Raw genomic sequence first — 57,671 nt, 5'->3', positions numbered from 1 at the left:
TCTTTAACTTCGGTTTCACTCGCTCTCTCCTAACTGGACTAGTCTATTTTCAATATATTCGTTCGCCTGCTTAGATAAACCGTCTGCTGACAAGGCTTGTCTGTAGGCCTGCTTGGCCGAGTCATATTCCAATTGTGAATCTAGGGCATAACCCAGCCCCATCCACCATCTGGCCTGGCCAGCTTCTATGCATAATAATTTTCGGTAGCTTTCTTCGGCCAATTGATAGTTTTCGCTCTTCTGTGCCAAGCTAGATTGCATGGTCCATTTTTGCTTGGCCAATAGGCTCTCATCTGGGATCTGCTCCAGACTGGACATGGCCAACTGAATATCACCAGAGGCTTGCTGCACTCTGGCGAGTAAGAAGAGATAATCGTATTCCTCGGGGAAAAGAGTCATGCCTTTTATCAGGATGTTACTGGCTGAGTCGAGACGACCCTTACCGTAATAAAGAGCCGCGAGTTTTCGTCTCGCCTTGTGCATCACTGGCGTTAATGCCAATGCTTCGCCGTAGTAGACGATGGCATCGCTGAGCAGGCCCTGGTTCTCAGCCTCTGTCGCCAGTCGATACCTTCTCAGAGCAAGCTGTTCATTGGAAACGTGCACCTCAGTGACGGCCATCGAACTGGGCTTAGGTGCAACAGGCGTGACTAAAACAGATGTAGATTTGGTAGCGGTATCAGGCTGAATAGCGGGTTTAGTTATATTTTCTGCGGCTAAAGGCCCCACTGGCTTTACATCACTATCGACCAGATTAAAATTTGCTGATAAAGGCTCTTCCGCTGCCTTTATCGAAGAGACTGAGATATTGCTTGATGTTACCGCTTGAACCGACTCAATCTCAACTTGGCTAGCGAGCTTACTAACCCTGATTTCATCTTGCATTGAAGATGAAGGACGGCCTACTGCAACGACTTTAACCTGCTCAACTTGAGAATTAGGCCAGGCTTGCCAGCTATACGCTATACTGTATAACAGTAAAACGGAGACAATCGCCAGCAATATCCAAGGTAGCTTAGAGACAGGCTTAGCCTGATATTGTACCGGAGCAACATGTAGGTTTTCCAGCTCATGGGATTGCTGACGCTTATCCAGATCTTTAAGCATAGAATTAATCACGCTCATACACTGGTTCCATAAAATAGCTGTAGCCCTATCCCGCTAGTCACAGATATGAGGCTCAAGAGCATAAACCAAAACCATCGTGCCCTATAGCTAAGTTTAGTATCTTGGGTGTCAATGATGGCGCCTTTAACGTGACGGTATTCGACTCGCTTGGCACCCTCACCAAAACTTAATAACAGCGCCTTGTGAGCTAAAATATTAATCAATCTGGGGATCCCTTTCGATGCAGCTACCAACACTCGCGTATTTTTATGGTCAAATAATGGCTGACCCACACGACCCGCAACGGATAGCCTGTGCTGAACATAGGCATCGGCTTCATCCAAGGTCAAGGGGCGCAGGCAATAGCTGAAGGTAATTCTCTGTCGCAACTGCCTGAAATTATGTTGATTTAATCTTTCATCCAACTCAGGTTGAGCAAATAGCACCACCTGTAGCAACTTGCGACTCTCGGTCTCTAAGTTGGTGAACAGGCGCAGTGCTTCCAGGCTCTCATCGGGAAGGGCCTGAGCCTCATCCAGAACCAGTACAATTGAATGGCCATGGGCACACAGAGCCAGCAATTGCTGCTGTATAAGCCCTGTCAGCTGTATCTGATCGATATCGGCGGAATATTTAAGCCCAAGTTCCAGTGCAACGGCCCAACGTAGTTCCGCCGGAGATAGATAGGGATTAGGTAGATAAGCACAATGAAAGCGCTGTGGTAGTTCATTGATCAACTTGCGGCAGATGAGGGTTTTTCCCGTACCCACCTCACCAGTCACCTTGATAAAGCCTTCACCCGTCTGCAACGCAGTCTGTAATACCTGCAACGCCTCGACATGAGGCGCGAGTCCAAAGAAAAACTCGGTATTAGGGGTAAGTGAAAAAGGCGTCTGGGCTAAGCCAAAATGTTGCAGGTACAAAATTTACTGCCCTTGTTCTGTTTCATTTTGCTCTTCAGGATACCAAAGATCTAACAGATCTTTAGAGCGCTGTAGCTCCTTCTTCCAGGTATCGACGCCTACCACGGTAGGTTTCAGCAAAATAACCAGTTCCGTTTTTTTCAATGATTTAGCACGATTAGTAAACAGTTCACCAATAAAAGGGATATCGCCTAACAATGGCACCTTAGAAATCAATTCTATGTTCTCACTCTTCATCAAGCCACCAATCACCACCACATCACCACTTCTAGCCATGATAACGGTATCTGATTCACGAATATCACTCCGTGCCAAAGGCAGCTCTAGCGTGCTACCGGAGATTTTAATCGTTTTTATCTGCTCCTTGATATTGATAACCGATGGATGAATATGCAGTATTACATTGCCATCTCCATCGATCTGTGGCGTCACGTCCAGGGCGATACCGGAGAAAAATGGAGTCAATTCGACTTCAGGTGTCGTTATTGGGGTTATGCCAGATATGGTCGTTGACGATACATTGGTGACGAAATACTCATCGGTACCCACCTTAATCACAGCTTTTTGATTATTTAATACCGTAACACGTGGACTCGAGAGTACATCTACATCACCTTGGGTATCGAGCAGGCTGATCATAGTGGAAAAATTGGTACCCGAGAACTTGAGTGAAGTTACCCCGCCAATCACACTGGTGATCTGATCCGACAAACTACCTCCACCTGTAGACGTACCAAACTCAATATCGGTATCTCCCACATGGCCTAAGACATTCTGCCAATTGATCCCTTGTTGATAGCCGTCAGACAAGGTGACTTCCAAGATCTTAGCCTCTATGATCACCTGTCGATGTAGATGAGTCTCGGCAGTTTTTAAGAAGGTTCGTACCTGCCTCAGCTCATTTGGAAATGCGCGAACAGTCACTAATCCGGCTTGGGGCGTAATGACAACCTGACGCCCACCACCGGTATTGCCCACAATGGAGACTAGCGTCTCTTTTAGCTCGCCCCAGAAATCACTCTTTGTAGTAGAACGAATGAAGGTACCATTAGTCGTTTCATTTCTACTATTGCTACTCGAACCAGAATTGTTATTAGACGAGTTGTTACTGTTATTGCTATTGTTGTTACTCGAACTCGAATTACTATTATCTGAAATACGTCCCGAGTTCACCGAAGTCAAAGACAAGCCGTTGCGCTCCATATACAGATAATTCAATGAGAATGTCTCGGTGCGCATACCGGCAGGATAGATACGTAAGATTCGCCCCACATGACTCACCTCATAGCCATAGATATCTTCGACGACTTGCAGCACTTCACTCAATGTCACCCCTTTTAGCGATAGAGAGATATTGCCAGTCACATCGGGATGCACGGCGACACTCAAGGGCGTACCTTGTACCAGGCTGGGGAAAAATACCTTAGCATCAATCTCATGAGCAGACACATCGAAACGACGTTCGGCTCTGCGGCTCGGTGCAAATCCTGTCAGTAACTCGGCAGAGGCGAGTTCCTGCTGAATAGACTCAGGCATTGTTGCCGGAGGAGGCGTGGCCTGCTGCGATTCTGCTTGTACCGACTCAGCCAGAGCCTCTTTAGCGGCCACAGGCTCGGGTCTATTGGTTGTTTGACACGCAACCAATAACAGAGTTAACAGAGGTGTAATAATCTTTAGCGCATTCATTTTTATTTAATTTCCCTTTGACTCTGTTATCGCTTGGAACATGGTGAGTTTACGACCATCAGATAATGAAACTGAATTAATCTCGATAGCCGTGATATTCACACCTTGCACCCTATCCCCGATGCCAAAAATTTCATTATTTATCACAGCGTGGGATGCCGATCCGGCCTTAATCACACTATTGAGTATCAAGTCACGGCTATGACTCGAAGCTACAGACGCGATGATCAGAGACCCATAACCCGGCCTGGTCGGATCCCTTAATGTCTCAGCTTGAGTGCTAGTAGCAAGCAACATCAGCAATGCAATAAACGGGCTAACCTTGAGTAGCGACACTGATAAAGTCCTTATTTATGCTTAAGGTGTAGAGTTCCAGCACGACATTCGCAATGGGATACTCATCGACCTTATAATCAATTTCTTTCCAATACAGCTTGCTCGGCATTGCCTCTACGGCTTCGATAAACTTAAGCACGGAAAAGTAATCTCCCTCCAGAGTCAGACGGATCCCATGACTGTAGAGATTCATCTTCTTATCGTCCCCGATGGCGAGCAAGGGAGTGGCTGCTATCGAGCTGAATTCATGCAGTGTGATGCCCGTGACTTTCCCCAGCAATTCACTCAATAACGCCGGCATATGATTGGCGGGAACCATATCCACCATCTGAAAAGACAGCCGATCATCTAAATCGGCATCTTGCCGCTGCAACACATTCAAACGCTTGTTATATTCATCATTAGGATTTTGCGCTAACCGCTGCTGATACAGATCAATCTGCTGCAATGAAATCTTATTCTCACTGGCGATAGCTTTATTCTGCTGAGTAAGAGACTGATGTTCTAACAATAATGACTCTAGCGGGAGGTAGCACAACATACCTATCACAATCATGGTCGCGCTCGCTACCATGATTCTCTCTCTTTGGGTCAGACCGTCGAATCGAGCGGCCCATTCATTCCATTGCTGCTTCACTTAGCCTCCTCGATTTCCGCCTTGCTGGTCAAGGTAAATGCTAACGGTTTATCCTCACCCCGACTCATTGACAGAAACGCAAATGCGTGACCTTTTAGCGTTTCTGTCGACTTGAGGCGTTCAACCCACAGAGGAACACTATTGGGCGCAGAGCTAAAGCCCTCGAAAATGAATTCATTATTTTCAACTCTGATGCGGTTGAGCCAGATATGACTATTGGCAACACGAGCGAGATCTTTAAATAACATTGAGTATCCATGGCTCGTCAGCGCTTCTCGCTGACTCAGCTCACCCATGAGCATCTGTTTAAGTTCAATTTGTTGAGTGAGAAGATCCACTTGCTCCACGAGTTTGGCATAGGGAGCACGTTTTCCCATTGCCACTTCGAGGGATTTTTTCTGCTTATCCAAACTGATTTTTTGCTTCGCAAGTACCCGCTTATCGGCCTCGAGCCCTGACACTAAGATGTAACTCGCTGAGTTCGCCATAGCAAACAGGACAAGCATAAAAACGAGTACCCGAGTCAGACGCTTAAAGCTGAGCATCTGTACCTGAGGCAACAAGGTATCTGAATACAGATTGACTCTGGTCTTCAACGTCATACCTGTACTCCTGATTCTCTAGACTCGACACGGTGAAACTCACCACAGGTCAGCAGGGCAATCTTAGTCTCAACGGTATCAACAGCAATCGCATTGACCTTCTGATCGAAGTTTGCACTGACTAATTCAGCGAGTTTATCAACTTGACCATTAATCAATAATTCAATCGAAGCCACAGGCGCCTGACGCAGTTGACTCTCGAAATAATCCATAGAACGCTGTAACTCTAAACTTAAGTTATCGGCCATCCCCATGGCTAAATCATCGGCGCTAACGGTATCTAACTTATTAAATCCCCGCACGCGGCGCTGCATATAAAGCTGTCCCTGTTTTACTACTGTCAACAATAATTCCTGCCCTGGGGTATGACACAAAACCAACTTGGCTTGATTATCTTTGGCAAAGAGACTAATAACAGCCATCTCTTCGATGCTTATGCCTAAGACTTGCATATGATGCTCTTGAGCTGCGAGTACCATAGCGGACAACCTTGCCTTCTCGGCAACGACAACATTTAACTTAGTGCTATTTGGTAATGGTGAATCGAAGTAATCGAGATGAATATCCGTTACTGCGTGAGTCACCATATCTTTGACCGACCAGAGTAATGCCTGAGACATCTCACTGGGTTCTACATTAGGTTTGTCGACAACTAACAATTGATAAAATGAAGCGCTCAAGGTGATGTGCAACTTAGCGGGTTTGAATTGCTTAGCAATCGAGGCAAATACACAGGACCAATTTGAACCATTAAACGCAAATTCGTGGGTAATGCTTTCGGTTGCAACACTCTCGCCGACATGATATTCGGTTTCGGTAGTCGAGATGACATCGAGGTGCTTAGCTTGGTACACGACAAGCTTATCCTGACAAACGTAGACGCCAAGCTCGAGTTTCGTCTGCTTGTTTTGCCAGAAAGCCAATCTAGTTAAAAGACTCTTTTCCATTTACAAAATGTCCATAATCCCATTTATCATGTGCAAAAATACTCACGCTCATTGTAGCGGCTAATCTGCTAATAATATAGAAAAAAAACAGAATGAAAACGATCATCGAGTGATTTGTATCATCTAAGCTAAAATTTCACACATAGCAAGAAAAAAGCGAAACATTTGTTAAGCAAACTGGTTGAAGGAGAGTTTGATTTTTGGCCAAGTCAATCTTTTGTATCTTGGTTTATATTTCCTCAACAGGCTCACTGAACAGGCTTCCCTGCCCGGCACTGACACCTAAAATCTTCAGAGTCTGCCACTCCTCGAACGACTCTATTCCCTCGGCAAAAACCTGAACATCAGTTCGATATAAACCACCGATAAGACTACGTACAAACAGCTGATTTTCTTGACGAAGGTGTATTTGCGTCACGATTGATCGATGCAGTTTTATCAGATCGAAATGACACTCTTTGATGTATTGAGTACTGACTACCTGCTGTCCCACACGGTCGACACATAAGCTTGCGCCCATTTTCTTAATCATATCGAGTCTAGATTTCAGCTGCTCCTTATGATGTACCACTATGTCCTCATTGATCTCGAAGATAAGCCAGGGGGTGAGATGTCGATACTCTAACAGGGTCGTTTTAAGCCAGCTGATAAATGCCCTACTCATCAGGGTATCCAGGCTGAGATTTATGCTGAACTTGGTGGTTCTATCCCTAGGGTCTGAGAGCAGATCGAACAATACTGTCTCGATAACCTGACGTTCAAATTGAGGTGTCAGACCACATTTTATTGCCATCGGGATATACAGCGTGGCTCTAACCAGGTTGTTTTTATTGTCACGTATTCGACTGGATATCTCTAAGTGATGAATTTCCATATCGCTGTCGACCACAGGCTGAGAAAAGATCACTAAACGTCTATTTACCAGGGCATACTCGAGAAAGCTGCGCCACCTAACCGACCCCTTGGCCAACTCTTCATCCACGGCCCCTTTATCATACATAAACCAACCGCTGGTTCCCTGAAATTGAGCCGCCCTAAGGGCTCTCTCTGACTCATCGAGTAACTGCTCCTTAGTATCACCGACTTTAAAGTAGGCTGCACCTATGTGGAAAAAGTCTTCACTGTTCTCTGTCTCGGGTACGTTTTGATTCAAGCACACCTTGAGTAATTTAGCGGCTAACTTCTCAACGTCTTTTAAGGAGATTTGAGGAACGACGATGGCAAACTGATTGAAAGAACGACGAGAAAAAATACTGTTAGCCTGACCGTCCAAGATCTGATTAATATCGCTAATCGTCTGATGCAACAACTCATCTATGGAGTCATCACCAAGCTCTTGCTGCAGCAGGTCCATATCTTCCATCTCGAGTAAAAACAGCACACCTGGAGCCATCATACCTTTATCGTTACTCAAGGCGTCGAGACGATTCTTAAGAAATAGCCGATTTCCTATGCCAGTTTGAGGATCCAAAAACGTATTGGAGCGGATAAATTGATCGAATCTAGCTCTATGCTTCTGTGCATCATCTAGCTCTAACAATAGATGCGTCAGGGCACGATTTATCATTCTCGGCCTGCCATCTCCTCTCTCGGCTAAGGCCTTATCATATTCATTTTCTAGAATCAGTTTACTGCGCACCGCCAGATCTTCTATGCCCTGTAGCTGCATCGATAACCATCTGTGGCCGAAGAAAACAAACACAGAGATAGAAAGTAAGCCAATGACTAAGATGGAAAATTCATACCAGGAAAGTGAGTACATCTTAAATGGCTGAGGTAAGGTGATCACTAAGATGAGATTGTCAGCCTTGAGCAGCTGCCTCTCATAAGTGATCACCCCAGCACCCAGTTTGTCAGTTCCATACTGGTAGAGTATTTGACCTTCGGCGCGCAAGGTCAAACTAACAGTGTTATACGCGGTTAATATGGAGGGGAGCCAGGTAGAGAGTGCTTTATTGTTCTCATGCTCATAATGATGAATGAGCATAGACTCGAGTTCAGTTACCTTCTGCTGTTGAAACTTATAGGTCAATTGCGTAAAGCTAACTAGGGCAACAAGCAAAAATATAAATGCAACGGCTGCCAAAGAAAGTAGCCAAAAACTGGTCAATTTATTAGTTAAAAGTCGTGTCAATTTCATTATCCGCTTCCTGCAGAATTTATTATTCTTAATTAAAGAATCGGCCGCAAGCGACCGAGTTTAGAAGAGCCCTAGCTGCTCTGAATTTTTCTCTTTCCTATCTAATTCAATCAACTGGTTTTGAACATACTCACGAATAGCCTCTTCATTTGCGTTACCAATAGTTTCAACAAAGTAGCTTTGAGTCCAAAGCTTACCACCCCAGAAATACCGCCTTTTGATATCTGGGTAGCATTTGAAAAATTCTCGGGCTGAAATGCTTTTTATCACATACATAATATGACTTGGTGATATCTTCGGCTCACTTCTCACAACCATATGAATGTGATCTTCAGGGATTTCTAATTCAACGATATCAATATCGTAATCGAAGCCCGCTTTATGAATAATGGCTTTCATCGTTTCACGATAAGGGTCTGAGAACACTTTTCTGCGATACTTAGGTATCCACACAAAGTGATACATTAACCTGAAAATATGATGTGAATTTCGCTGATGTTCCATGTATTGAATAATATAGACTGAGACAAGCCCAGTCTACACTATCCAGCACGGGGGCAAGCCCCCGAGATTTTCGCTCCGCGCGTTAAAATCGAAAGCGAGCCTAAGCTTATGACAACTGAATTCGATTCATTGTTTAGAAAGGCATTAAATCAGCGTATAAAACCAGAAAGATAGAAAATGAGTCCTATCTAAAACCCCACAATACAAACAAATCCCCCCTGCTACAATCTTTGAATGATATTCAAGTAGAAGATCAAATTGAAATATCTAAAATCACAAAATAAAAAAGGGCCATAAGGCCCTTTAATACCATTCCGAGTAAGTATCTGATCATTCAGCGGGAGTTCAAAGCACTGTAGGCAAGGTCTATATTTGCTCCTCGGTAACTGCTCCTGCGTTACTCTACCTCCTATATCCCTATAGTCGTGCAATATAGACATTCACCACATCCATGTGGCTTGCGGATGTTTGAAGCTAATAGTTATTCTCGGCAACAAGCTCCTGCGTTGCTCTCGATAATTGCTCCGGCATTATTCTACCTTCACCCGTCCATGGGCTCGTACCTCCTGCATCTGACCTCCATGGTCTTAAGCGTTCCATACGCTTTCAAGACATTTCCCATATCCCTATGGGTCAGGGAAATGTCTTATTTTGTATGGAACAAAATAGACCATGCAGTCGTATATCGAGAACATTCAACGCAGCATAAAGGGCTTTGCCCTTTACTTTAAACATCAGCCGCACTGCGTGAGGCTCTCAGTGTTTCCACTTCGGTGTTACATTAACTTAAAAGGGAATAACCATTTCCTCATCAATGCGCCTTGAATTGAAAAAACTGAGAGTCTCTGAACTGACCAGATACTTATATGGAATGGTATAAATACCACTGAAAACAAGCTTAGCTCATGTAGTTTTCTGGTAATTCAGTGATCACAGCAACACCCGAATCGATTGCCGCTTGAGCCACGGCTTTAGCCACATTCGACAGTAGACGTGGATCCATAGGCTTAGGGATCACATAGTCAGGACCGAAGCTCAATGACGTCACATCCGGATACGCAGCGAGTACAGAGGCAGGAACCTCTTCTCTCGCTAAGGCTGCAATGGCGTGTACCGCTGCAATCTTCATTTCATCATTGATCTTCGATGCACGCACATCCAATGCACCGCGGAAGATGAATGGGAAACAGAGCACATTATTCACTTGGTTAGGATAGTCACTGCGTCCCGTACCCATGATCAAATCTTGGCGAACTTTATGAGCTATTTCTGGTTTGATTTCGGGATCTGGATTGGAACAAGCGAAGATGACAGGCTTATCTGCCATCATGGCGACGTCTTCGGCGCCCAGCAAATCGGGACCCGATAGGCCCAAGAAGGCATCGGCGCCCTTAATCACGTCTTGCAGAGTACGCTTGTCAGTATTGTTAGCAAATAATGCCTTATACTCATTGATATCTTCACGGCGAGTGTGAATAACGCCTTTTCTGTCGAGCATATAAACATTTTCACGCTGCACGCCACACTTAACCATCATGGTCATACAAGCAATAGCGGCCGCACCGGCACCCATACAGACGATGACAGCTTCTTCGATAGACTTACCCTGGATCTCTAAAGCGTTGATCATACCTGCGGTGGTCACAATTGCCGTACCGTGCTGATCGTCGTGGAAAACAGGGATACTACAACGCTCAATAAGCGCCTTCTCGATCTCGAAGCACTCTGGCGCCTTGATATCTTCCAGGTTAATGCCACCGAATGTATCGGCAATCGCTTCAACCGTATTGATAAACTCTTCTGTTGTGCGATGCTTAATTTCAATATCTGTCGCATCTATGTTCGCAAAATGCTTGAACAACAGCGCCTTACCTTCCATCACAGGCTTAGAAGCCAATGGGCCTAAGTTACCTAAACCTAAGATAGCCGTACCATTGGTAATCACAGCGACGGTATTGCCTTTGGCAGTATAGCGATAAGCATTATCTGGGTTCGCGGCGATTTCACGCACAGGCTCAGCAACACCCGGGCTATAGGCCAGGGAGAGGTCTAAACTAGTTTCGGCGGGTTTCGTCAGGCAAACTGCAGTTTTTCCTGGTACGGGGAACTCATGGTAATCGAGGGCTTGTTGGCGAAGATCTGACATTTTTTTAATCCTGAAAATACGTCGGGTTAACTTATCTATGAGGTCTTTTTTAGCTAAAATCAGGCCCACCTTATTTGGTGCTCGCCTAAGGTGCTAAAGTGGGTACGATACTTGAAACTTCACACTTTTTAAACAAGATATTAGTAAAATTCAACTTTAGCCTTGAATTGTCGCCCTAATGTCTATTTTGCAAACTTATCTGCGATGGATGAGGGGTATCAACTAGCAACTTTTGTAGGAATAATACAACCAACTACGGCTGACAACTGACTTTCAAGCCATTTTAGGTTAAAAATATTGCTAAACTTACTAGAATCCTCCCTAGCTATACCAATATCGAATTTGTTATCCCAAATTAACCATAAATCTTGCCCCTTTCTTAAAAAATGTTTACAACTCCTCTTACCTGTTCCAAGAGTTTAAATCAGCACCAATTAGCTCATCGACTGGCCTATCCTGTAGAAAATGGTGTACATCTTGGGCATATGGCTGTGACAGTTCGGAAGATTGAAATAAGATCAGGATGAAATCTATGCCAATCAAACACCCATCTATTCCGCAGCGTATCGCCATCGCTGACATATTCAGGCTCAACTTTTTCGTCAATAGGCTATGATAATAAGAAAGTATAGCAACAAAAAAGGTGCCATATAGGCACCTTTTTAGTTGGATATAAAAGAACTTTTAAATAAAAGTTACTTCTTACCAAGAGCACCGAAGCGCTTGTTGAACTTATCGATACGTCCACCAGTGTCCACAATTTTCTGCGTACCAGTGTAGAATGGGTGACATGCACCACATACGTCCAAGTGCAGTGACTTACCTGCAGTTGAATTTATCTTGATAACGTTACCACAAGTACAAGTTGCAGTGATTTCTGCATAATCAGGGTGAATGCCTGTTTTCATTTGGATTACCTCAAGTTGAAGGCCATGTCGCTCTCCCAACCCGAAGTCGGACACCACATGCGGTTAATATAATATTCAGGCGCAAAATGATACAGGATTTAAAAAAAGATGCAAGAGAGGAACAGATCTTTAGTTCCTAGGCCCTAGATCCTAAACACTCATAGCTTTTTGTCCTCTATAACGCCTCAAACGTTTGCTTCGCCATCTTAGGATTCGAATACTTTTGCCTCAATTCTTGCGAAGGACAGCGCAATGAAATATCTGCTCGCAGGCCACCGATTTCACCTTGATTGAAAGCCTTGGGGTTTGCTTCAAAAATGGCAACCATGGCACCATAATTACTGGTCCCCCCACTCTTTGCCATGTTCAGTCCCAATGCGCCAGAGTGTCATTTCAGGGCTGTAAGTGAGTGTGCAGGATTTATCTATCAATGCATGCCGATATTGGGCCAATTTTTTACCCTTAGCTGGAGGGGGGCGAAACCGACACCTGACTCATGGTCGCTATTTTATAGCTTGAACTCGGCGCTTGCGATGACCGGTTCTCGACACTTAGGTAAGCGGCCGAAGACTTGAGGCCAAGTTCCTCTGATAAATGCTGCCCCTCAAACAAGCTAAATACTTTCACATCTCGCCATTTATTGACCCGGTACTCTCTGAACACTAAGGTTGCGCGTGGATCCACTACGTCCTCAACACCGATCACCAACAAGAGAAAATTATTGATAGGCTTAACCATTAACCTTTCTTCGCCACTCGTCTGGCGGACAACAAACTGCATCTTGTACAGACTGACATCCTGAGAAACGATATTTAATCTGAACTTGGGATAGCCACCTAAAATAAATTGTTGTTCATTGATACTTACATGGGTAATTTGTGCAGCAGCATCACCTACCCCTATGAAGGGGGCGGTGATAAAAAGAATCAAGCACAGTGCCACTTTTATCATTATTGTCATTGAGTTAATTCCTTTTTTATACCTACTTAGCATTATATAACACTAGCCCTAATCGATCAGCCTAGGTACACTGTTTTTATTCTTTGCTCTTTGATTAAGCCTGCCTGTCTATGCCCCTGTTCGTTGAGGTTGCTCTACCCGTTCCTATGCGACAAACCTTCAGTTATAGCGTACCTGAATCTGTCACACCTGTGCCTAAAAAGGGCATGAGAGTCAAAGTTCCATTCGGTCGTCAGCAGTTAATAGGTCTAGTTACTGGAACAAGCGATACATGTAACTTAGCACCTAATCAAATAAAATCTATCCTTGAACTGCTAGATGATGAACCTTTACTACCTGATTCTCTTTATAAACTCACTGTGTGGGCGGCTAGATATTATTTCTGTAGTTTAGGTCAAATGCTGTCTCAGGCCCTTCCCGTCGCACTGCGTAAAGGTGCCGCTGTCAGCGCCGACACCACGACTTTCTGGTCCGTGACAGACGCAGGGAATGCAGCCTCATTAGACACGCTAAAACGAGCTCCGGCACAGAAGAAGGTGATGGAAGCGCTACTCACAGCCGAGATGACCCAAGAAGAACTCACCAGCTTAGCCTTGAGTAAACCGGCAATGAAGGCCTTACAAGATAAAGGCTGGATAGCTAAAGATGAACGCACTAACCAGATAGATCTCAGTTGGCGAGATAATCTTGAGCTAGGGGAAGAGCCATTGACGCTCAACCCCGAGCAGGCAGTAGCCGTTGCAACTCTCAATCAGCAATCTGGCTACCACTGCACCTTGCTCGAAGGCGTCACAGGCTCAGGGAAAACTGAAGTTTACCTCGCCTTACTCGAATCCGTACTCAAACAAGGAAAACAGGCGCTAATATTAGTGCCTGAAATAGGCCTAACCCCTCAAACCATCAGTCGATTCAAGAGCCGCTTCAAGGTTAAGGTCGCAGTCATTCATTCGGGGTTAACCGACAACCAAAGATTAGCGGCATGGCGTCAGGCAAAAACCGGCGAAGCTGCCATCATCATAGGCACACGCTCGGCTCTCTTCACCCCCATGGCTTATCCGGGGACAATAATTTTAGACGAGGAACACGATGCAAGTTTTAAACAGCAGGAAGGTGTCGGCTATCATGCCAGAGACCTGGCAGTCATGCGCGGTCATCTGGAGAAGATCCCCGTATTGCTCGGTACCGCAACGCCATCGCTGGAGAGTCTGCAAAATGCACTCAGCGGACGCTACAAGCACCTCCAATTAAGCCAAAGAGCGGGCAACGCCAAGAAAGTTCGTCAGGGCATTATCGACATCAGCAACCAGCCCCTGAAAACGGGCCTGTCCCATGCCCTACTCAACGAGATGCGGATCCATCTGGATGCCGGTAACCAGGTGCTGCTGTTTCTCAATCGCAGAGGCTTTGCTCCTGCCTTACTATGCCATGAATGTGGCCATCTCCATGAGTGCGATCGCTGCGACGCCTTCTTTACCGTACATCAATCTCTGGGTGAGATCCGTTGCCACCACTGCGGCAACCATTACGCCATTCCACGACAATGTCACCAGTGTGGCAGCACCATGTTGATGGGCCAAGGTGTCGGCACTGAGCAACTCGCCGAGGCATTGGAAAAAGAATTCCCTAAATACCCAGTGGTGCGCATCGATCGTGATACCACCAGAAAAAAAGGCGCACTCGAGGCTCATCTTAATGCCATCCATAAGGGGGAATATAAGATACTGGTGGGCACTCAGATGTTAGCTAAGGGCCATCATTTTCCCGACGTCACCTTAGTCGGCTTACTGGATGTCGATGGCGCCCTATTTAGTGCCGACTTCAGAGCACCTGAACGTTTCGGGCAACTCTACACCCAAGTTTCAGGACGAGCGGGACGCGCCAGAAAACCAGGCACTGTGCTGATGCAGACACATCAGGCCAATAACGCCATCTTACGTGAACTCATGCATAAAGGTTATGGCGAGTTTGCCAGAGCACAGCTTAATGAACGCAAACAGGCTCTGTTACCACCGGCTTGGCATATGCTGTTGATACGTGCCGAAGCCCATCAGGCCATAGATGCCGATAATTTTCTTTCTCAAGTCGCTCAATTTCTGCCTCAAAATGAAGAGTGCGAAGTCATAGGCCCCATGCCGGCGCCTATGGATAAAAAAGCGGGGAAATATCGCAGGCATCTCATTTTTCAGACTAAATCTAGGGGGCTACTGCAACAGGCATTCGAACATGCACTGCCTAAAATTGAGGCTCTGCCACTGGCTAAGCGTTGCCGATGGAGCCTAGACAGAGATCCACAAGATCTGCTATAGGCTTAATTTACTTAAAAATGCAAATTAATTGCCTCAGAGGATAGCAATTGATCATCACTAGCGGCTAAAATATGCGGTTATCCCTAAATCTTTTTATCATTAGTAAGTAGCAATCAAACGCAATGAAATTACATATTCAATCTTTGCTCGTCCAAGCCCTAGACGTCCTTAAACAACAGGGTGTTATCCCGACTGATTTCGAAGCTCGAATTCAGGTGGATCGAACCAAAGATAAGACCCATGGTGATTTCGCTACCAACCTAGCAATGATGCTGACTAAGATAGCCCGCAAGAATCCCAGAGAGATAGCTCAGCTGATCATAGACAGCTTGCCTCAGGACAGTCAGGTGGCGAAAGTTGAGATCGCGGGTCCTGGATTTATCAATTTCTTCATCGATGAAGATGCCTTAGCCAATCAACTGATGGCGGCATTAAAGGATGATCACTTAGGCATCTGCCTGCCAGAGCAGCAAACCATAGTCGTCGATTACTCTTCGCCAAATTTGGCCAAAGAGATGCATGTTGGCCACCTACGTTCGACCATCATAGGTGATAGCGTGGTACGTGCTTTGGAATTCCAAGGCCACAAGGTCATACGTCAAAATCATGTGGGTGACTGGGGGACTCAGTTCGGCATGCTACTGGCTTATATGGAAGAGTTACGCGCTAAAAATGGTGAGCAAGCTCAGATGGATCTTGCCGATCTCGAAACCTTCTATCGCGCCGCGAAAGTGCGTTTCGACGAGTCTGAAGATTTTGCCGTCCGCGCCCGTAAACTTGTAGTGTCATTACAATCAGGCGATGAGTACTGCAACAAGCTGTGGCGTGAATTTAACGACATCTCCCTTAACCATTGTCATGACGTTTATGCGCGTTTGGGCGTGAGTCTGACCCGTGAAGATGTGCGTGGTGAGAGTGCTTACAACGCAGATCTGGCTGAAGTGGTTAAGGAGCTAAAAGCTCAGGGGCTCTTGTCTGAGAGTAACGGCGCTAAAGTCGTCTTCCAGGATGAGTTTAAAAATAAAGAGGGCGATCCCCTACCTGTCATCATACAGAAAGCGGACGGTGGCTACCTGTATGCAACCAGTGATATGGCGGCGATGCGTTACCGCTCCAAGGTGCTCAATGCAGACCGAGTGCTCTATTTTGTCGATCTTCGCCAGGCACTGCACTTCCAGCAAGTCTTTAAGTTAGCCCGTAAGGCTAACTTTGTCCGTCCGGAACTCAGCCTAGAGCATATGGGCTTCGGTACCATGAATGGTGCAGACGGTCGCCCGTTTAAGACTCGCTCAGGTGGTGTGGTTAAATTAGTGGATCTTCTGAATGAAGCCGATACCCGTGCATTGGAACTGGTTCGTAGCAAGAATCCAGATATGGATGAGGCGGAACTAGAGAAGATAGCCAAAGTGGTCGGCATTAGCTCGGTCAAATATGCCGATCTATCTAAGAACCGCACCAGTGATTACATCTTCAGCTTCGAGCAGATGCTGAGCTTCGAAGGTAATACCGCCCCTTACCTGCTTTATGCTTACACTCGTGTTACTGGCATCTTTAAGCGCGCCAAAGATATAGATTTAAGCGACGCTAAGATCGTACTAGAGCACGATAAAGAGAAAAACCTGGGCAATAAACTCGCACAGTTTGCTGAAGTATTATCGCGTATGGTAGCAAAGGGTCAGCCCCATGCTATGTGTGCCTATCTGTTTGAGCTTGCCGGCGCCTTCTCTAGCTTCTATGAAGCCTGCCCGGTCCTGGCGGCGGAAACCGAAGCACAGAAGAAGAGCCGCCTGCTTATCGCCCAACTTACGGCTAAGACACTGAAGCAAGGTCTCGATCTACTTGGTATTGAAACCTTAGACCGCATGTAACCAGACGGTATTTCAATACTATGACAAATCGCGATTACGCCAATACAAAGCCAGCCAGGAAAGGCAAGGTAAAATCCAAAACGACACGCAGAAAGAGTCAGGCGCCCGCACCCAGACGCTTTCCGCTAGTCTTATTGCTAGTGACCCTTGGCCTAGTTTCTGGCTTCGGTTACTTCCTTTGGACCATCAACAACAGTGCTGAACAGCTTGATAAAACGGCGGAGTCTGTGGTTGAGCAGACAGTCGTCAAGCCAACTCAGAAGCAAGTTCCTAAGGCTCTTCCTCCTAAACCTAAAGAGAGATGGGCCTATCAACAGGAACTGCTAAACAAGCAAGTTGAGGTCGATATTCCCGAGGTTACGGCGCCGACTCACCGCTATCTGATGCAATGTGCCTCTTTCAGAACCCAATCTCAAGCGGAACAAATGAAAGCTGTCATCGCCTTCCAGGGATTAGAATCCGATATTTCTAAGGTAAGAGGTACCACGGGCGACTGGTATAAGGTCAGCCTAGGCCCATACGATCGTAAGCGTCAGGCCGAAAAACATAGACATATCTTACAGAAAGCCGGTATAGATGGCTGTTTTTTGATGTATGTGAAGAAGTAATACCATACAGCCCGCAGTTAGACACAATGCTAAGACGACATACTGCGGGCTTATTATAAGTCAGGCTATCGACCAGGCGAAACTGACAAGGTGAACGTTACCTAGGCTATTTTCCTTTTCCCATACTTATACTTAATAGAATTGGTATTACTCCTTGATATTTCACTCACCCCCCCCCATATATTCTCTATCACCCACTGATGCCATAGCTGCATCAGTTTGATAAGAGGATTCATTCGTGACCACAATCGTATCAGTTCGCCGTAATAACCAAGTCGTCATCGCCGGAGATGGCCAAGTATCACTTGGTAATACCGTGATGAAAGGTAATGCCAGAAAAGTTCGTCGCCTATATCATAACAAGGTGCTGGCAGGTTTTGCTGGCGGTACCGCCGATGCTTTTACCCTATTCGAACGCTTCGAAGCCAAGCTTGAAATGCATCAGGGACACCTGATGAAAGCTGCGGTTGAGATGGCAAAAGACTGGCGTAGCGATAAAATGCTACGTAAATTAGAGGCTCTTTTGGCCGTTGCCGATTCTGAGTGCTCGCTGATCATCACAGGTAATGGTGATGTCATACAGCCTGAAAATGATCTTATTGCTATCGGATCGGGTGGCCCATTCGCCCAGTCGGCAGCCACGGCTCTACTTGAAAATACCGAACTGACAGCAACTGAGATAGCCCAGAAGTCACTCACTATCGCCGGTGATATCTGTGTATTCACCAACCAGTTCAAAACTATCGAAGAATTAAATTACTGATCTCGAGTCGCTTAGTCTCAGACCAATGACGATTAACGACTCCAGAGTAAATGTTGAGATGCATGAGGAAAAAATATGTCTGAAATGACTCCACGTGAGATTGTCCATGAATTAGACAGTCACATCATAGGCCAACAGGATGCCAAGCGCGCCGTGGCCATCGCCCTGCGTAATCGCTGGCGTCGTATGCAACTCGATGCCGATCTGCGTCAGGAAGTGACCCCAAAAAATATCTTGATGATCGGCCCGACCGGTGTCGGTAAAACTGAAATTGCTCGCCGACTCGCTAAGCTGGCGAAGGCACCTTTTATCAAGGTTGAAGCCACCAAGTTCACTGAAGTGGGCTATGTAGGCAAGGAAGTTGAGCAGATCATTCGCGATCTCACCGATTCTGCCGTCAAGCTGACTCGTGAAGAGCATATGAAGAAATGTAAGGTCAGGGCCGAAGCCGCTGCCGAAGAGCGCATTCTGGATGCTTTACTGCCTAAGCCTAAAGAAGATTGGGACAGCGAAACTAAAGATGACTCGGGTACGCGTCAGATCTTTCGCAAGAAACTGCGTGAAGGTCAGCTGGACGATAAAGAGATCGAGATAGATGTCTCTGCACCTCAGGTCGGCATAGAGATCATGTCCCCCCCAGGCATGGAAGAGATGACTAACCAACTGCAGAGCATGTTCCAAAATATGGGCCCAGGTGCCAGTAAGCGTCGCAAGATGCCGATCAAGGAAGCCTACAAGCTGATGATCGAAGAGGAAGCGGCTAAACTCGTTAACCAAGAGGATCTGAAAGAGCAGGCTATTGAACTCGTTGAGCAGCACGGCATCGTCTTCCTCGATGAGATCGATAAGATCTGTAGACGCGGTGAAAGCTCGGGTCCAGATGTCTCACGTGAAGGTGTTCAACGTGATCTGCTGCCACTGGTAGAAGGTTGTACGGTTAACACTAAACACGGCATGGTTAAAACCGACCATATCTTATTCATCGCCTCTGGTGCATTCCAGATGTCTAAGCCATCAGATCTTATCCCTGAACTTCAGGGCCGCTTGCCTATCCGTGTCGAGCTGCAAGCTCTGACAGCCGATGACTTCAAACGCATCTTAACTGAGCCGCACGCGTCGCTGACTGAGCAACACATTGCCTTGATGGCAACCGAAGGTGTTAAAATTGAATTTACCAAAGACGGTATCGAGGCTATTGCCCGGGCAGCATGGCAGGTCAACGAGCGCACAGAGAATATCGGTGCTCGCCGATTACATACTGTGATGGAACGCTTGATGGAAGAGATATCCTATGCCGCCTCCGATAGCTCCGGCACTGAGTTGCTGATCGATGAAAAATATGTCAAAGATCATCTCGATGAGCTGGTACAGGATGAAGATCTAAGCCGCTTTATTCTATAATGCGCTTATAGGGCTTAGGCATTCAAACCTAGGTCCTAACTTATATTCTACACTTGTTTCCCAAGCTGACTTCTTACACTACAGGCCAATATAATGACTTCTCCAGACTATAATCCAGTCGTTACCGCCCTCAAGCTTAAAAAAAAATCTCGCCTGTTAGAGGTGACGTTCGATGACGGCAAAACCTTTCAGCTCAGTTGTGAGATGTTGCGTGTCTATTCTCCCTCGGCCGAAGTCCACGGCCATGGCAATCCTGTATTAGTCACTCACAAGAAAAACGTCAATATTAAGGCGCTGGATCCCGTGGGAAACTACGCGGTCAAGATCACCTTCGACGATGGTCATAACACAGGCTTATTCTCATGGAGGGTACTATATGATCTCGCCACTCATCAGGTCGACTTGTGGGAAAAATATCTCGCTAGACTCAGGGCCGAGAAAGCCAGTCGTGAGCCCTTAATCGATATGGCGGTTAAGTATCATAATTAGTTTTAAGTCGATAACAACACACATAAAAAAGCTAGATTCATATTAATGAACCTAGCTTTTTTGTTTAAGCCTCTCGCTATTTTTAGCAGCGAAGGGTCTTAGTGGGACCTGTCTCTGAGCCTAGCGCTCAGTGATCACTGGGTCCATGCTGACTTTATACTGGCGACTGGAAGATAACCTCAGCCGCTTTCTCAGTATAAGACGGCATCTTATCGAAGTTCAGATAACGATAAGTATCGGCCGCAGTCGCGTCCAACTCTTTCGCATAAGTCTGATATTCATCGGCAGAAGGCAGACGACCCAGCAAAGCCGCAACGGCAGCCAGCTCGGCAGAAGCCAGATAAACATTAGCACCTGTACCAAGACGGTTAGGGAAGTTACGCGTTGAAGTCGATACCACAGTCGCACCGTCGGCAACACGAGCCTGGTTACCCATACATAGAGAACAACCAGGGATCTCGATGCGAGCGCCTACACGACCGAATATGGCGTAGTAGCCCTCTTCGGTAAGCTGGTCACGATCCATCTTAGTCGGTGGCGCGATCCATAGACGTGTCGGCAAGGTGGTGGTAGCAAACTTATCCAGCATCTTACCCGTAGCGCGGAAATGGCCAATATTGGTCATACAAGAACCGACGAAGACTTCGTCAATCTTAGTATTCTTAACCTCTGATAGCAGTACCGCATCATCAGGATCGTTTGGCGCACAAAGAATGGGCTCTTTAATGTCGCTCAAGTCGATTTCGATAACGGCCGCATATTCGGCATCGGCATCGGCTTGCAGCAATTCAGGATTAGCTAACCAATCTTGCATCGCAATAATACGACGCTCGATAGTACGACGTTCCCCATAACCTTCGGCAATCATCCATTTCAACATGACTATGTTGGAATTTAGATATTCGATGATCGGCTCTTTGTCCAGCTTGATGCTACAACCTGCAGCACTGCGCTCGGCTGAAGCATCTGACAATTCAAATGCCTGCTCAACTTTCAAGCTTTCGAGGCCTTCAATCTCAAGCACTCGCCCAGAGAAGAAGTTAACCTTACCTTGCTTCTCTACGGTCAATAGGCCCATATCGATGGCTTTAAGAGGAATCGCGTGTACCAGATCACGCAGTGTGATACCCGGTTGCATCTCACCTTTGAAACGCACCAGCACAGATTCAGGCATATCCAGAGGCATAACACCTGTCGCTGCGGCGAAAGCCACTAGACCGGAACCCGCAGGAAAAGAGATACCAATTGGGAAACGAGTATGTGAATCACCACCTGTACCTACAGTATCAGGCAGCAACATGCGGTTTAGCCAGGAGTGGATAACTCCGTCACCCGGACGAAGTGATATACCGCCACGGTTCATGATGAAATCAGGCAGCGTATGGTGAGTGTTCACATCCACGGGCTTAGGGTAAGCCGCCGTATGACAGAATGACTGCATGACCAGATCGGCGCTGAAACCAAGACAAGCCAGATCTTTAAGCTCATCACGAGTCATAGGACCGGTAGTATCTTGCGACCCCACAGAAGTCATCTTTGGCTCACAGTATTGGCCCGGACGAATACCGGTAACACCACAGGCTTTACCCACCATCTTCTGAGCTAAGGTATAGCCTTTACCCGTATCGGCCACATCTTTGGGTAATATGAAGACCTTTGAATCCTCGAGCTTAAGCACTTCACGAGCACGAGCCGTCAAACCACGCCCGATGATCAATGGAATACGGCCACCGGCACGAACTTCATCCATCAAGACAGCTGTCTTCAGACTGAACTCGGAGATAACTTCATCGCTATCGTGACGCTTAACAAGGCCTTGGTATGGGTAGATATCGATAACATCGCCCATGTTCATCTTGGTCACATCGAGCTCTATCGGTAGCGCACCAGCATCTTCCATGGTATTGAAGAAGATAGGAGCGATCTTACCACCCAGACAGAAACCACCAGCGCGCTTATTTGGCACATTAGGGATATCATCACCCATAAACCATAGCACTGAGTTAGTCGCCGACTTACGTGAAGAACCGGTACCGACAACATCACCCACATAGACGAGTGGAAAACCTTTAGTCTTAAGTTGTTCAATCTCTTTGAGTGGGCCGAGAGTACCAGCCTCATCGGGTACGATACCGTCACGAGCATTTTTTAGCATAGCTAATGCGTGCAAAGGAATATCAGGGCGAGACCAGGCATCGGGGGCCGGAGACAAGTCATCTGTGTTAGTTTCACCTGTGACTTTAAACACAGTGAGAGAGATCTTCTCTGCAAGCTTAGGACGATTGAGGAACCAATCGGCATCGGCCCATGCATGAACGACCTGCTTAGCAAATTCATTGCCTGCTTCCATCTTCTCAACCACATCGTGAAAAGAATCAAACATCAGCAAGGTTTTTGATAAAGCTTTAACCGCGAGTGGCGCCTGGGCTGTAACATCCAGCTGAGCAATCAAGGGCTCGATGTTATAACCACCCAGCATGGTACCAAGCAGTTCAACGGCGTGTGCCGAGGTTAGAATTGGCGATGTCACTTCACCTTTGGCTACGGCATCCAGGAAACCCGCTTTAACATAGGCGGCTTCATCTACTCCCGGTGGAATTCTATTCTCTAGCAGGTCGAGGATAAATGACTCTTCTCCCGCAGGTGGATTCTTGACGATTTCAACTAACTCGGCCACTTGATGGGCATCTAATGGCTTAGGGACAACGCCCTCTGAAGCACGTTCTGCGACGTGTTTACGATATGCTTCTAGCACGGCAACATTCCTCTTGTTATTTGGCGTTCTAACAACAAGACTGCACTTCCTGATATTGAAAGCTGACAGTCCTGCAGGCTCGACCTTTTTTCACGACTTTTTCTGGTGATTATTATACTATAGCTAAGCAAAAGTTTGAACCAGATCACACTCTTATCAGTCACCACCGAACCTAATAACCACACTATAAAAATGGTTATTGGTTTGGTTAATCTATAAATGCCGCGAATAACATAACCCTGGCTAATGACCTGACACTAATCAATTGAACTTAATACACTTAAACATATATTAAACAGCATCTACATCCTCAAATATTGGGTTAAAGGTAAATATCACTGAATAAATTATAGATAATTTCCCAACAAACTGACGAAAAACAGGGGTATTATTCATGCTAGTTATAACGAATATATTGGAGCACTATGACCTCGCCTAAGCTAAAAGCCATCATTTTTGACATGGATGGTGTCTTGATCGATTCTGAACCCAGCTGGCAAGAAGCTGAATTTCAGACCATGAAACTCTTGGGGCTACCAATACGTTTTGAAGACACACTGCAAACGACGGGGTTGAGAATCGACCAGGTCGTCGGTTACTGGTATCAGAGATTTCCCGGGGATAATTATGACAATGAACACACGGCTAACACCATAGTCGGTCAGGTTATCAGCGCGATTACGACTGCCGGTCAGCCATGACGGGTGTTGAGAGTGCACTCGAATATTGTCGGGCTAATGACTATAAGATAGGTTTAGCCACCTCCTCGTCGAGCCCAATCATAGAGGCTGTTTTAAACAAGCTCAACATAGCTCACTATTTCGATGCCATACAATCCGCCGAGCACCTTAGCTATGGCAAGCCTCATCCCGAAGTCTATCTGAACTGTGCCAAGATCCTAGGTCTGGAACCTATGACCTGTGTCGCCATAGAGGACTCCTTCAATGGTCTGGTTGCCGCGAGGGCCGCCACAATACCGGCTGTAGCACAACAAGATGAGCCTAAATGGATCATCGCCCACCAGCAGCTCAAAGATCTGACGGAGTTAGAAGGATATTTAGCTAAGACGTGTTACTAAAGCTGAGATGACGGCTACGCCTATTCGACGCTGACTCCGTCAGCTAATACCAATCGGTATAAGAAATTAACAGACATATGCTTGCAAAATCTTAATCTCATTCATTCCTAATTCCTAATTCCTAATTTTATATTTAGCACCCCATTTATTAACATGCTTATGTACCTCACTCAGTACGAATGTACCGGCGCATGAATTATTGCCAGATTTAACCGCCTATTAGGGATTTCTTTTTCCATTTTTCTTCGGTTAAACCGATAACAGAACTCACTAAGGTATTCGTGAAGGTATTTTCCCGAAACTCCATGAAATGTGCCGAGTAAAAAGGCTTTTAAGTTACCTATTGCAATATGAACCCAAGGCAACCATTCATCGACCAACTCACTCGGTGTAACCCTAGCTTCATGCTGTTGAGTGTTATCTATGATATTCAAAGCGGCTAGTCCGTCAGTATGAACTTCTTGCTGTGCATTTAAGTGCCTAGCAACAAAATCGTTAACGGCTTCATGACAAACACTGTCGACGGCCTGCATAGCGATAAATCCCGCGCGTTTTCCTTTGCTTTCAACAGCAATTAACACAGGCGTTTACCTTTTCTCTTTCCCCCAACGAAGGCATCATCAATTTCAATGAGACCTGAAAGCCTATATAGACTGTCTCTATGACCCATTGCCGTTCTCAACTTGCTCAATATTAAGCGTGCCGTTCGCCAATTAACCTCAATGAGTTTACTGAGTCTCAATGCTGAAATGCTGCCTTTATCTGAGCCGAGAAAGTAGATGGCCCAAAACCACTTCGCTAAGGGAATACGGCTACCATGGAATACAGTATCTGCGGTGACAGATGTTTGTTTATGACACTGACTACATTCATAGACATCACGAGTAGTGAGCTGATAACTATGCTCACAACTGCACCTAGGACAAATAAAACCAGTAGGCCATCTGATGTGCTTTAGGTGGTTTAAACAATCAATTTCAGAACCAAACTGGCGTTGCCATTCAAAAAACTAGCTTCAGGCGTTTTCATCGTCAATCTCACTTCTAGTCGTGATTTATACAATAAGAATAGACTGAAACTGACTCATATGCAGAGGCATGTTTATTAAAGGCGATACGTTAGGCTGCACAAACCGACAAATTGCGACTTTTTGTCCAAGGAGATTGGTCATTCTACAGGATTGTATCGGAATTAGTTCTTTATTGAGTGATTAACATCTAGGGTTTGATTTTATTTACAGTTAAACCAAAATGTTAAGAATATAATAAATAAAAAATTATGGTAAAGCAGACTCTTTAGTCTTGTTGAAGACATGTTTACCATTATAACCAGCAAAACGGAGTCGTCGGTGATCAAAATAAAACGCACCAAAATTGCCATTATTATCAGCACTTTACTTTTATGCCCATCTGCTATGGCTAACGATGCATACGATGTGTTTTCTCTGGGGGAAATAGTCGTATCAGAACAAACTGGTGTTAGAGATATCACTATCGATAACACTATGACCGCCGAGCAAATTGAATTGATTGGCGCTAAGACAGTGGCTGATGCACTAGATTATATTCCGGGAGTGCATGTAGCTCAATCGAGTAAAGGTGAAAAATTTCTAACTATTCAGGGTTTCGAGCAGAATAAAGTACTTATTCTGCTCGATGGTGTTCCATACTACGAAACCAATTATGGCCAGTTAGACTTAAATCAAATTCCTGCAAATATTATTGCCAAGATTGAAGTGGTTAAAGGAGCTTCGTCAGTACTGTATGGCCCGAATGGTATGGGCGGTGTAGTTAACATCATTACTAAAAAAGGCCAAGAAGGCGTCAGTGGCGATATACAGGCCTCTTTTGGCCAGATGGGACAAAACCAAGAATCGGCGACTCTGAGTTTAGGTAAGAATGGTTTTAGCTTGTTTGCTACTGTAAATCACCGTGGTCGTGATGCGATGAGAATGTCTAATAACTACGAGCCCGTATTATCTAAGATCAAAGATAAATATGGTGACCTACCAAAGAAGATGGTGGTTGAAGATGGTGGTAAGCGTGAAAACTCTGCTTATGAATCGACCAACATATGGGTCCGTGGTGGTTATGTTAACGAAAGTAGTGAGATCTTTGCTAGCGTTTTTAGCCTGAATTCAGATAGAGGATTACCATATAACACACGGAATAATAAAGTATTCAGTGGTTTTAGTAGCTTTGCTGATATTTCTGAGTACAAGGATACAGGCTTAGATTTAAGTGGCTTGCACCGTGTTAATGACTGGCTGAATGTTCGAGTTCTAGCCTATCACCATATGCATAACGACAGTTATGATTCATATGACACCCCTAAAAAAGAGGTCAAATTAGCAACAAGCAGTTACAGTGATTACACTGCTGGCGGTGCATTATTCACCGATATGCAACTTGCCGATTGGAATAGTTTGAGCTTGTCCATTAACTATAAGAATGATGTTCATAAGAAAAAGAATCTTGCTTACATAGATACCGACCGCTCTCATGACTACCAGCGCTCCCAGTTGGATACCATTAGTTTTTCAGCAGAAGATACTATGACGTTTGGCGCGCTAAATGTGGTTGCAGGCATTGCTTGGCATCAACAAACTGTGGTTGAAGATAGCGATAAAGATGCTGTGTCTGGGGAAGATGGGTCAGATACTGTTGACCCTATGCTAGGCCTTAGCTATACCTTCGACAATGCAGGTCTAGCTTATGCTTCTATCGCGCAAAAGACACATTTTGCAACTTTTTCAGAGATGTTTGATGATACGGGAGCACGCCACGATCTCAAGCCTGAGCGTAATACAAGCTATACATTAGGCTGGAAGAATGACTTAAGTCATCAGTGGCTAAATAGCATTGATATCGGATTCTTCTATCATGATATAAGCGATAAGATCGTATCGACTTACGTACCTAATCCAACTTTTCCTGATGCGGATCTTGAAATTTATCAAAACGTGGGTACATCTGAATACTACGGTATTGAGATCAGTACCATAAGCCAACTGTCTGATAATATCGATTTATCATTCGATTATAGCTATATACATGCTCGTAATACTAGCGATAACCGCGACTCAGACTATTTCCGTGATATTCCTAAGGACTCAGTCACCGCTATTCTTAATTGGTACCAACCATGGTTAGATATTAATAGTAATTTACGTGTTCGCTATCGCACCGATATTCTGATTGATGAGCGTTCAGGTGAATGGGAAGCGGATACATTGACTATCGACATGGGCATTAAGAAGGCGATCACACCTCAGTTCTCAGCCTATTTCAACCTTAATAATTTACTCGATGAGTCGCACTACGAGGGGTACGGACAACCTAATGAAGGCCGTTCTTACGAAGCGGGCGTTAAGTATCGCTTCTAAGGAACAAGAATGTTGAACAGACTATTAAGCACTGTTGCCATTCTACTTTGTTGCCTTTCAAGTGTATCGGCTGAGCCGATACACTTGGTTGATCAACGAGGTCTCGAGGTGGTGCTATCAAAGCCTGCTGGACGTATTGTGACGACCTTTACTCCAGCAAGCTTATTTACCCTAAGCTTAGGACTTGCAGACCAATTAGTCGGTATTGGTGGCAGCACCAAATACTCACCCTTTATTAATCAGCTTCTAGGACACCGTGAACCTCTAGTGATAGGCAGTAGGTCAGCCGGTATCAACCTTGAAACCATAGTCGCACTTAAGCCTGATTTGGTATTGTTTTTTGGTAAGAAAGACGGTTATCGATTAGCAGAACGCTTGAGTTCGCTAGGTATAGCGAGCTTGGTGATCCAGCCTGAGACATTCGCCGATGCTCAAGTTGTACTCGAGCTAATCGCTAAAGCGACAGGCACTCAAGACAAGGCCGCCAAGATAGCAGCCGAAAACCAACGATTGGCAAACATTATTAATTCTGGACTTGCTGGCTTGCCTAAAACTCAGCGTTTACGCGCCTATTATGCCAACAGCTCAGATCTATACCGCACCGCAAGTGAGCAGATGTTCCAACATCAATTGATGCTAATAGCAGGAGTAGATAATGTGGCTAAGGGCGTGCCGGGCTTCTACCCTAAAGTGAATGTTGAGCAACTATTGTTATGGCAGCCACAATTATTGATTCGTGAATCTAATGATTCAACCAAAGTCGATGAGCAACTTGCAAAATCGCTAATGACATCACTGGAAAAGCTACCACAGATCATGATCCCTAAGGGAAGCTTCTGGGATATGCCATCACCTATGGCAATGGCAGGAGCGCTTTATATTGCCGCTAATGCCTACCCTGAACGTTTCAAACATATTAATTTAGATAACGAAATTGCACGCTACTATCGAGTCGCTTTTGGTCATGCTTGCCTATCACCTCTACGAGGAATAGCCCAATGTCAGTGATGGTTACGCGCCGACTATTACCTATCCAATGTATCGGCGTCATCACGGCTACCCTATTTATAGGGCTCTGTGCAGGGCGTTTCGCCGTTGACCCTAGCGACATATTTAGCGCCATTCAAAAGCTGCCATCGGTCCTAACTAGCTTGATATTAACCGGGCTGGTTCCCGATGACCTCAGCCAAGAAGATCGAGTGATTTTACTCATACGTTTCCCACGTTTGTTAACAGCACTTATTGTGGGAGCAGGTCTTACTGTCTCAGGGGCTGTTTATCAAGGTGTATTTCGTAATCCATTAGTTTCACCAGATATTCTTGGGGTGGCATCTGGCTGTATGTTTGGCGCCGCTATGGGGCTTGTTTTACCCGGAAGTAGTTGGCTTATGGTGCAGATATTGGCATTTGTGTGTGGCTTATTTGCTGCTTGCGCTGCCATGTTTATGGCTAAACGATTCGGTAGTAATAGTTTATTACTCATGATTATGACTGGGATTATTGTTGGCTCAATATTTGGTTCCGGCTTGACCATGTTAAAAGCACTCGCCGACCCTTATGGTGAGCTACCCGCGATTGTCTTTTGGTTAATGGGCTCTCTGTCGGTGAGCAGCTGGAGTACCGTGGCTCAACTTGCCATACCTGTAGTCATTGGCTATGGGCTTATTCACGCATTGCGTTACCGCTTGAATGTACTTTGTTTGGGCGACCAACAGAGCCGCAGCTTAGGCATTGAACCTACGAGACTGCGCTTAGTCCTAATCGTTATTAGCTCCTTTATCGTGGCCTCTTGCGTGGCAACGGTTGGCCAAGTGGCATGGATTGGCTTAGTGGTACCGCATATGGTTCGCACGTTTACCGGGGCTGATAATATGCGCTTAATTCCGATCTCTACTGCGGTTGGCGCCCTGTTTTTATTATTAGCCGATAGTGTGGCTAGGGCTAGTTTCACCATGGAAATCCCTATCGGCGTTGTCACCTCTCTAGTTGGCGCTCCATTATTTGCTTTCCTGCTGTTTCGTTTTCGTCAAGGAGGCACCGACTAATGCTGTCTGTTACCGATCTTGGCTATGTCATTGACGATAAGTGTTTATTGGAAGGTGTGAGCTTCGAGCTAGAAGCCGGTGAGTTTCTTGCAATTTTAGGAGCTAATGGTGCGGGTAAGACGACGTTAATGAATTGCCTGTGTGGTTTAATTACCCCCAGTAAAGGTTCGGTATCACTTAATCAGCGCCCATTAAGCAAGATGTCTCGCGCTGAAATAGCACAGCAAATGGCACTCGTGCCTCAACAGCAAGAAACAGCGTTTGCTTTTACCGCATTAGAAATGGTGGTAATGGGTCGTACACCATTTCTATCGACCTTCGAGTCACCATCCGAGCAAGATAATGCTGATGCAAAGCAGGTCATGCAACTGCTAGATATTGGCGGGTTGGCCAAGCGTGACTACAACCACTTATCGGGCGGTGAACGCCAGTTAATTTTACTGGCAAGAGCATTATTTCAAAGTGATCGCTTATTATTGCTCGATGAACCGACTAACCACCTCGATTACCGCAACCGCTTTCAAATCTTATCTCTGGTTAAGCGCAGCTGCATTGAATCAAATACTGCCGTTATCGCCATTTTACATGATCCAAATCTTGCCCAGCTTTATGCCGATAAAGTGCTCTTGTTGGAGCATGGCAAGGTACTGAATTATGGCGAACGTAGCACAGTAATGACCAGCAAAAACATTAGCCGTCTTTATGGGTTAGCCACGGCAAGCTACCGAATCGCAGAGCAGGAGTTTTTTATGCCTCAAAATGTATTAGGTTTAAGTCTGAGTAAAGTACTCATTATTACGGGTGAAAGCGGTAGCGGCAAGACCACGGCGTTAGTGGACTTTATTGCGCTATGCCAACAAAAACACATTCCACTTAAAGGAATGCTTTGCCCAGGAGTGATGAAAGATGGACAGCGTTACAGCAGTGATATTGTCGATATTGCGACAAATGAGCGTTGTCTGTTTGGTCTGCGTACGGGAGTACTCGATAAGGAGACTGGTACACGCTTCTCCTTCACTGAAGAGGGGATGGCTTTAGGGAAACAAGCTCTCGATCATAACCATTTTCATCAAGATGAAATCTGTATCGTCGATGAAATTGGCCCCATGGAGCTAAGTGGCGAAGGGTTCGGACGTCACATAGCACCACTCTTAACTGTGGCCAATAGTCGCCACATCTGGGTGGTCAGGCCGAGCCTGGTTGAACGAGTTTGCAGGCATTGGTCACTGCACAACCCCGAGATCATCGATATTGAAGATACGGCTTTAGCGGAAAAACTAATGCAGTTTGTTCGCGTGAATGCGGCGTGATTTTTTGTGGGATTGAGTGAGAAAATAAAATGAGTGACACAAGTTTAAAGCCTGTTATAACGCCCTTTATGGTTATATTGACAGCAAGGCTAGTCAATATAGTATTATTCGCTTTGGCGGTAATGATATTAAGCCTGATTAATTCCAACTGTTTATTGTTCCCAGGCAGCAGTGTTACCACCTACCTAGTCGTGAGCGCCATAGTGAGTCTTGCCTCGCTTTGTTGTTTGCACCTGACTAATCGTCTTCAAGCTCATTATGTTTTTATCGTGTGTTTTATCGCGCTACTGATGCTCGGTTACAGTCAAACACTTGAGCCGCCAAAAGGCGATAGCGCCATGCTGACGTCAATCTGGGCACAGCTATTCTTCTTATCTCGCCCTATTGCATTAGGCTTAGCTATAGCTGCATTCGTGAGTTACTCAATTCAAGCCTTGCGCAATGATGCAGATTTAGACAGTCATTGTCATTTATTAAGTTTACTGGCTGGAACCGCTTACTTAGGTGGAGAAATTGCCGGTAGCTATTGGGCATTTATCGGTTGGGGAGCGAGCTGGAGCTGGAGTGGCCACTTCCTTTTCTCAGCCTTGACTTATTTGCTATTTGTTTTGGTATTTCATCTTCCTAAAGTGTGGTTTTCTAATCCGAGCGCTTTGACTATGGGCAAAGCCGCGGTATTGGGTTTCACCTGTGTGTTGATGTTGGGGTACCGCGTGTTATGAAAATGAACTGGCTATATTCGATGCGCCTAGCCTTTGTGTTGCTAGTGGCACTAACGCTTTGGTTTGCTATAGGCGTTGCTATGAGCGAGTACGATGCTCCTAGACAAGCACTAAGGTCCCTCGATAACCTCCCCATGTCACAGTGGCTGCAAAGCTTATCTGCGACACCTACTGTGGGCTTTTGGATGCTTGGATTATTTATCCTTATGTTTTTATTGAGTTTAAATACAGCGTTATGTTCTTGGCGAGACCTATTACCGACTTGGCGTCGTCGGCGTTGGCGCAGTCCACGCATTATGATGCTACCAATCCATGTGTTGACCTTACTTATTTTCATGTGTCACGGTGTCGATCTGGTTTTTATCCATGGTCATGACAGTGCTGTGCTGCATCGAGGCGAGCACTTTACTAGCGGGCGCTATCAAATAGAGCTAGTAAAGGTCGATTATCGCGATGATATTGCCATGATAACCGAAAATAAAGAAGGTTTGAGTCCTGCGGGCCGAATCACCCGCCGCAGTATCGAGCAGTTTGATCCTCGCCACAATAGTGCACAGTTTATTATCCGAGATGGACCGCTGCAAATGAGTGGTGATGCAGGCTTTATGCGCCAACTTAGATGGAATGACTTATATATCACAGTGACAGATTTCACAGTGCCTTATAAAGAACAGAACCTTGGGGTACAGGTCAAAGTACTTGCCGTTCACAACCCTTTGGTTAACTACTTTTTTGCCTGCTACGGCCTGCTATTAGTGAGTTTATTGCTGCAAGGACTGATTTTTTGGCGTCGATCAATCAAAAATGGAGGCCGCAGATGAGAGCTAATTTCAGTTGTAGTGTGCTAATCGCCTGTTGTGCGCTGTCACTTAATCTGGCAGCGGCAAGCAGAGATACAGAGCAAGTGACCCGAGTCGCTGTAGATAAATTGGCTCAGCAATGGGCTGATAAAATTAAACTGCCAATGGTGCAATCTGTCTTACTTGGCCAAGAAGCGGCTGACTGGCAACAGCAGAAAGCGCAATCTTTATCTCAACAACAACAAGATTTAGGTGAGCTTTATTGGACCGAATATCAAGTGCAGAAAATGCAAAGATATGTGGCGTCACTGCAAGCCGAAGTAGGTCAATTACACCAAGATATTGCCACTATTAATGCACTTAAGCAGCGACTCGAACCTCAACTTGAGATCTGGTATGCCACTTTAGAGCGACGAGTCACCTCTGATCTCCCTTTTGACTTTGAAGAGCGTAAGCGACGTTTAGCATTTTTACGTAGCGCCATGGATGCAAGCGAACTGCCGCTAGCCGAGCGCTTCAGGCGTTTATTGGATGTACTGAGAATTGAAGTTGCCTATGGCTATGGCCAACACGTTAGCCAGGAGGTGATAGTAATAGATGATAAACCGATACAAGTTAACTTATTACGCTTAGGACGCTTAGCTTGGTTTTATATGACTCCAGATGAACAGCAAGTCGGTTGGTTCGATCGTCAGACTCGTCAATGGCGAGTATTGCCAATAAATGAACAAGGGGACTTAAGGCTGGCAATGGCTATCACAACGAATAAGCAGATTGCTAAAATCGTCAATGTGCCGCTAGGAGTAGCAAGATAATGAGAATCATTCTTTTAGCCCTATTGTTAGCAACTACAAGTCTAGCGATCACGCCAGACTCTGCATTAGCCGTAGGATCTGCAGAATATCAAGAATTTGAACAGCAAGTGAACGCTCACGCAGCGGATCTTAATCTACAGAACCAAGAATGGCGTAGTCGACTTAAGCAAGGTATTGATGAAGTTAAAAATAATCGGCAGCTGTTAGCTAAGCGCTTAAGTAACAAACAATCACAACTCGCATCGCTTAATAAGCAATTGGCGAATTTAAGCGAGCAAAAGAAGTTATTAACTCATGACTATCAGCTTGCTGTTGATGATATGGAATTGGTGCGAGGAGCCTATCAAAAAGCGTTAAATAGTTTGTCGCAGCAATGGCAACATAGCCCTACCCAGTTAGTCGATCAACAAAGACGCGACTCTATCGATGCTGCGAAGGCTCACCCAGGCTTTCCAAGCTTAACCATGTTAAATGCACTTATAATGTACGCTATTGATGATATACAGATGACGGGTAAAGTTTCCAAGGCGCAGGCGGAGATTAGCTTTAAAAACGGCAGTGTGAGTCAACAAGAGCTAAAGGTTATTGGCGGGTTAATGGCAATAAGTGCAACGGAATCGCCTCATTTCATTGTATTCACTGACCGGCTTCCGCTAGCAATTTCACCCGATAATTCAAAGATAAGTGAGCAAGTTAGCGCCTGGATAGATAATAAAACTCAACTGTTACCCCTAGATTTAAGTCAAGGACGCATGTTGCCGAGTTTGGCTAGTGAGCAAGGCCTGGCTGATTGGGTTAAGCGAGGAGGTGAGGTGTTATGGCCAATCCTTATTTTAGCTGCATTGGGTGTGACCATTGCCTTATGGAGAGCTGTGGTGCTCTTCTATTGGCGCCCCCTAACCACACTAACGGAAGGGGACGCAAATAAGTCAGACTTGCCCCTTATCAAACAACAACTTTTGCAAAGCATAAGAGTACCTGCGGCTGTCGTGTTAGCCAATTCAATTGTGGCTGGCGCGAGCGTCGAGGCCATGGACCAGCGGCTCAAACAGCTAATGCTTCAACAGATGATGAAGTTTGAGTTTGGACTCGGTTTCATCGCTTTACTGGCCGCTATGGCGCCAATGCTAGGTCTACTCGGCACAGTGTCAGGTATGATCGAGACGTTTCAATCGCTAACTGAGTTTGGTAATAGTGACCCCAAATTACTATCACAAGGGATCAGTAAGGCCTTAATCACTACACAGGCAGGCTTGCTGGTGGCCTTGCCCTTGTTATTACTCCATTACCCATTAAAGCGCCGCGCACAGTCCCTTAGTTTAAATATGGAGCAGCAATCAGCCTTGCTACTCGCACTTAATATTGAGCGTGGAGGCGAGCATGACAGTCGATAGTATTACCTATTCTTTACTTCAGTTGGGACATGCTATTCTTGGCTTTATTGACCTAGGTGGCATTGTGATGTACCCGTTATTTGCCTGCTGTTTATGTATGCTGTGGCTGGTGAGTCGAGCGCTGTTTAGCGAGGTCGATTTAGCCCCGGGAGTCAGTACTCCACAGACTCGCCCTGACTGGCTTAACCAACGTTTAAACCTACTCGCACTCAGGCTGGCTCAGCGGCAACAGTATGCCGATCTTCAAGGAGTGAGGTTATTGGCCATGGTGGCACCATTATTGGGACTATTAGGCACAGTGAGCGGCATGATTGCCATGTTTGATGCCGGGGCTAATTATGGCTTTCATGATCCTGCGGTGATTTCGGCGGGGATCTCTATGGCGATGGTAACAACGCAGACCGGACTCTTCGTTGGTTTAAGCGGCGTACTATTGGCTTTTTTCTGGCAGCGAAAACTCAATCACGTCCAGGGCGTTAAATATGTTGGAGCTTGTCATGCTAAGTGATCGCTTTAGGCAAGATAAAGATCCTGAGATCGACATGACTCCCATGCTCGATGTGGTGTTTATTTTGTTGATTTTCTTTATTGTATCGACAAATTTTGTACCGCAATCTGCCGTTGAGATAAAGCGGCCTCAGGCGAGCACCGCGGCGCGAGTCGAAGGCAGTCCCATTGTCGTCACCTTAGATACCACTGGCCGAGTTTATTTCGAGTCTAAAGAGATTGATATCTATTACTTACCCGGAAAATTACAACAGATTGCCAGTCAATCACCAAAAGCCAAGTTGTTAGTGATTGCAGACACTAATTGCCCTACAGGTGTGACCATCAAGGTACTCGATATAGCAAAACAAGCCGGGATCAGTTTTAGCTCTGTGGCTTCTGAGATCCGCTAATGAGACGAGGACGCTGGTACCAAGGGGCGGTCATTTGTACTCGGTTGGTGTTATCGGCGGGGTTGACGATTCTACTGTGTTATTACTTGCCCAGTAGCCTAAACCGACGCCAGCCTCAACCGTTTCAGAGCAATGAAGCAATTCATGTTGAATTGCTTCTACCTGAAGCCGAAAAACAAAAAACGCCAATGGCTAAAGAGGCCGAGGCGAAACCTTTATCCGCAAACATTTCAGCCCCCCTCGCCATGAGCTTACCTCTGGTGTCAGCGGTTGCAGACATGGCTTTGCAAGTACCGGCCCTCGCCGTGCCATCGTTGAGAGGGATGGATTTGCCTGATATAGGCCCAGTGATCGCGGGTATAGCCGATGTGGATCAACCGCCGGAATTGTTACGATTTATACAACCGAAAATGCCAGTGGCAGGACGTAAATTTAAAAGCGGTGGCAAAGTGCTGCTACGCTTAATCGTTGAAGCCGATGGCATGGTAAGCCAGGCCCGGGTATTAGAGGCTAAACCCGAGAAAATATTTGATATGTCGGCAATCAAGGCGGCCCGCAAGTGGCGCTTTAAGCCCGCGATATTGTCTGGTGTGGCTGTAAAGGTATTTGTTGATGTTCCTATTCACTTTAAGGTCAATTGATCCCCTATGAATAAGTTGATCTTATCAATCTTGCTGGCACTGTTTCTTACTAGCCCCTCTAGTTACGGCCAAGATTTAAGCCGATTCGAATCTGGGCAACTTAATAAAGCCAGGCTATTACTCGAGAACAATCACCTTGATGCTGCGCTGGAGGTCCTTTCGCCACTACTTGAGCATCAAATGCCACATCCTCTGGTATTTCAATATGGCTGCCGCACTTTAATTGATACAGGTTCACAGTCGGAGGCGTTAAGCTGTTGGGCGCGGGGGTATAAACTGTATCCGCAAGATACTAATCTGGCGATTAACTTGGCTAATGCACAGTTACAAGCCGAACATTATCAAGCGGCAATTAACACTCTAGAGCCATTGGATTTATCAGATAATGATCGCTCATTTCAGTCACAAGCCCACTATATGCAAGGGTATGCCTATTATCAGCTATCGCAATACCAAGCCGCGTTAGATGTGCTCTTAGTCGCACGAGTAAGGCCGCACTGGTGGCCCCTTATCAGCTACAGCCAGTTAGCATTAGAGCAGTGGCAAAATGCAAAACATAGTGCGCGCCAGTGGCTGACTTTAACCCCTGATAATCTAACGGCTTGGCAGGTGTTAGCACACAGCGAAATGGGCTTGAATAACACCATGTCTGCGGCTGTTGCTACGGATATTGCCAACCAATTAAGCACCCATCTAGCTAAGGTTAATACCAGTCTGCTGGGTAACTTAAAGGCCTATAATTTTGCATCTCTATGTACCTTGCAACCCGTGACACTCGTGTTTACCCAGCAAGATTTAGCCTGTGCGCAATATGCTGGGCTATCAGGCCAATACCAAAAAGCATTAAATTTCATGCAGCAATTTACCTTAGACGAACAGCCGGAAGGTCTTGGTGTGTTCGATGATTATTATCTGCTTAAAGGTCAGTTATTTGCGGCGTTAAAGCAAAATTATAATGCCCGAAAGACATGGCTGAAGGTTGGGCTACAAGGACTTCCTATAGGCTCGGCAGCAGAGATCAAGCTAGCACGACAGAGACGAAATCAGCAGCAGGGGCAAGCATTATTGTTAATCGGGCAGAATTACTGGTTGGCTCAACAGTGGCCGGAGGCTGAGGCCGTTTATCGCAGGCTGGAACAAACCCCTGGTTTCGAAACGATTGCCCATGCTTTTGGGCAACGTTTAGACGCATTTGGTGTGCTAGAAGATAAACTCAGGTGATGCCAGCTTATGGCGCTAGTAAACGCAAGCCACATATATGTGGTGAAAGTCTATATAATATGGATATAGTCGCTAGCGTAACTCAGGAGCCACGGCTAGCGCATTTTAATCCCTGACTCTAACAGGGTTGAGCGATACTCGTCGTCCAACCCTGCCATCTTCTTTTTAGCCACTATACTCGCGCGTTTTGTCTGCTCTTGCTTGAACACAGTCATTGCTATTTTTCTCATCACATTAAAAGCAAGCGGACCTCGGCCTTTACGGATCCGTGATTCATCTTCTCTGAATGTCATCTCTAACACCCAATGCATACTTTCTACTTGCCAGTGATTTCGCACAGAAGATAACGCCTGCTCTGCATTTAAATCTAATGAGCTAATGTACCAACGTGTTTCAGTGGTCTCTTTACCTGTCGTTTTTTCATGTACGTCTGATGTCACTTTGATAATGCTTTTTAAGCCAACCCACTGATATTTATTATTTAACCAACTTTTATTAACCAGCACTTGTGCCACCAAGCTTCTAATTCACCCTGTAGACCAGAATGATGACCTTTAAGCGCTAGAATATAATCAGCCTTTTGCTTAACGATTAGCTTTGCTATCTCTTTTTCATCCGCTTTTAATCGGCAGATAACACGGGCAATAGTGTCATGCCGAGGAATAGCTGCTTTAAAAGGACGATACTGACGAAGCCAATCAAGCTTTAGATGTCCAAAGTTTTCAATGTCTTCCCATCCTTCAGAGCCTGACATAACCGCACTTATAGCGAGTGAAATAATATCTAATAAGTTATGTTTTTTACAACGCTCAATACGGGGATCCGCAATCGAATCAAAATGTTTTAAAAAAGTAGCAGTCATTAACATCACCAAAAAAGAGTATTTGGTGATCTGATCGCTACTTGAGCATAAAGTTCAATTTATAATGATCTTGCCGTGACTCAGGAGCCGTTACCGAGGAGCAATATATAGACTTTGTCTAAGATGTTTTGAACTCTCGCCGATAGAGCACATATTTAGTAGGCTTATACCGTTCCGAGTAAGTATCGATAGAGATACCTAGCAGATCTATTACCAGATCTTGACGCGTTCTTCCGGGGCTAAGAACATCTTATCACCCTCTTTCACATCGAAGGCCTGATAAAATGCCGGTATGTTACGCGGTGTGCCCATGGCACGGAAGTGACTCGGTGAGTGAGAATCTGTCATCAGGCGACGACCCAACTCCTCGTCACGATAGTTACGACGCCACACCTGAGACCAACCGATAAATAAGCGCTGCTCGCCGGTTAAGCCATCGATAACCGGTGATTTTTTACCATCTAGGCTCAGATGATAAGCACGAGCCGCAACGGTCAAACCACCCAGATCGCCAATATTCTCACCCAGAGTCAAGTCACCGTTAACATATTTCCCCGGTAGGGCCTCATAAGCCGCATATTGGGCCGAAAGTTGGGCCGCACGCTGCTGGAATTCGGCGCGATCGGCATCGGTCCACCAGTCTCTCAGATTGCCATCTCCATCATACTTAGCACCTTGATCATCGAAACCATGGCTGATCTCATGACCAATAACCGCGCCTATGCCACCAAAATTGACCGCGTCATCGGCATCCATATTGAAAAAAGGAGGCTGTAGGATAGCGGCTGGGAACACGATTTCATTCATCACAGGATTATAGTAAGCATTTACCGTCTGCGGTGTCATGTGCCACTCGGTGCGATCGATCGGCTTACCCAGTTTGTCGAGCATGGTCTTATACTCGAACTCGGCATAACCTTGATAGTTACCCACCAGCTGATCCGCTTTAATCTTGAGATCTGTGTAGTCTTTCCACTTATCCGGATAACCTATCTTATAGGTGAACTTAGCGAGTTTCTCTTGCGCCGCGACCTTAGTCTCGGGGGACATCCATTCGAGTTCGTCAATGCTGACCTCGAAGCCTTTAATCAAGTCTTGGATCAAGCCTTCCATTCTCTGTTTCGCTTCAGGTTTAAAGTGCTGCTTAACGTATTCTTTACCTACAAGCTCACCGATCACCTGATCCGACGCATCCACAGCCCGCTTCCAACGCGGCTTCTGTTCTTCGATACCCATCAAGGTTTTACTGTGAAAATCGAAGTAAAGATCGACGAAGTTTTGACTCAGTAATTCGGCATAGCTGTCTACCAGATGAAAAGCCAGATAGTCTTGCCACTGGATCACGGAGAAATGAGTGAACTCGGCACCGAACTTCTCGAAATAGGAAGGTTGACGCACGATCACCTCGGTAACCTTATCGAGATTAGCACTGGCGGCGAACTGGACGAAGTCGAAGTTAGTCACCTTAGACTGTAGCTCGGCCCTATCCATCTTGTTATAGCTTTTATTGGCATCACGGGACTCGACACGACTCCACTGACTCTGGGCAATATGCTTCTCAATCTTAGCGACACTGTCCGCGACTCGCTCAGCATCTTTACTGCCGGCCTGGATCATGATATCTGCAACATAGGCATTCAAGGCGGCTCGATTGGCAACAAACTTATCATCATCTTTAAGGTAATAATCACGATCCGGCAGGCTGAGGCCTGACTGATACAGATAAACCGCATATTGAGTCGAATTCTTAGCATCATTATTAACGTAGAAACCGAAAGGGATCTGCACACCACTGACCAGCAATCTTCCCATAAGACTAGCGATATCGTCATGATCTTTTGCCAGCGCGATATCCCCAAGTTGATCGCTTAAAGGGCTGATGCCAAGTTTTTCGATGACATCGGTATTCATGTAACTGGCATAAAAATCACCGACTTTCTGCTCACTGGAGCCCTCGGCTTTATTGGGTTTAGCCACCGCATCATCGATGATTTTTTTCAGCGCATACTGGCTCCGTTCATAGAGCACAGAGAAGGCACCATAGTTAGACTTATCCGCAGGGATAGGCGTGTTGGCAAGCCAATGTCCATTAACACTATAGTAGAAGTCGTCTTGATGGCGAACTGAGTTATCGAAGTTTGCCTTCTCAACACCAGACACCTTGGCGGCTTGCTGTACTACAGGTGTCGCAGGTTCGTTACTGCTACATGCTGCCAAACTTAAGCTTAACGCTATGCCTAGTGCCAATTTACTTACTCTATTCATTTTTATCCCCGGTTTATGCTTTTGATAATAGCGGCCTGCTATCTTCAAGCCTGCTATAACTTATCCCGTGCCAGACTAGCATCGTAGGATTTAACACAGTAGCCATTATTTGTAACCTGTTATTAATCTACATAACGAGGCGCAAGTTACCAATTCTTGCCTAAGAACAGGAATAGGGCCTTCTCTCCATCATCCGCCCAACCGAAACCTATTGCCGCGGGCCCCATGCTGGTATCGGTGCCAAAATACAGGCTGCCGGAATAGATGAGGTCATCCAGATCCACTTGATCTCTTAACTGCCAGACATTACCCGCCTCGATACTCGCTCCCAAATAGAGAGGGTAATCAGTCATGCCCAACACATCCCTTCCTAAATCATATTGATACACGAATGCACCGAAAATCTTATGCGGTCCAACCAAGGCATTTTTATGGTAACCGGAGAGATTCAAGAATCCACCCAGTTCAGACACATGTACGCTAAACCCTTCATCTTTACTGACGGTTGCCAGTGATGCTATGCCGACAAACGCGTGATTACCCATACTCAAGGCGCCGCGCCAATCCAGTTCAATTTGCAGTGAATTCTCCTTTTGCTCAGCTAACTCTTCGAAGAAGACACTTGGATTGTCTTCTCTGCGATAGTAAACATCTAAGGTCAATCGATTTCCAGATGTAGGAAAGTTGATGCTATTGAGATCGTCATAGCCAAACTTGAAATATCCACCATATGAATGGTATGCTAAATCCTCGATAAAAAATCCATTATCCAAATATCCTGTCTCGCCGATGACACCGAGTTCAATCATGCCCTCCTTAACATAGTTATAGCCAATTCCGACATCGGCGCGGTACTGCTTCTGCTTAAGCTCAAGTCTTCTGGAGTTGGCATCGAAGAACTCCCAATCTTTAATCTCGTAGCTCAGTTTAGCTCTGCTATAGAAGGCCTGGTCATAATCTAAAGGCTGATAAAACTCGGTAGAGATCAATTTTTCATAGCCTAACTTGAGCTCATTGCGCCATTCGCCGCCAGTATCGGTCAAATCGGTCAAGGTATAAGCCAGATCGAATGAAACGGCAGAGTCTAAGGAGAAGTCATCTTCCCAGCTAAAGCCCAGCTGAAAATAGTTAGGTCCCCAAGATTTTGCACGGGTATTGAGGGTTAATATTCTGCCTTGGTCGGTGTCGATAAACTCTGCATTGACGCGCTCAAATTTATCCAGCGAGTAAATAGCGGCGACTCCCTCTGCCAGCCTCTCTTGAGTGACGACCTCCCCCTCCTCAATACCTAAGGTCTCTCTCAGTAGAGATTCACTGACTTTCGACTCATTGTTGAACACAATATTAACGATGGGATGATCGATATCATCGAGCCATTGACGGCTCAATTGTTTCTTTTTGGCGACATAGGCTCGATAGGATTCGTCGCTGATACTGAGACCTCGTAGACTGATCAAGTGCTCAAGCGCCGCCTGTTGACCCAATGAGAAAGCCTCAGGCATGATGGTGAAATCTGTGGTACTCATCTCTCCCACATCGGGACGAATAAGAATATCGTCTTGCGTTAATAGTAACTTCTGCCGCTCTGTACTGGCATTAGTCAGCATGGTTGAGAGCTGATTGAGCACGGCAATAGTACTGGTTAACTCCTCTTTCTTCACCAAGGATGAACCAATATCCACGGCTATGATGATGTCTGCACCCATGGCTTTGACGACGTCAACGGGCATATTATTGCCGATACCGCCATCGATTAGCAGCTTCCCCTCATACTCCACGGGCTGAAGGGCACCGGGTACCGTCGCCGATGCCTGCATCGCCTTAACTATGCTGCCATTTGCAATAACCACAGCCTTGCTTGTTGCCAGATCTGTCGCCACGGCGCGATAGGGGATGGCAAGCTCATCGAAATGGCCAAATTGATTGACTAAGCCAGTTGAGCGTTGCAACAACTGAGACATGGTCTGCCCTCGTAGCAGGCCATTAGGCACTTTAACTTCATCATCGCTATAGCCCATATTGAGCGGAAGGTTGAACCTGTCTCTCTGCTGCTTATCACGATAACTCAAGGACTGCCTTGGAATAGTGTCTGAATAGCCGTCTGACCAGGTCTCATTGAGCATGATCTTCTCAATTTCTGTGGCGCTGTAACCAAGAGCGTACATGCCGGCGACATAGGCGCCTATACTGGTTCCTGCAATATAATCGACAGGAATATGATTCTCTTCCAATATTTTAAGGACACCAATATGAGCGGCACCTTTAGCCCCGCCGCCACTCAGAACCAGGCCAATTTTAGGACGCACCTCGTCGGCGAAGACCGAAAAACTGACAGAGAGCATGAGAAATAAGCTGAGTAAACGTATCATATTTAATTTCTTTAATTATTGGTTACACTTGGCGCAGTTATTCTAACAAAAGCCTAGCAAAGCCGAGTGAAATATGAGCAAAAAATTACCTGAAAATTAAGGGCTTGGAGAAATAATATCCTTGGATCACATAACAACCACGGCTAAAGATCTGCTCCAGCTGCTCCTTGGTCTCCACACCTTCGGCAACGACGTTTAACTTTAGGTTCCGAGCAAGCTCAATGATACTACTGGCTATGGCTTGGTCGGCTTCATTGGTGGCGATATCGACAAGGAATGAGCGATCAATTTTTAAGGTATCCACATCGAAATGGCGTAAATAGGCTAATGAGGAATAACCGGTACCAAAATCATCGATAGCCACCTCTATCCCAAGCACCCTGAGTTCTCGTAGATGCTCCTTAGCAGTATCCAACTCTTTCATCAACACGCCTTCGGTAATTTCGAAACCCAGCAAGTGTGGATCTAGCCCGGTTTCTGCTAAGATTTTTTTAACACCTTCAATAAAATCAGCTTGGCGAAAATGGACTGCCGAGATGTTCACCGACAATTTAAAAATCTCATCATAGGACTGGGACCAGATAACACCTTGTAGGCAGGCCTGACGTAACACCCAACGATCGATATCGACAATCAAGCCACAAGACTCTGCCACCTTGATAAAGATATCGGTACGGACTAGGCCATCTTCATGGTGACGCCATCTCAATAGCGCCTCCATGCCGATCAGCTTATCCCCCTTGAGAATATCGACCTGAGGCTGGTAATGAAGCTCAAACTCATCTCTCTCTATTGCCTTACGCAGCTCGGCTTCTAATCTAAGATGGTACAAGGCCTCTAAATTACGTTCGGAAGAGAAGTACTGAAAGTTACCACGACCTTCCTCTTTCGCATGATACATGGCCTGATCGGCATTTTTGATCAACACCTCAGCTTGCCTGGCATCATCGGGCCATAAGCTCACGCCTATGCTGGTAGAGATAAAAAACTCACGACCATAGAGTTCGAATGGTGTCTTTATCTGCTCGAGCAATTGAGCACAGATATGATTTATCGTATCTAAATTTGAGGCATCTCTTAATAAGATCACGAATTCATCGCCACCAAAACGGCATAAGGTATGCTCTTCTGTGATACAAGACTGTAGACGATTGGCGGCCTCGACCAACAAGGCATCGCCCATGCTATGACCATATGAGTCATTGACGTGTTTAAATCTATCCAGGTCGAGAAATATCAATGCGAGTTTTTCACCACTGTGCTCGGCACTATGTATCGACTGAGCTAACCGAGTAGAAAATAGAGAGCGGTTTGGCAGACCCGTGAGCACATCATAATTAGCCAGGCGCCTGAGATCGGCTTCGGTACGTTTACGCTCGGTAATGTCGGAAAATACGGCAACATAGTGGGTAATATTGCCCTTACTTCCCAACATGGCAGAGACGTTAAGCCAAACCGGGCATGGGCCGCCTTGTTCACGGAGGAACTCTCTCTCGCCTGTCCAGCTAACCCCCTGCTGCAATAGGTGAACAATTTCATCCGCTCGACCTTCTTTAACTAAGATTAGCTCAGAGAAAAACTTACCATTTAGCTGCTTATCCGATGCTCCCACTATGGTTTGAGCCGCTTTATTAGACACCTTAATTCGCTCCGCCGCATCCATAATCAACACGCCTTCGGAGGTGTTACCGAATGCCTGGGCCAGCAGTTTTACATCGTCTTCGAGCTGACGCTGTAGGGTGATATCTGAATAAATACCCGCAACCCTTAATATACGACCCGACTCTGCATTCACCTCGACCGGTCGCCCGCTGACTCTGGTCCATCCCCAGCTCTTATCCTCGCGGCGATGGCGATATTCGACATCGAAACGGTCGCTCGAACCTTTAAGCATACTCTCCCAAGCATTGAGAACCTGATCTCGGTCTTCCCTATGAATGGGAAAACCCTCTAACCTGAGTATTATATTGCCTCTGTCATCCTCTTTCTCTGCCCACTGATTCTCCAGGCTAAACATCTGAGAATCTTGCCGCCATTCCCACAGTTCAGAATTACTGCCTTTCAGAGACTGCCTGAGCCTCTCTTCGCTCTCGACCAAGGCCGTGTTGATCCGTTTAAATGCCTTAACCTGCCTCTGGCGATACAAGATAATTCCGACACAGATACACAATAGGGTGAATAGCAACAGGCTCTTAACCCAGGTCATCTGCCACCAATATTGCTTCACGAAAAAGCTAAACCTGTAGGGTTTGGCAGACCAGATCCCATTCTGCTGACTCAGGATATCTAAGGCATACTGTCCGGATTGCAGGCCAGTTATGTTGAGCTGAGACTGACCATCGAGAAGTAAATATTTAGCTTGGGTCATTTCTCCTTCTCGCCTGAGGCGATACTGCAGAGTCATGGGCGTATCATCGAGATAATCCAGGCTGGTTATCTGAAAGCTGATCATCCTTGCCCCGGGTTTTATAATTTTTTCATCTTGGGGGATAAGATCGGTTTGAACTCCATCATCATAGTAAACAGATACCGCTTCCAGAAACACACCGTCGCGCTGAATTCGATTAGATAAACGGTCGACATCGAGCAGCATAGCGCCATCTGGCGTGCCGACATAGAGTCCCTCACGAGGATCATAGAAGAATGCACCATCATTGAGTTCATCCCCCAACAAGCCATCGTCATGACCCACGACCATGATATCCCCTGTCGATTTGGCATATCTCAGCAGCGACTTGGGGCAGCCAATTAACCTGTGTTCGGCTGTATCCTGAATAAAATAGACGTATGTACAATCAATTTTCCACTGTTTATTTAATTCCCTGGCCTCTCCCGTATCGCGTGAGTATTCGATCAAACCTTTTGGTGATGTTCCCAGCCAAAATGTATCCGAGTCGACTCGTTCGATGTAGTTGATTGCCATTTCACCGCTGCCATCGCTCAAGTTGTCGAGTTTTGAATGAAATCCACCAGCATGATCCAGATAGCCAAACAACTCGCTGCCACCTAGCCACAGCTTTCCAGACTCGTCCCTGAGCACCGATCTAATATCTACCACTCTCGGGTTGAGCCCGCCGATGAAAACCGGCATATGTTGAGGATTGAAAAGACCGGGCTCCCAGAAATATAAGCCTGTGGAGGTCATAAACCACCAGCGACCTTGAATTAAGGGATCATTATAAGTGGCATAAACTATCTTATGTTCCAGTGAGTTGTCGCCATGAGTCCAGTGTGCGAACCTTTGGGCTGTAAAAGTCGCTTTGTTCACCACAAACAGACCATGGGTAGTCCCTAATAAAAGATGCGCGGCGTCCAGACTCTCAACACTATAAATACTATCGTTAACCTCTAAACCTTGAGGGAATAACAAGCTAGATGTGTGAGCGAGTTTATCTATCAATAACAAGCCATTATCGGTACCAAACCACACACGCCCCCCTCTCCATAGATCCCCAAAATCATCTCATTACTCATGGAGTATGGTGACGCAGCGGTAAAGGTATCGAGCAAAAAGTCTGGCTCGCTGGTGACTATGGCCAGCCCCTCTCCGGCGCCTCCGACCCAAATAAATCCAGAATCATCTATTTCAATATCATAGATATAATCCATGTCTGCATCTTGTTTAAGCTGCTCTTTATATAGAAAATATTCAGTGTCACCCGGCTTCCATTGGATCAATCCCATTCTGCCAGAGATCCAAAAAACGCCCTCGTTATCTTCGGCTATATTGGTGGCATAGACTCTATATACTCCTTCACTCGAGCTCAGCCAAATTCGCCCCTGAGAATCTTTAAATAACTGCTTCATCAAGCCATTTTCCTCTCCCCAGGGGAAATACAGCGATTCTCAAACCTTGGCTATCTCTCAGCTGTAACTCATATGCGGTGCCTACTATGATGCGGCCATCATCTAAAGCGACTAAATTCCTCCAAGGTATATCTGCATTAGTGGGGAGGAAATTGATCCGTTCGAGTGAGGTTTTTTCGTAGGAATATTGGAGTAATTCACCCTCTAGGCTCAGCAAGATATAATGATCAGCCAGCTTCACTTGAGCGATAATCCCACCGCCCTTATAGCCAGGAAAAAGTGACTCGCTACCGAAACGAGTGAACTTATTCAGCAACATATCGTACAGATAAGTATCTGAATAATTACTGACCAGCAGATGCTGTTCGCTCAGCGGCTTAACCATATTGATATATTCACCGGAAAGCCTGAGGTCGAACGCTTCTTTATCGATGCGCCTTATCTTAGAGTTACTTAATCGAAATATCCCTTGCTCAGTGGCCACCCACACGAAACCATGGGAGTCGAAGCTAATATCGTTTATTGTGCCGTTTTCCAAGCCTTCAGCTTCTCCAAAGACACGCATAACAAAATCATTTGCAGCGACGGGAGTCAGGCAAGTGCTGATGAATAGGCATAAAAAGATGATTTTTATAATTTTAGTTAATGGCATTAGCGATTTACACTATTCATATAATTTGATTAAGGAGTCAAGGTTACAAAACTTACTTAAAATGTATCAGTTAATTAAAGCTAATATTAACATTGATTTTAATTTCGTATTCAAAGCATAAAAAAAGACGCTCAAATGAGCGCCTTTTCATGATCCGAAGCAAATATTACTTTTTCTTCTTTTTTGCCTTAGGGTTGGGCAAATCTGTGATCGAACCTTCGTAGATTTCAGCCGCTAGGCCTACAGACTCATGTAAGGTTGGGTGCGCATGAATCGTCAATGCCAAATCTTCTGCATCACAACCCATCTCGATCGCCAAGCCTATCTCACCAAGAAGCTCACCGCCGTTAACACCGACGATAGCACCACCTATGACTCTGTGAGTCTCTTTATCGAAAATCAGCTTAGTCATACCATCGCTACAATCTGAAGCGATTGCACGGCCACTGGCGGCCCAAGGGAAACTTGCTGTCTCGTAGGCGATACCTTGCTCTTTAGCTTCCTTCTCGGTTAGCCCCACCCAAGCGACTTCAGGGTCAGTATAGGCAATCGAAGGAATCGCCTTAGGATCGAAGAAGTGCTTCAAGCCTGAGATAACTTCTGCTGCCACATGGCCTTCATGCACGCCTTTATGCGCCAGCATAGGCTGACCGACGATATCACCGATAGCGAAGATGTTAGCGACATTGGTACGCATCTGCTTATCGACATTGATGAAGCCACGCTCATCGACATTAATTCCGGCTTTCTCGGCATCAAGCGACTTACCATTTGGTGCACGACCGATTGCCACTAGCACGGCATCGTAACGCACGGCTTCTGCCGGTGCCTTCTTGCCTTCCATCGTCACATAGATGCCATCATCTTTGGCTTCTACGGCTGTTACCTTAGTCTGCATCATAAGGTTAAACTTGTTCTTAACCTTCTTTGTGTAGATACGCACGATATCCTTGTCTGCTGCCGGGATCAGTTGATCTAGCATCTCAACCACGTCGATTTGACTACCCAGAGAAGCGTACACAGTAGCCATCTCAAGACCTATGATGCCGCCGCCCATGATGAGTAGCTTGCCCGGAACTTCTTTAAGCTCTAGCGCATCGGTAGAATCCCAAACACGTGGATCTGCATGTGGAATGAATGGCAATTCGATAGGACGAGAGCCTGCGGCGATAATAGCCTGCTCGAAATGAACCACTTTAACGCCATCTTCACCAACAACTTCGATAGTGTTAGGGCCGGTAAACTTGCCGAAACCATTAACCACATCGACTTTACGCATCTTGGACATGCCGCCCAATCCGCTGGTCAACTGGCTGATAACCGAATTCTTGAAACCACGTAGCTTGTCCAAATCGATCTTTGGCTCGCCAAAAACCACACCGTGATCGGCAATGGCTTTCGCCTCTTCGATCACTTTAGATACGTGTAGCAGTGCCTTCGATGGGATACAACCTACGTTCAGACAAACACCGCCAAGCGTGCTGAAGCGTTCGATGATGACCGTCTCTAGTCCTAAGTCAGCCGCACGGAATGCCGCCGAATAGCCAGCAGGGCCAGAGCCTAATACCACTACCTGAGTTTTGATTTCGTTGCTCATGATTTCCTCTATTCTTTTCATTTTCTTACACTAACGAGTAGCGCAAGAATAAAACGTTGCCAAATCTTGTAAGGTGGCCGTATTTTAACCTTTGTTTGATACCGATCACAATCATACATTTACTATATATACCCAAGCTACCTCAAGGTGCTCGTTTCAGAGCCCCCGTAGGATAGCTGAACAAGGCAGTGATTGAGAGAATGGTTATTCCCTTGTCGATATCACTAACGCAGTGCAGCTATTCTACGGGAGCTCCCGCAGGGCAAGGCGAGAAGCAACATTTTTCTGCGTTATGAAAGTTCGGATTAGAATAACTAGTCCTACTCTTTCATGCCTTGAACTCTGTCACTTCTCGACATGCTGAATCCTGCATTTTGAAGTAGTTTGGGTATAAAAGGCTGCTTGTAATAAGCAGCCCATTTTTTACAGCACTAAGGTACGAATATCTGATAAGCAGCTGTTTAAATAGCTGATGAAACGTGCACCTTCGGCGCCATCCACGACCCTATGATCGTAAGACAGTGATAGAGGTAACATCAAGCGAGGCTCGAAATCTTTACCATTCCATACCGGCTTCATCTCAGACTTAGACACCCCAAGAATTGCCACTTCAGGTGCATTAACGATAGGTGTAAATGCCGTGCCACCTATGCCACCTAGACTAGAGATAGTGAAACAACCACCTTGCATATCTGCAGACGTTAACTTACCGCCACGCGCCTTCTTAGAGATCAGCTTTAACTCGTCTGATAACTCATGGATGCCCTTCTTGTTCACATCTTTGAAAACAGGGACAACCAGACCATTTGGCGTATCGACGGCAATACCGATATTGACGTACTTCTTCATGATCAAACTCTCACCGTCTTGTGACAGAGATGAGTTGAACGTAGGGAACACTTCGAGAGCCTTAGCAACCGCCTTCATGATAAACACCAAGGGGGTGATCTTCATGCCTGAATCTTTCTTAGCTTCCGCCGCATTTTGCGCCTTACGGAATACTTCGAGTTCGGTGATATCCGCATTATCCCACTGAGTAACATGGGGGATCTTCACCCAGTTTCTGTGTAGGTTAGCACCAGAGAGCTTCTGAATTCGAGATAAGGGCTTAACTTCGGTCTCACCAAACTTGCTGAAATCGATCTTTGGCCATGCCAGTAAGTTAAGCTCGTTGCCACCAGCGGCAGCTTTAATGTTACCCGATTCAACTTGCTTAATCGCAGCCTTGATGTAGTTCTGCACGTCTTCTTTAATGACGCGGCTCTTACGACCCGTGCCTTTGACGTTAGCCAGGTTAACACCAAGTTCACGAGCCATGCGGCGGATCACAGGAGATGCATGGGCATAGGCTTCATTGTCAACGAAGTCTGTCTTAGCCGGTTTAGCTGCAGATGCCGCTACAGAAGCAGGAGCAAGCGGAGCAGATGCTTGAACTGGTGCAGCTACTGGTGCTGCAGCAGGCGCTTGGCCAAGCGCTTCGAAGATCATGACTAACGAGCCAGTAGAAACCTTGTCACCGATCTCAACTTTAATCTCTTTTAACACGCCAGCAAATGAAGCCGGTACTTCCATCGAAGCCTTGTCACCTTCGACGCTTAAGATTGGCTGTTCCTCGGTGATGCTGTCACCTAGGTTGACTAAGATTGCAGTCACTTCGACTTCATCGTCACCGATATCGGGAAGTGTGACTTCGAGTACACTTGCAACGGCGGCAACCGCAGCAGCTACTGGGGCAGGAGTTGCTGGCGCAGCAGATGCACCCGCGACTTCGAACACCAACACTAGACTACCGGTAGACACCTTGTCACCAATCTCAACGTTAATCTCTTTTAACACGCCATTGAAAGGAGCCGGCACTTCCATCGATGCCTTGTCACCTTCGACACTTAAGATTGGCTGATCTTCGGTGATGCTGTCACCCAGGTTGACTAAGATTGCAGTCACTTCGACTTCATCGTCACCAATATCAGGCAAGTTCACTTCTTTTAACTCGACTGATGCCGGAGCGGCGGTTGCCACTACTGGCACAGGAGCGGCCGCAGCTTGGGCTACTGGAGCCGATGCTGCATCGTCTTCGAAAACCATGATCAATGAATCGGTAGCCACCATATCTCCAACGGCAACCCTGATCTCTTTGATTATACCCGCTTGAGATGCAGGCACTTCCATCGCGGCTTTATCGCCTTCGACAGCAATCAGCGATTGTTCTTCTTCAACCCTGTCGCCAACGCTAACTAGGATCTCGGTGACTTCAACCTCATCCGTACCAATATCAGGTACATTAATTTCGATTGTCATATTGTATTGCCTCTTACGCGTATAGCGGGTTGATCTTGTCTGCGTCGATATTGAATTTAGCGATGGCCTGAGCCACGACAGATTTTTCAATATCACCACGCTTAGCTAATTCAGTCAGTGCTGCGACGACCACATAGCCGGCGTTCACTTCGAAGTGACGACGTAAGTTGTCACGGCTGTCAGAGCGACCGAAACCATCGGTGCCCAACACCTTGAATGATTCAGAAGGCATGAAGGCACGCACTTGTTCGGCGTAGTTCTTCATGTAATCCGTGGCCGCAATAGCAGGAGCCGTGCCCATGACTTGAGTAATATAGGCTTGCTTCTGCTCAGCTTCTGGATGCAGCATGTTATAACGCTCGACATCCTGACCTTCACGAGTTAATTCATTGAAAGAAGTGACCGAGTAAACATCAGATGCAACATCATATTCTTCACTGAGAATCTTCGCCGCCTTACGCACTTCGTTCATGATGGTGCCTGAGCTCATCAGCTGAACCTGCTTACTACCTTGGTATGACTCAAGCTTATAGATACCCTTGCGAATACCTTCTTCAACACCTTCAGGCATGGCTGGCATGGCGTAATTTTCATTCATCAGCGTCAGGTAATAGAACACATTTTCCTGATCGCCATACATGCGACGCATACCATCTTGGATGATAATCGCAACTTCGTAGGCGAATGTAGGATCGTAAGAGATACAGTTTGGAATCGTGTTCGCCTGAACATGGCTATGACCATCTTCGTGTTGCAGACCTTCACCGTTCAAGGTAGTACGACCGGCTGTAGCACCTAACAAGAAGCCACGCGCCTGTTGATCGCCCGCCATCCATGCCATGTCGCCAACACGCTGAAAACCAAACATAGAGTAGTAGATGTAGAATGGGATCATCGGCAGATCGTTAGTGCTATATGACGTTGCCGCGGCAACCCATGAAGACATAGCACCTAGCTCGTTGATACCTTCCTGCAATACCTGACCCGAAGTCGCCTCTTTATAGTAAGAAACAATTTCGCGATCTTGTGGGGTGTAGTTCTGCCCCTGAGGATTGTAGATACCAATCTGACGGAATAGGCCTTCCATACCAAATGTACGCGCCTCATCGGCGATGATAGGCACGATATTTTTGCTCACACCCTTGTGCTTAAGCAATATGTTTAGCGCGCGAACAAATGCCATAGTGGTCGAAATATCACGCTTCTGCTCTTCGAGCAAGGGCTTAAAATCTTCAACTTCTGGCAGCTCTAATGCTTTAGTGAAGTTAGGCAGACGCTGAGGCGTGTAACCATGTAGGGCCTCACGACGCGCATGCAGGTACTCGTGCTCTGCCGAACCTTCATCTAAAGAAAGGTAAGGCAGTTCAGTAACCTTCTCATCGGTAAGCAGATCCTGAAGACCTAGACGGTCACGCAGTTGCAGTATATGGCTCATGTCCATCTTCTTCACCTGGTGCGCTATGTTCTTGCCTTCGGCTGCGCCACCCATGCCATAACCTTTAACGGTCTTGGCCAAGATCACGGTAGGTTTACCCTTAGTATCCTGAGCGTTCTTAAATGCCGCATAAAGCTTAGATGACTCATGACCACCACGCTTAAGTGCGAAGATCTCGGCATCTGTCATATCAGCAACCAGCGCCGCCGTCTCAGGGTACTTACCAAAGAAGTGCTCACGTACGTAGGCGCCATCTTTTGACTTAAATGTCTGGTAATCACCGTCTACAGTCTCATTCATCAGCTGCATTAACTTGCCGGTGGTATCTTTGGCTAACAGTGAATCCCAGTTGTTACCCCAGATCACCTTGACGACGTTCCAACCAGCGCCTCTAAACAGGCCTTCAAGTTCCTGAATGATGCTGCCGTTACCCATAACAGGGCCATCGAGGCGCTGTAAGTTACAGTTAATCAAGAAACATAGGTTATCTAGCTTTTCACGAGCCGCAAATGAAATCGCACCGCGTGATTCAGGCTCATCCATCTCACCGTCACCCAGGAAGGCATATACACGCTGAGCCGAAGTATCTTTAAGGCCGCGGCCATCGAGATACTTAAGGAAGCGAGCCTGATAGATAGAAGACATAGGAGCCAGACCCATAGAGACGGTCGGGAACTGCCAGAACTCTGGCATTAACTTAGGATGTGGATATGAAGGGATACCTTCTCCATCGACTTCTTGACGGAAGTTATCCAATTGCTCTGCGGTTAAGCGCCCCTCAAGGAATGCGCGCGCGTAGATACCCGGAGAGATATGACCCTGATAATAGACTAAATCGCCACCATCAACATCGTTTGGCGCACGGAAGAAGTGGTTAAAACACACTTCGTAGAACGCAGCAGAAGACTGGAAAGAAGCCATATGGCCACCTAGGTCCAGATCTTTCTTAGAAGCTCTAAGCACGATCATGATCGCGTTCCAGCGAATAATAGAACGAATACGGCGCTCTAGGGTAGTATTACCCGGATATGCTGGCTCTTGGCTGGTTGGGATGGTATTGATATAGTTGGTATTAATACCCGTCGCCATATCGACGCCATCTAAGCGGGCCTTATCCAGTACTTGTTCCAGTAGATACTGAGCACGCTCAACACCTTCTTCACGAACAACGGATTCTAGAGCAGATAACCATTCTTGAGTCTCTAATGGATCCAGATCTTGTAGCATATGTTCAGACATTTCGCAGTCCTTTCCTATACGTAATAACTAAGTACCAAACCTCAGTACTTAGTGATGTTTAAAATATTAAAAATATGGTTTGGTACCAGCTGACTCTCACATTGAAGAGCGCCTAGTTACCACTTTTTAAACGGCGCAGACTGCGCTGCAATCGACTATCTTCTTTCCTAACGGTCAACATCACTTCCTCGATATAGCTTAAATGCTCATTCGAGGCTTCACGAGCCGCGTCAGGATCACGGCGAACGATTGCGGCTAGCAATGCCAGCCTATGTTCGTTTGCCCTGGTGGATGCTTCCTCTCTTCGATTCAGCAGTTCCAAGTTCTGTGCCACATTCTTATGCAGCACAGGAGCTAAACTGAGTACCAGATGCAACATGGCCACGTTATGTGACGCCTCTGCTATGGCACGATAGAAATGTACGATGGCTTCCGCTTGCTGCTCAATCTCTTGCGCCGCTTCCACATCCATGATGGTGCGCTTTATATGCTGCATATCGGCATCTGTGCCACGAAGCGCGGCAAAATAAGCCATCATGCCTTCGGTGGCATGACGAAATTCGAGCAGATCATACTGACTCTCAGGGTCACTATGCATCAATTCAACGATGGGATCGGCCAAGCTTTGCCAAAGCTGCTCTTTGACATAGGTGCCACCGCCTTGGCGGCGCAACAACAAGCCTTTAGCTTCTAATTTTTGAATGGCTTCGCGTAACGAGGGACGGGAGACTTCAAATTGAAGTGCCAGTTCACGCTCAGGAGGCAGCTTCTGACCCGGCTGTAGGCTGCCTTCCAAAATCATCTGTTCTAACTGACCCATGATGACATCGGAAATTTTTGGCTGGTTTATTTTGTTATAAGCCATCTGGCCTCAGCTACTATTGTAAATTGGTCTTACCAATTTAGTTGACTGAGCGCACTTTAGCAAATCACATTTTAAAAGTCCAGTTTGTGACCCGAGTCAGGGATACTCACGATATGTGAGCTGTATTTAAGCCACCACACCAAAGATAGTCAACAAGGAAAGCGTGGTTAACAGTAAAATGAAATTACGCTTACTCAACTGCAGCAATGCCAATGTCGTCTGGACACAAATGGGGGTGGCCGAGGCTTCAGGCCTAGGCTCTGCGGCTAAGGCCACTTGAGTCACTATATCTCTGGCGCTATGCTCCAGACTTAAGCCCAGCTTGCGCCAACGGCTAAAGGCTTGAGAGAATTGACCACTGAGCACATAGCCGAAAGAAAAAATGCGGCTCGGTAACCAATCTAACAGTGCCAGCACTTTATCCACCAGGGGTAACTCGAGCGATTGCTGATGACTGAGGTCAGCGAAGTAACGCACGCTACAGTATAAGACTGCCCCCGCAGGACCGAAGAAGATAAGATATAGCGCCACCGCGCCATAAAAACGATAATTGAGCCAAGTGACGCTTTGGCCCACCTTAGCGCCTAGATCACTCTCGCTTACGGCCTCGATAGCACGCTTACAATCGAGCTCTTCGGCAAAATGATAACAAGCTTGAGAGTCGCCTCGGCAAGCCGCCTGCATGTATCGCTTAAAAGCCGTTCTCTGTTTCTGATGACTAAAGCATAGAATTGAGATGCCGACCCAAAGAAATAAGCTCACCCCTCCCCATAGCAGGCCGCTTACCGCCCAAGTGCTCACCAAAACGCTAATGGCTGGCAAAAGCAGCGCCAGCGCCATCATGGCTTCTGAGTTGAGCTGCTGCTTACCAAACAAATTGGCAGAATAGAGATCGAGAAATGATTCGAGTTGCCATGACTTAGGCAGCAACTTTAATCGCTCAACCATTATCGCCACTAATAAAGAAAACAGTGCCATTAAGTCCATCCTTTTTTACTCAGATTCAAGGTTAACTCGCGTTTATACCTGCTCCAATCGAAACAATCACCGGGATCGGTTTTCCGACCCGGCGCTATGTCGCTATGACCGACAATAGTATCCAAATTCAACATGGGGTATCTTGCCATCAAGCCAAGCGTCAGCCAAAGCAAGTGCTGATATTGTGGCTCGGTATAATCTTGGCTATCTGTGCCTTCAAGCTCTATTCCAACAGCAAAATCATTGCAGCCTGATCGCCCCCGAAAACTAGACACCCCGGCATGCCAGGCACGTTCATCGCAAGAGACATACTGAATCACTTCACCATCTCGGCGAATAAGGTAATGCGCCGAGACTTCGAGGCCTTTAAGATCGTTAAAACTGGCGTCCGCCGCGATATCTAAACAACCTTGAAACAGCTGATCGATATAGGGCGTACCAAAACAGCCGGCTGGCAGGCTAATATTATGAATCACTAACAGGCTGACCTCATCATCAGGCCTAGCGTTAAAATGAGGTGACACACACAGCTTCACTCCATCGGCCCAGCCAAGTTCAAAACCTGGAATTAGTTTAGCTTTTGTCAACAATCAGTTAACCTGAAACCTGTCATGTCTTATCAGCACTTTACCAGTTAGACCCTTCACTGCAAAGGCCCATCGAACTTATTGCAGATAACTGACACTCTATCTGCAACAGGTGTGCTAACTTGGAAAAGTGTAGCTCAAATATGACAGTCGATTTATAATCTACATTATTCACCTGTTGTATCAGCTTATCAATTAAGCTCACCAAGGATCCCGATAATGTTGGAAAATGATATTAGGCTTGCGGTAAAAGCCGCACTCGAAGAAGACTTAGGCTATCAATACCCGATTCAAGCTGCGACCAGCCATGATGTTAATAGCCCGGAGGATATCACTAGCCAGAACAAGGCGAATGCAGATATCACCGCGCAACTCATCCCAGCAGACAAGCATGCACAAGCAAGCTTAATCACTCGTGAAGAGGGGGTATTTTGTGGCAAAGCTTGGGCTGAGCAGGTCTTCAACCAACTCGGTGGTGAAGTCGCCCTCCACTGGCATGTAGATGATGGTGATCTGTTAATCGCCAATCAGGTTCTGTGTGAGCTCTCAGGCCCGGCGCGCGCCATACTCACCGGCGAGCGCACCGCGATGAACTTCATTCAGACCTTGTGTCCGGAGTCGCCACACTCACCAAGCATTATGTGGATAAGATAGCCGGCAGCAATACTCAGCTACTAGACACACGAAAAACCATTCCAGGCCTACGCACCGCGCAGAAATATGCCGTCACCTGTGGCGGCGGCAAGAACCATAGGATCGGCCTGTTCGATGCTTTCCTTATCAAGGAAAACCATATCATGGCTTGTGGCGGCATAGCGCAAGCGATCGCTAAGGCCAGAGCGCTAGACGCAGATAAACTCGTCGAAGTAGAAGTAGAGAACATCTTAGAACTACAACAAGCATTGGAAGCGGAAGCGGATATCGTCATGTTGGATAACTTCGACGTGACCATGATGCTCGAAGCGGTAGAGATCAATAAGCGTCTGGCCGACGATAAGCAAGCCAAACTCGAAGTATCGGGCAACGTCACCCTAGACACTATCGCCGATTTTTCGAAAACGGGTGTCGACTACATCTCTGTCGGTGCGCTAACCAAGCATATCCATGCACTCGACCTGTCTTTGCGCTTGAAACACTGATCGCAAGTCATAGAGCTTGCCAGCAGATTTGAAGGTGACTCGCTGACCCTGAGTCACCGCTTGAAAAACGCCCAAATATTGACGCGCCATGCAGAAGTAACCGTTTTTCATACACAGTCAAAAAAATGCTAGAACCCAATTAACATAAAACCAACTTTTTTAGACTAAATCATCGCCAAATT

44 protein-coding genes and 4 pseudogenes (1 of these 48 running past the window's edge) are annotated in these 57,671 nt (G+C 46.2%); 20 read left to right on the top strand and 28 right to left on the bottom strand.

What is annotated here, in order from left to right; genetic code table 11:
- The 14 genes from KT99_RS11890 to KT99_RS11825 form a co-directional block, all read right to left on the bottom strand.
- Positions 1-19, bottom strand: partial view of a GspE/PulE family protein gene (locus tag KT99_RS11890; protein ID WP_005500322.1) — the 5' portion only. Its footprint begins 1,739 nt before the window's first position; 19 of the gene's 1,758 nt are visible here — the first part of the coding sequence; it begins with the start codon at positions 17-19; its stop codon lies beyond the left edge, outside the window.
- Positions 16-1,125 carry a tetratricopeptide repeat protein gene (locus KT99_RS11885; protein ID WP_005500320.1) on the bottom strand — a complete coding sequence of 370 codons (1,110 nt, stop codon included), beginning with the start codon at positions 1,123-1,125 and terminating at the stop codon, positions 16-18. Before KT99_RS11885 ends, KT99_RS11890 begins: the two co-directional genes overlap by 4 nt.
- Entirely contained in the window at positions 1,122-2,030 is a 909-nt protein-coding gene (locus KT99_RS11880; protein WP_005500318.1) for an ExeA family protein, read from the bottom strand. Before KT99_RS11880 ends, KT99_RS11885 begins: the two co-directional genes overlap by 4 nt.
- 3 nt (positions 2,031-2,033) lie before the next feature.
- Positions 2,034-3,716 (bottom strand): pilus (MSHA type) biogenesis protein MshL, encoded by a 1,683-nt coding sequence (gene mshL, locus KT99_RS11875; RefSeq protein WP_005500316.1) that lies wholly within the window; start codon positions 3,714-3,716, stop codon positions 2,034-2,036.
- A 6-nt stretch (positions 3,717-3,722) separates the two neighbouring features.
- On the bottom strand, positions 3,723-4,052 hold the full coding sequence (locus KT99_RS11870; RefSeq protein WP_005500314.1) for a hypothetical protein: 330 nt from the start codon (positions 4,050-4,052) through the stop codon (positions 3,723-3,725).
- The gene (locus tag KT99_RS11865; protein WP_005500312.1) at positions 4,033-4,689 is read right to left on the bottom strand and encodes a hypothetical protein; all 657 of its coding nucleotides are present in this window, start codon (positions 4,687-4,689) and stop codon (positions 4,033-4,035) included. The genes KT99_RS11870 and KT99_RS11865 overlap by 20 nt, the downstream gene beginning before the upstream one ends.
- Entirely contained in the window at positions 4,686-5,291 is a 606-nt protein-coding gene (locus KT99_RS11860) for a PilN domain-containing protein (protein WP_005500305.1), read from the bottom strand. The genes KT99_RS11865 and KT99_RS11860 overlap by 4 nt, the downstream gene beginning before the upstream one ends.
- Positions 5,288-6,238 (bottom strand): hypothetical protein, encoded by a 951-nt coding sequence (locus KT99_RS11855; RefSeq protein WP_005500303.1) that lies wholly within the window; start codon positions 6,236-6,238, stop codon positions 5,288-5,290. The genes KT99_RS11860 and KT99_RS11855 overlap by 4 nt, the downstream gene beginning before the upstream one ends.
- Before the next feature lie 229 nt (positions 6,239-6,467).
- Positions 6,468-8,378: an RNase E specificity factor CsrD gene (gene csrD, locus KT99_RS11850; protein ID WP_005500302.1), complete on the bottom strand. Its 1,911-nt coding sequence runs from the start codon at positions 8,376-8,378 to the stop codon at positions 6,468-6,470.
- Between the two features lie 60 nt (positions 8,379-8,438).
- The gene (gene tnpA / locus KT99_RS11845; protein WP_157752185.1) at positions 8,439-8,882 is read right to left on the bottom strand and encodes an IS200/IS605 family transposase; all 444 of its coding nucleotides are present in this window, start codon (positions 8,880-8,882) and stop codon (positions 8,439-8,441) included.
- A gap of 898 nt (positions 8,883-9,780) precedes the next feature.
- Positions 9,781-11,028, bottom strand: a complete 1,248-nt coding sequence (locus KT99_RS11840) for a malic enzyme-like NAD(P)-binding protein (protein WP_005500301.1) — start codon at positions 11,026-11,028, stop codon at positions 9,781-9,783.
- Positions 11,029-11,723: 695 nt separating this feature from the next.
- The gene (rpmE, locus tag KT99_RS11835; RefSeq protein ID WP_005500300.1) at positions 11,724-11,936 is read right to left on the bottom strand and encodes a 50S ribosomal protein L31; all 213 of its coding nucleotides are present in this window, start codon (positions 11,934-11,936) and stop codon (positions 11,724-11,726) included.
- A gap of 175 nt (positions 11,937-12,111) precedes the next feature.
- Positions 12,112-12,300: a hypothetical protein gene (locus KT99_RS11830; RefSeq protein WP_005500298.1), complete on the bottom strand. Its 189-nt coding sequence runs from the start codon at positions 12,298-12,300 to the stop codon at positions 12,112-12,114.
- A gap of 98 nt (positions 12,301-12,398) precedes the next feature.
- Complete coding sequence (locus tag KT99_RS11825; protein ID WP_050774354.1) at positions 12,399-12,896, bottom strand: hypothetical protein; 498 nt, start codon at positions 12,894-12,896, stop codon at positions 12,399-12,401.
- Between the two features lie 110 nt (positions 12,897-13,006).
- Between KT99_RS11825 and priA the strand changes: the two genes are divergently transcribed.
- From priA to KT99_RS11795, 6 genes are all read left to right on the top strand, one after another.
- Complete coding sequence (gene priA, locus KT99_RS11820; protein ID WP_005500296.1) at positions 13,007-15,202, top strand: primosomal protein N'; 2,196 nt, start codon at positions 13,007-13,009, stop codon at positions 15,200-15,202.
- A gap of 122 nt (positions 15,203-15,324) precedes the next feature.
- Positions 15,325-17,070: an arginine--tRNA ligase gene (gene argS / locus KT99_RS11815; protein ID WP_005500292.1), complete on the top strand. Its 1,746-nt coding sequence runs from the start codon at positions 15,325-15,327 to the stop codon at positions 17,068-17,070.
- Between the two features lie 20 nt (positions 17,071-17,090).
- Positions 17,091-17,678 (top strand): SPOR domain-containing protein, encoded by a 588-nt coding sequence (locus tag KT99_RS11810; RefSeq protein ID WP_005500290.1) that lies wholly within the window; start codon positions 17,091-17,093, stop codon positions 17,676-17,678.
- A gap of 238 nt (positions 17,679-17,916) precedes the next feature.
- Positions 17,917-18,441, top strand: a complete 525-nt coding sequence (hslV, locus tag KT99_RS11805; RefSeq protein ID WP_005500289.1) for an ATP-dependent protease subunit HslV — start codon at positions 17,917-17,919, stop codon at positions 18,439-18,441.
- 75 nt (positions 18,442-18,516) lie between these two features.
- Positions 18,517-19,842, top strand: coding sequence for an ATP-dependent protease ATPase subunit HslU (gene hslU / locus KT99_RS11800; protein WP_005500287.1), 1,326 nt, complete (start codon positions 18,517-18,519; stop codon positions 19,840-19,842).
- A 93-nt stretch (positions 19,843-19,935) separates the two neighbouring features.
- The gene (locus KT99_RS11795; RefSeq protein ID WP_005500285.1) at positions 19,936-20,331 is read left to right on the top strand and encodes a gamma-butyrobetaine hydroxylase-like domain-containing protein; all 396 of its coding nucleotides are present in this window, start codon (positions 19,936-19,938) and stop codon (positions 20,329-20,331) included.
- A gap of 154 nt (positions 20,332-20,485) precedes the next feature.
- On the opposite strand, the gene acnB is transcribed toward KT99_RS11795, so the two are convergent.
- The gene (gene acnB / locus KT99_RS11790; RefSeq protein ID WP_005500283.1) at positions 20,486-23,086 is read right to left on the bottom strand and encodes a bifunctional aconitate hydratase 2/2-methylisocitrate dehydratase; all 2,601 of its coding nucleotides are present in this window, start codon (positions 23,084-23,086) and stop codon (positions 20,486-20,488) included.
- A gap of 425 nt (positions 23,087-23,511) precedes the next feature.
- Here acnB and hxpB point away from each other — a divergent pair.
- A pseudogene (hxpB, locus tag KT99_RS11785) lies at positions 23,512-24,164 on the top strand (hexitol phosphatase HxpB).
- A gap of 170 nt (positions 24,165-24,334) precedes the next feature.
- Here hxpB and KT99_RS11780 read toward each other — a convergent pair.
- Positions 24,335-25,193: pseudogene (locus KT99_RS11780) on the bottom strand (IS1595 family transposase).
- A 319-nt stretch (positions 25,194-25,512) separates the two neighbouring features.
- Here KT99_RS11780 and KT99_RS11775 point away from each other — a divergent pair.
- From KT99_RS11775 to KT99_RS11720, 12 genes are read left to right on the top strand one after another with little or no spacing between them, the layout of a single operon-like run.
- Positions 25,513-27,549 (top strand): TonB-dependent receptor plug domain-containing protein, encoded by a 2,037-nt coding sequence (locus KT99_RS11775; protein WP_040571922.1) that lies wholly within the window; start codon positions 25,513-25,515, stop codon positions 27,547-27,549.
- Between the two features lie 9 nt (positions 27,550-27,558).
- Positions 27,559-28,557, top strand: coding sequence for an ABC transporter substrate-binding protein (locus KT99_RS11770; protein WP_040571918.1), 999 nt, complete (start codon positions 27,559-27,561; stop codon positions 28,555-28,557).
- Positions 28,548-29,594, top strand: a complete 1,047-nt coding sequence (locus KT99_RS11765) for a FecCD family ABC transporter permease (protein ID WP_050774353.1) — start codon at positions 28,548-28,550, stop codon at positions 29,592-29,594. The genes KT99_RS11770 and KT99_RS11765 overlap by 10 nt, the downstream gene beginning before the upstream one ends.
- Entirely contained in the window at positions 29,594-30,904 is a 1,311-nt protein-coding gene (locus KT99_RS11760; protein WP_005500266.1) for an ATP-binding cassette domain-containing protein, read from the top strand. Before KT99_RS11765 ends, KT99_RS11760 begins: the two co-directional genes overlap by 1 nt.
- Before the next feature lie 29 nt (positions 30,905-30,933).
- Positions 30,934-31,626 carry a hypothetical protein gene (locus KT99_RS11755; RefSeq protein ID WP_005500265.1) on the top strand — a complete coding sequence of 231 codons (693 nt, stop codon included), beginning with the start codon at positions 30,934-30,936 and terminating at the stop codon, positions 31,624-31,626.
- Positions 31,623-32,447 carry a hypothetical protein gene (locus KT99_RS11750; protein ID WP_005500264.1) on the top strand — a complete coding sequence of 275 codons (825 nt, stop codon included), beginning with the start codon at positions 31,623-31,625 and terminating at the stop codon, positions 32,445-32,447. Before KT99_RS11755 ends, KT99_RS11750 begins: the two co-directional genes overlap by 4 nt.
- Positions 32,444-33,241 (top strand): DUF3450 domain-containing protein, encoded by a 798-nt coding sequence (locus KT99_RS11745; protein ID WP_005500263.1) that lies wholly within the window; start codon positions 32,444-32,446, stop codon positions 33,239-33,241. The genes KT99_RS11750 and KT99_RS11745 overlap by 4 nt, the downstream gene beginning before the upstream one ends.
- Entirely contained in the window at positions 33,241-34,635 is a 1,395-nt protein-coding gene (locus KT99_RS11740) for a MotA/TolQ/ExbB proton channel family protein (protein WP_005500261.1), read from the top strand. Before KT99_RS11745 ends, KT99_RS11740 begins: the two co-directional genes overlap by 1 nt.
- Positions 34,622-35,143: a MotA/TolQ/ExbB proton channel family protein gene (locus KT99_RS11735; RefSeq protein ID WP_005500260.1), complete on the top strand. Its 522-nt coding sequence runs from the start codon at positions 34,622-34,624 to the stop codon at positions 35,141-35,143. Before KT99_RS11740 ends, KT99_RS11735 begins: the two co-directional genes overlap by 14 nt.
- Positions 35,133-35,534, top strand: coding sequence for an ExbD/TolR family protein (locus tag KT99_RS11730; RefSeq protein WP_005500259.1), 402 nt, complete (start codon positions 35,133-35,135; stop codon positions 35,532-35,534). Before KT99_RS11735 ends, KT99_RS11730 begins: the two co-directional genes overlap by 11 nt.
- Positions 35,534-36,175 carry an energy transducer TonB gene (locus tag KT99_RS11725; protein ID WP_005500258.1) on the top strand — a complete coding sequence of 214 codons (642 nt, stop codon included), beginning with the start codon at positions 35,534-35,536 and terminating at the stop codon, positions 36,173-36,175. The genes KT99_RS11730 and KT99_RS11725 overlap by 1 nt, the downstream gene beginning before the upstream one ends.
- 6 nt (positions 36,176-36,181) lie before the next feature.
- On the top strand, positions 36,182-37,396 hold the full coding sequence (locus tag KT99_RS11720) for a tetratricopeptide repeat protein (protein WP_005500257.1): 1,215 nt from the start codon (positions 36,182-36,184) through the stop codon (positions 37,394-37,396).
- A gap of 95 nt (positions 37,397-37,491) precedes the next feature.
- Here KT99_RS11720 and KT99_RS20860 read toward each other — a convergent pair.
- The 12 genes and pseudogenes from KT99_RS20860 to ampD form a co-directional block, all read right to left on the bottom strand.
- A pseudogene (locus KT99_RS20860) lies at positions 37,492-38,258 on the bottom strand (ISAs1 family transposase).
- Positions 38,259-38,468: 210 nt separating this feature from the next.
- A complete protein-coding gene (locus tag KT99_RS11705; protein ID WP_005500252.1) occupies positions 38,469-40,523 on the bottom strand; it encodes a M13 family metallopeptidase in 2,055 nt (684 codons plus the stop codon).
- Between the two features lie 146 nt (positions 40,524-40,669).
- Complete coding sequence (locus tag KT99_RS11700) at positions 40,670-42,892, bottom strand: patatin-like phospholipase family protein (protein WP_005500250.1); 2,223 nt, start codon at positions 42,890-42,892, stop codon at positions 40,670-40,672.
- 85 nt (positions 42,893-42,977) lie between these two features.
- Positions 42,978-46,322, bottom strand: coding sequence for an EAL domain-containing protein (locus KT99_RS11695; protein WP_332370244.1), 3,345 nt, complete (start codon positions 46,320-46,322; stop codon positions 42,978-42,980).
- Positions 46,289-46,699, bottom strand: a complete 411-nt coding sequence (locus KT99_RS23720) for a hypothetical protein (RefSeq protein ID WP_005500247.1) — start codon at positions 46,697-46,699, stop codon at positions 46,289-46,291. The genes KT99_RS11695 and KT99_RS23720 overlap by 34 nt, the downstream gene beginning before the upstream one ends.
- On the bottom strand, positions 46,683-47,264 hold the full coding sequence (locus tag KT99_RS23715) for a two-component regulator propeller domain-containing protein (protein ID WP_005500245.1): 582 nt from the start codon (positions 47,262-47,264) through the stop codon (positions 46,683-46,685). The genes KT99_RS23720 and KT99_RS23715 overlap by 17 nt, the downstream gene beginning before the upstream one ends.
- Before the next feature lie 253 nt (positions 47,265-47,517).
- Positions 47,518-48,948 carry a dihydrolipoyl dehydrogenase gene (gene lpdA, locus KT99_RS11690; protein ID WP_040571917.1) on the bottom strand — a complete coding sequence of 477 codons (1,431 nt, stop codon included), beginning with the start codon at positions 48,946-48,948 and terminating at the stop codon, positions 47,518-47,520.
- Positions 48,949-49,371: 423 nt separating this feature from the next.
- Positions 49,372-51,246: a pyruvate dehydrogenase complex dihydrolipoyllysine-residue acetyltransferase gene (aceF, locus tag KT99_RS11685; RefSeq protein ID WP_005500234.1), complete on the bottom strand. Its 1,875-nt coding sequence runs from the start codon at positions 51,244-51,246 to the stop codon at positions 49,372-49,374.
- A gap of 13 nt (positions 51,247-51,259) precedes the next feature.
- Positions 51,260-53,920, bottom strand: a complete 2,661-nt coding sequence (aceE, locus tag KT99_RS11680) for a pyruvate dehydrogenase (acetyl-transferring), homodimeric type (protein WP_005500232.1) — start codon at positions 53,918-53,920, stop codon at positions 51,260-51,262.
- Positions 53,921-54,032: 112 nt separating this feature from the next.
- Entirely contained in the window at positions 54,033-54,785 is a 753-nt protein-coding gene (pdhR, locus tag KT99_RS11675) for a pyruvate dehydrogenase complex transcriptional repressor PdhR (RefSeq protein WP_005500227.1), read from the bottom strand.
- A 126-nt stretch (positions 54,786-54,911) separates the two neighbouring features.
- A complete protein-coding gene (gene ampE / locus KT99_RS11670; RefSeq protein WP_005500225.1) occupies positions 54,912-55,763 on the bottom strand; it encodes a beta-lactamase regulator AmpE in 852 nt (283 codons plus the stop codon).
- Entirely contained in the window at positions 55,763-56,350 is a 588-nt protein-coding gene (ampD, locus tag KT99_RS11665) for a 1,6-anhydro-N-acetylmuramyl-L-alanine amidase AmpD (RefSeq protein WP_100067658.1), read from the bottom strand. Before ampD ends, ampE begins: the two co-directional genes overlap by 1 nt.
- A gap of 219 nt (positions 56,351-56,569) precedes the next feature.
- On the opposite strand from ampD, the pseudogene nadC reads away from it, so the two are divergent.
- Positions 56,570-57,489 (top strand): annotated as a pseudogene (nadC, locus tag KT99_RS11660) (carboxylating nicotinate-nucleotide diphosphorylase).
- Positions 57,490-57,671: the final 182 nt, after the last annotated feature.

The sequence above is a fragment of the Shewanella benthica KT99 genome, from assembly GCF_000172075.1.
Taxonomy (GTDB): Bacteria; Pseudomonadota; Gammaproteobacteria; order Enterobacterales; family Shewanellaceae; genus Shewanella; species Shewanella benthica_A.
Note: the sequence above shows the minus strand (reverse complement) of the source record. Positions and strands in the feature narration are given on the sequence as shown.

What these genes read in the sequence shown, in the direction of transcription:
- KT99_RS11765 (WP_050774353.1), top strand. Translation starts at nt 28,548, where the DNA reads ATGTCAGTGATGGTTACGCGCCGACTATTACCTATCCAATGTATCGGC.
- tnpA (WP_157752185.1), bottom strand. Translation starts at nt 8,882, where the DNA reads ATGGAACATCAGCGAAATTCACATCATATTTTCAGGTTAATGTATCAC.
- rpmE (WP_005500300.1), bottom strand. Translation starts at nt 11,936, where the DNA reads ATGAAAACAGGCATTCACCCTGATTATGCAGAAATCACTGCAACTTGT.
- ampE (WP_005500225.1), bottom strand. Translation starts at nt 55,763, where the DNA reads ATGGCACTGTTTTCTTTATTAGTGGCGATAATGGTTGAGCGATTAAAG.
- hslU (WP_005500287.1), top strand. Translation starts at nt 18,517, where the DNA reads ATGTCTGAAATGACTCCACGTGAGATTGTCCATGAATTAGACAGTCAC.
- pdhR (WP_005500227.1), bottom strand. Translation starts at nt 54,785, where the DNA reads ATGGCTTATAACAAAATAAACCAGCCAAAAATTTCCGATGTCATCATG.
- priA (WP_005500296.1), top strand. Translation starts at nt 13,007, where the DNA reads ATGCCCCTGTTCGTTGAGGTTGCTCTACCCGTTCCTATGCGACAAACC.
- KT99_RS11755 (WP_005500265.1), top strand. Translation starts at nt 30,934, where the DNA reads ATGAGTGACACAAGTTTAAAGCCTGTTATAACGCCCTTTATGGTTATA.
- mshL (WP_005500316.1), bottom strand. Translation starts at nt 3,716, where the DNA reads ATGAATGCGCTAAAGATTATTACACCTCTGTTAACTCTGTTATTGGTT.
- KT99_RS11720 (WP_005500257.1), top strand. Translation starts at nt 36,182, where the DNA reads ATGAATAAGTTGATCTTATCAATCTTGCTGGCACTGTTTCTTACTAGC.
- KT99_RS11735 (WP_005500260.1), top strand. Translation starts at nt 34,622, where the DNA reads ATGACAGTCGATAGTATTACCTATTCTTTACTTCAGTTGGGACATGCT.
- KT99_RS11810 (WP_005500290.1), top strand. Translation starts at nt 17,091, where the DNA reads ATGACAAATCGCGATTACGCCAATACAAAGCCAGCCAGGAAAGGCAAG.
- aceE (WP_005500232.1), bottom strand. Translation starts at nt 53,920, where the DNA reads ATGTCTGAACATATGCTACAAGATCTGGATCCATTAGAGACTCAAGAA.
- KT99_RS11885 (WP_005500320.1), bottom strand. Translation starts at nt 1,125, where the DNA reads ATGAGCGTGATTAATTCTATGCTTAAAGATCTGGATAAGCGTCAGCAA.
- KT99_RS11730 (WP_005500259.1), top strand. Translation starts at nt 35,133, where the DNA reads ATGCTAAGTGATCGCTTTAGGCAAGATAAAGATCCTGAGATCGACATG.
- KT99_RS11760 (WP_005500266.1), top strand. Translation starts at nt 29,594, where the DNA reads ATGCTGTCTGTTACCGATCTTGGCTATGTCATTGACGATAAGTGTTTA.
- KT99_RS11860 (WP_005500305.1), bottom strand. Translation starts at nt 5,291, where the DNA reads ATGACGTTGAAGACCAGAGTCAATCTGTATTCAGATACCTTGTTGCCT.
- KT99_RS11725 (WP_005500258.1), top strand. Translation starts at nt 35,534, where the DNA reads ATGAGACGAGGACGCTGGTACCAAGGGGCGGTCATTTGTACTCGGTTG.
- aceF (WP_005500234.1), bottom strand. Translation starts at nt 51,246, where the DNA reads ATGACAATCGAAATTAATGTACCTGATATTGGTACGGATGAGGTTGAA.
- KT99_RS11830 (WP_005500298.1), bottom strand. Translation starts at nt 12,300, where the DNA reads ATGGCAAAGAGTGGGGGGACCAGTAATTATGGTGCCATGGTTGCCATT.
- KT99_RS11795 (WP_005500285.1), top strand. Translation starts at nt 19,936, where the DNA reads ATGACTTCTCCAGACTATAATCCAGTCGTTACCGCCCTCAAGCTTAAA.
- KT99_RS23715 (WP_005500245.1), bottom strand. Translation starts at nt 47,264, where the DNA reads ATGCGTGTCTTTGGAGAAGCTGAAGGCTTGGAAAACGGCACAATAAAC.
- csrD (WP_005500302.1), bottom strand. Translation starts at nt 8,378, where the DNA reads ATGAAATTGACACGACTTTTAACTAATAAATTGACCAGTTTTTGGCTA.
- KT99_RS11825 (WP_050774354.1), bottom strand. Translation starts at nt 12,896, where the DNA reads ATGACAATAATGATAAAAGTGGCACTGTGCTTGATTCTTTTTATCACC.
- KT99_RS11770 (WP_040571918.1), top strand. Translation starts at nt 27,559, where the DNA reads ATGTTGAACAGACTATTAAGCACTGTTGCCATTCTACTTTGTTGCCTT.
- KT99_RS11705 (WP_005500252.1), bottom strand. Translation starts at nt 40,523, where the DNA reads ATGAATAGAGTAAGTAAATTGGCACTAGGCATAGCGTTAAGCTTAAGT.
- KT99_RS11840 (WP_005500301.1), bottom strand. Translation starts at nt 11,028, where the DNA reads ATGTCAGATCTTCGCCAACAAGCCCTCGATTACCATGAGTTCCCCGTA.
- KT99_RS11855 (WP_005500303.1), bottom strand. Translation starts at nt 6,238, where the DNA reads ATGGAAAAGAGTCTTTTAACTAGATTGGCTTTCTGGCAAAACAAGCAG.
- KT99_RS11700 (WP_005500250.1), bottom strand. Translation starts at nt 42,892, where the DNA reads ATGATACGTTTACTCAGCTTATTTCTCATGCTCTCTGTCAGTTTTTCG.
- KT99_RS23720 (WP_005500247.1), bottom strand. Translation starts at nt 46,699, where the DNA reads ATGAAGCAGTTATTTAAAGATTCTCAGGGGCGAATTTGGCTGAGCTCG.
- KT99_RS11745 (WP_005500263.1), top strand. Translation starts at nt 32,444, where the DNA reads ATGAGAGCTAATTTCAGTTGTAGTGTGCTAATCGCCTGTTGTGCGCTG.
- KT99_RS11740 (WP_005500261.1), top strand. Translation starts at nt 33,241, where the DNA reads ATGAGAATCATTCTTTTAGCCCTATTGTTAGCAACTACAAGTCTAGCG.
- lpdA (WP_040571917.1), bottom strand. Translation starts at nt 48,948, where the DNA reads ATGAGCAACGAAATCAAAACTCAGGTAGTGGTATTAGGCTCTGGCCCT.
- argS (WP_005500292.1), top strand. Translation starts at nt 15,325, where the DNA reads ATGAAATTACATATTCAATCTTTGCTCGTCCAAGCCCTAGACGTCCTT.
- KT99_RS11750 (WP_005500264.1), top strand. Translation starts at nt 31,623, where the DNA reads ATGAAAATGAACTGGCTATATTCGATGCGCCTAGCCTTTGTGTTGCTA.